Origin of the sequence: Nocardia sp. NPDC050718 (assembly GCF_040654235.1) — a bacterium.
GTDB lineage: Bacteria > Actinomycetota > Actinomycetes > Mycobacteriales > Mycobacteriaceae > Nocardia.
The window spans coordinates 1-55,489 of sequence record NZ_JBFAHQ010000011.1 but is presented as its reverse complement, the minus strand read 5'-3'; the positions used below and the strand labels follow the sequence as shown (position 1 = coordinate 55,489).

Genomic DNA, 55,489 nt, shown 5'->3' with positions numbered 1-55,489 from the left:
CGCCATCGGCACCGACCGCGTCGGCGACCCGGATCAGGGTGCCCGCGTTGCCGGGTTCGGCGATCTCGACCGGCACGGCGAGCATCCGCGGTCCGCGCTCGAGGACGTCGGTCAACGGCACATCGATCAGGTCGCACACGGCGACCAGACCCGGCGCGGTGACGGTCTCGCCGAGATGCTCGGCGGCGCGATCACTGACCAGCGTGGTGCGCACGCCGTCGGCGGCGGCACCGGCGATCAGCGCGGTCTCGCGCCCGGCGGCCGCGACCGAATAGAACAGCTCACAGACGCGGCCGGTCTCCAGCGCGGCGGTCACGGCATTGGCGCCCTCGGCCAGGAACTGGCCGGTCTTGCGGCGCTGCGCGGCGCGCTGGAGCTTGACAGCGGAAACGACCCGCGGATTGCGCTCGGAGAGCGCGTCCACGGGTCGTTCCGACAGATCGCTGTGTGTCGTCAAGCTCAGGCAGCGGTGGCCGGGGCGTTGACGTCGGCGGGCAGCGCGGCCTTGGCGACAGCGACGAGGCCGGCGAAGGCCTCGGCGTCGGAGACGGCGAGCTCGGCCAGGATCTTGCGGTCCACCTCGACACCAGCGGCCTTGAGGCCCTGGATGAAGCGGTTGTAGGTGATGTCGTTCAGACGCGCGGCGGCGTTGATACGAGCGATCCACAGCTTGCGGAAGTCACCCTTGCGCGCCTTGCGGTCGCGGTAGGCGTAGGTCAGCGAGTGGAGCTGCTGTTCCTTGGCCTTGCGGTACAGGCGCGAGCGCTGGCCCCGGTAGCCCTTGGAGGCCTCGAGGATGGAACGGCGCTTCTTCTGAGCGTTGACGGCCCTTTTGACGCGTGCCACTTTTCAGTCCTTGATCATCTGGGGGCGCGACGGCGCCCGAGTTCGGTAGTTGTCGGCGTCCGGTTGTCCCGGCCGCGGAATCGTCAGGTTGCGACGGTCTCAGGCGAGACCGAGCAGCCGCTTCACGCGGGGGGCGTCGACGGCAGCGACGGACTCCGTGCCTTCCAGACGACGAGTCCGGCGGGTGGCCTTGTGCTCCAGGAGGTGGCGACGGTTCGCCTGCTCGCGAAGCAGCTTGCCACTGCCGGTCACCTTGAATCGCTTCTTGGCGCCGCTGTGGGTCTTGTTCTTCGGCATGGATTCCTCTATCTAGTCGTTGAAATCGGTGTTACTGCGGGTCGGCCGGCGCGGCCTGCTCGGCGGGCGCCGGGGTCTCGACCAGCGCAGCCGGCTCGGCACTGGCGGGACCGGTCGGCAACGGACGCGCCGGGGCCGATTCCTGCTGTGCCTTCACCCGCGTCTTCGCGCCCTTGTGGGGAGCGAGGACCATGGTCATGTTGCGGCCGTCCTGCTTGGCCGAGGTCTCGACGAAACCGAGTTCGGCGACGTCGGAGGCCAGACGCTGAAGCAACCGGAAACCGAGCTCGGGTCGCGACTGCTCACGACCACGGAACATGATCGTGACCTTGACCTTGGACCCGGCCTCGAGGAAGCGAACGACGTTGCGCTTCTTGGTCTCGTAGTCGTGGTCGTCGATCTTCGGGCGGAGCTTCTGCTCCTTGATCACGGTCTGGACCTGGTTCTTCCGGGACTCGCGCGCCTTCTGCGCCGTCTCGTACTTGAACTTGCCGTAGTCCATGATCTTGCAGACCGGCGGACGGGCATCGGGTGCCACCTCGACCAGGTCGAGATCGGCTTCGAGCGCGACGCGTAGTGCATCTTCAACACGCACGATCCCAACCTGTTCGCCGCCGGGTCCGATCAGACGAACCTCGGGAACACGGATGCGATCGTTGATGCGGGTCTCAGTGCTGATGGGGCCTCCTAGGTCAAGCGGTGTCGTCATAACGACCGCATGCAATAACTGCAACCCCTGTTTCAACACGAAAGCCCCGCTGCGGTATTTCTCCGCGACGGGGCCCGATGTCGACCGATCGCCCACAGCCGATGCCCTCACGAGCTCGCTGTCGACCCCTGCGTGGCAAGCACACAGGAAACCCGCCACATCGGGCGGGTGACCGGGACCGATTGCCGGAGTACGATTGCTCGTCGGCAACGGTGGGAGTCGGGCTCCACTTATCTGCCCCAGAGCTGCATGACACAACCAGGGGCGGTCGTCAGCGGAAAGTCTAGCATCGCATTCGGCTATCGCCGAATCGGCCTGGCACCGACAGCCCCCATCGGGGCCGCTATAGCCTTGTCGGCATGACTGACGAGCTCGATCCCCCCGTGCGCGACCTGGCCGACATCCCCGCCGTCGAAGTTATCAGCCGCGCCGCCGTGATGCTGATGAGTTCGGCCGCGGAGAAGCTGGGGCTGGCCGCCGACGACCCGCACTCCGGGGAGCACGTCGACCTCGACGAGGCCCGCCGGGTGATCACCGCGCTGGCCGGGCTGGTCACCGCGTCGGTGGAGTACCTCGGACCGCACGCGGGCCCGATCCGCGACGGCCTGCAGGCGCTGCAGCGCGCGTTCCGCGAGGCCTCCTCGGTGCCGGACGCCCCGGGTGCAGGGCCGGGCGAGAAGTACACCGGGCCGGTGTACTGAGCCGGTCTCACACAGACGAAAAGATCCGCCGGCGCAGCAGCGCCGGCGGATCTTTTTCTACAGAGGCTTACGGGGCCGCTCTCAGACCGTGGGGGTCGTGGTGGGCGGCGTGCCCGGGGTCACGGCGATGGCCGAACCCGAGGCGATCGCGTTGGCGAGAGCGGTGAAGATGCTGGCGAGGCCGGCGCTTCCGGTTTCCATGCTCAGTGGTTCCTTTCGATTCCGCCCGACTCAGGCAGTCGGCTTGGTGGGCGTGTAGGCCAGCGAGGACCCGCCACTGAGGAAAGACAGAATCTGGCCGATGAGCGCCGTGGTGGCTTCATCCATGGGGACGTTCCTTTCGTACTGCACGACACCCGCGATCGCGCCGCCCACGGGCACGAGACACCACTGGATGCCGGTTCGACTGACCGTTACTGTCCGGTATTCCGGCAACGGTGAGGCGAATGCTACCCACAGGTGTTTCACTTTGTCGCGTTTTCGGAAAGTCCCCGCGCGCGAGGTTATCCGGACTCAGCGCAGCGCGGCCGCCTTTCGCGCCAGCCGCTTGGCCGCAGCCGTCTCAGCAGGCGCTTTCTTCGCGGCGGGAGCCGCCTTCGCGGCCGTCTTCTTCGCTGTCTTCTTCGCCGGTGCCGGTGCCGCCAGCACCTCCTTGAGGAACTGTCCGGTGTAGCTGCCCGACACCTGGGCCACGTCCTCCGGCGTGCCCGTCGCGACCACGGTGCCGCCACCGGACCCGCCCTCTGGCCCCATGTCGACGACCCAGTCCGAGGTCTTGATGACATCGAGGTTGTGCTCGATGACGATCACCGTGTTGCCCTTGTCGACCAGCCCGTTGATCACCTTGAGCAGCTTGCGGATGTCCTCGAAGTGCAGGCCGGTGGTCGGCTCGTCGAGGATGTAGACGGTGCGCCCCGTCGAGCGCTTCTGCAGCTCGGCGGCCAGCTTCACGCGCTGGGCCTCGCCGCCGGACAGGGTCGGCGCGCTCTGGCCGAGCCGCACGTACCCGAGCCCGACCTCGACCAGCGTCTTGAGATACCGGTGGATCGAGGTGACCGGCTCGAAGAACACCGCGGCCTCGTCGATCGGCATGTCCAGGACCTCGGCGATGGTCTTGCCCTTGTAGTGCACCTCGAGCGTCTCGCGGTTGTAGCGGGCGCCATGGCACACCTCGCACGGGACGTAGACGTCCGGCAGGAAGTTCATCTCGATCTTGAGCGTGCCGTCACCCGAGCACGCCTCGCAGCGGCCGCCCTTGACGTTGAAGGAGAACCGGCCCGGCTGGTACCCGCGGACCTTGGCCTCGGTGGTCGAGGCGAACAGGGTGCGGATCTTGTCGAAGACGCCGGTGTAGGTGGCCGGGTTCGAGCGCGGCGTACGCCCGATCGGCGACTGGTTGACCTGCACCAGCTTGTCCAGGTGGTCCAGGCCGTTGATCCTGGTGTGCCTGCCTGGCACCTGGCGCGCGCCGTTGAGCTTGTTCGCCAGCACCGTCGCCAGGATGTCGTTGACCAGGGTCGACTTGCCCGAACCGGAGACGCCGGTGACCGAGGTGAGCACGCCGAGCGGGAACGCGACGTCGATGCCGGTCAGATTGTGTTCGGTGGCGCCGACGACGGTCAGCCTGCGCTTCTTGTCGATCGGACGGCGCACCATCGGCACCTCGATCTGCTCCCGGCCGGAAAGGTAAGCGCCGGTGAGTGATTCGGGTTCGGCGAGCAGTTCGGTGTAGGGGCCGCTGTGCACCACCCGGCCACCGTGCTCGCCGGCCAGCGGGCCGATGTCGACGACCCAGTCCGAGGCGCGGATGGTGTCCTCGTCGTGCTCGACCACGATCAGGGTGTTGCCCAGGTTCTTCAGGCGCAGCAGTGTCTCGATGAGCCTGCGGTTGTCGCGCTGGTGCAGGCCGATCGACGGCTCGTCGAGCACGTAGAGCACGCCGACCAGGCCGGACCCGATCTGGGTGGCCAGCCGGATACGCTGCGCCTCACCGCCGGACAGGGTCGCGGCCGCGCGCGAGAGCGTGAGGTACTCCAGGCCGACGTCGAGCAGGAAGCCGAGGCGCGCCTGGATCTCCTTGAGCACCTGACCGGCGATCGCGGCCTCGCGCTCCCCCAGCGTCAGCGAGTTGAGGAAGTGCGCGCACTCGCCGATCGACAGGTCGCTGACGTCGGCGATCGACTTGTCGGCGCCGTCGGCGGCCAGCGTGACGGCCAGGATCTCCGGGCGCAGGCGGGCGCCGTGGCACACCGGGCACGGCACGTCGCGCATGTAGCCGTCGTAGTGCTCTTTCATCTGCTCGGACTCGGTGTTGTCCATGCGCCGGTGCAGGAACGGCATCACGCCTTCGAAATCGGCGTAGTAGGAGCGCTTGCGGCCGTACCGGTTGACGTAGGAGACGTGCACCTGGTCGGAACTGCCCTCGAGCACCGCCTTGCGGGCCTTGGCGGGCAGGTTCTGCCACGGGGTGTCCATCGAGAAGCCGATCGACTCGGCCAGGCCCGACAGCAGCCGGTTGAAGTACTCGGCGGTCTGCCCGCGCGACCACGGCGCGATGGCGCCCTCGGCCAGGCTCAGCTCCGGATCGGGGACCACCAGTTCCGGGTCGACCTCCTTGCGGATGCCGAGACCGGTGCAGTCGGGGCAGGCGCCGTAGGGCGAGTTGAACGAGAACGAGCGCGGCTCGAGATCCTCGATGTCGAGCGCGTGGCCGTTCGGGCAGGCCAGGCGCTCGGAGAAGCGGCGTTCCCGGTCGTGGGCGTGTTCGTCGCGGTCGACGAAGTCGAGCACCACGATGCCGTCGGCCAGCCGCAGCGCCGTTTCGATCGAGTCGGTGAGCCGCTGCTTGGACGCGGACTTCACCGCGAGCCGGTCGATGACGACCTCGACGTCGTGCTTCTCCTGCTTCTTCAGCTTCGGCGGATCGGTGAGCGGATACACCACGCCGTCGACCCGCACGCGCGAGTAGCCCTGGGTCTTGAGCTGGTCGAACAGGTCGACGAACTCGCCCTTGCGGGTCCGCACCACCGGCGCGAGGACCTGGAACTTGAGCCCCTCCTCCATCGCCAGCACCTGGTCGACGATCTGCTGCGGCGTCTGCTTGGCGATCAGCTCACCACACACCGGGCAGTGCGGCGTGCCCGCGCGCGCGTAGAGCAGGCGCAGGTAGTCGTAGACCTCGGTGATGGTGCCGACCGTGGACCGCGGGTTGCGGTTGGTCGACTTCTGGTCGATCGACACCGCGGGCGAGAGGCCCTCGATGAAGTCGACATCGGGCTTGTCCATCTGCCCGAGGAACTGGCGCGCGTAGGCCGACAGCGACTCGACGTAGCGGCGCTGCCCCTCGGCGAAGATCGTGTCGAACGCCAGGCTCGACTTCCCGGAACCGGACAGACCGGTGAACACGATCAGGCTGTCACGAGGCAGATCGAGGTCGACACCTTTCAGGTTGTGTTCCCGAGCTCCGCGCACAGTGAGGCGTTCCGCCACCTGGTGAATCCCTTCTCCATCGTCATCCGCCGACCGGACATGAACCCCCGCTCGCCATGCTAGGCCGACCCACCGACAGAAATGTTCGAGCGCTGACCCGCTCGCGGTCGCGACCCCTCCTGTTCCGCTGGTCGGGCGCCGTGGCCTGCGCCGTCGTCGCCTGCGCGACGGCGCCTGGCCGACGGGTGGCCTGCCCCGCCTCGGGGTCGGGGCGGGGTGGCCGAGTTCCCGGTCTGCGCCCACGATTTCAGCCCACGGATTATGTTTGACGGCAGGGGTGGGGCGATCGACATGATGAAGGAGCCGGCGTGCTCGAGGTGTTCCTGGTCGACGACCACGAGATCGTGCGGCGCGGCCTGATCGATCTGCTCGAAGGTGATCCAGAACTCAGGGTGATCGGCCAGGCCGGTGGCGTGGCCGAGGCGATGGTGCGTATCCGCGAGGCCAGACCCGATGTGGCGGTCCTCGATGTCCGGCTGCCCGACGGCAACGGCATCGAGCTGTGCCGCAACCTGCTCGCCGAGTTCGAGGACCTGCGCTGCCTGATCCTCACCTCGTTCTCCGACGAGCACGCCATGCTCGACGCGATCCTGGCCGGTGCCAGCGGCTATGTGGTGAAGAACATCGACGGGATGAAGCTGGCCGACGCGATCAAGCAGGTCGGCGCCGGCCACTCGCTGCTCGACACCCGCGCGGCCGACGCCCTGCGCGCCCGGCTGCGCCGCAGCACCGAGCCCTCCGGCGCGCTCGCCGGGCTCACCGAGCAGGAGCGCCGATTACTCGAGCTGCTCGGCGAGGGACTCACCAACCGGCAGATCGCCGCGCGGATGTTCCTGGCCGAGAAGACGGTGAAGAACTACGTCTCGCGCCTGCTGGCCAAGCTCGGCGTCGAACGCCGCACCCAGGCCGCCGTGCTGGCGACCAAGCTGCGCGAGCCGTAGCGATCAGGCGCGAGCCGTGCGCGTCAAGAAGGGACGACGATCGTCAGGTCGCCGTCGTAGCGGCGGTAGAGCAGGTTGCCGCGGCCGGTGTGGCTGTCGGTGAAGAACAGGTACGGCAGGCCCGCGGTGCAGAGCACGTCGGAGGCCTCGTCCTCGGCGTAGACCGGCGCGGCGTCCTGGACGACGCGGACCGGCATGGCGCTGGCGGTCAGCGGCAGCTCGGCCGACTCCCCCGCCGCGGCCGTGTGCCGCTGCCTGGCCAGGCTGACACCGTGCGGATCGGCCCAGGTGACGATCGCGTCCTCACCCGTCTGGGCATCGGTGAACAGGTAGGCGTCGTAGTCCATCGCGTCCAGCACGGTGCTGGCTTCCAGCGGCGTGCCGGTCATCAGCGCGCAGTCCTTGCGCCGGATGATCGGGCGGGTCTCGGTGATCTGGGCCAGCGGGCGCCGCGCCGGATCCGGCCACGCGCCACGCGCTTCCTTGCCCGCGCGCCGGGCCAGCTGACGATCGAGCCGCTCGGCGGCGAAGGTGACGGCGAAGCCGCCGGGACCGGTGACCTGCACGCGGGTGAGCGTGTCGTTGGTCCGGATGTTGGCCTGCACCAGGGTCGGCTCGTCGGAGCCCTGCGGCGCGGTGACGCGCACGCGGGCCGGACTGTCGAGGTGATGCCTGCGCATGACGCGGGTGATGGCGCGGACCGCGCGGGTGACGTCCTGGGGTGGTACCTCGCCGCAGGTGGTCACCGCGAGCTCCGGGTCCGCGGCGGTCGTCCAGTGCTGGGTAGTCGACAACGAATTCATCTCTTGCCCCACTTCTCGATCCCTATTCCCGGTGCCCTATGCCACCATGGGGGCCCTTGTCGGTGAAGGGCCGAAAGTCCCCACCTTGCGGACTAGACTTTGCGTTCGACGGTTGGGGTGGCGCGGCGAACGGATACGGCGATGACGAATGACGGTCGGGGTGGCCGCTATTCGGTGGGCCGGACGGTCTCCCAGCAGCGACTGCGCGCGCTGCTCGGCGAGGTGGCCGATCGCGTCGAAGTGATGATCGGTTCGCGCGACCGGATGGACGGCCTGGTCGAGGCCATGCTGACCGTCACCGCGGGCCTGGATCTCGACGAGACCCTGCGCACCATCGTGCGCACCGCGATGAACCTGGTCGACGCCCGCTACGGCGCGCTCGCGGTCCGCGGCCACGATCAGCAGGTCTCGCAGTTCATCGACGAGGGCATGCCGGACCAGATCCGCAACCGGATCGGGCGGTTGCCCGCGGGCCACGGCGTGCTCGGCGCGGTGTTCGCGCAGAAGGCGCCGCTGCGCCTGGACGATCTCACCGAGCATTCCTCCTCGATCGGCTTTCCGGCGGGACACCCGCCGATGCACACGTTTCTCGGTGTGCCGGTGCGCATTCGGGACGAGGTCTTCGGCAGTCTCTATCTGACCGAGAAGTCCGACGGCCAGCCGTTCACCGAGGAGGACGAGGTCCTGGTGCTGGCGCTGGCGGCCGCGGCGGGGATCGCGGTCGACAACGCGCGCCTCTACGAACAGGCGCGGACCCGCCAGGCCTGGATCGAGGCGACCCGCGACATCGCCACCGAGTTCCTCGCGGGCACGGAATCGGACCGGGTGCTCGCCCATGTCGTCGACCACGCCCGCGGGCTCACCGGATCGCATCAGGCGTTCCTGGCCTCGGTGCCGGTGCCGGACGAATTGCCGGGCGAGATCTCGGAACTGGTGATCACCCAGTGGACCGGTCCCGACGCGGGCCAGGACTGGCAGACCGTCCCGATCGCCGGCACCGCCCTGGGAGACGCGTTCAGCAGACGCACCCCGCTGCGCTTCGACGACGTCTCGACGGTGCCGCTCGGCGTCGAGTTCCCCGGTGCCGAATTGCCCGGCGCCGGACCGGCGCTCGTCCTACCGCTGTGCACGCCCGACGCCACCCTCGGCGTACTGGTGACGATCCGGCCGCCCGGTTTCGCCCCGTATTCGGACGAGATGCTGGAACTGACGGCGGCCTTCTGCGATCAGGCCGCGCTGGCGGTCCGGCTGGCCGACGCGCAACGGCGGATGCGCGAACTCGACATCGTCGCCGACCGCGACCGCATCGCCCGCGACCTGCACGACCACGTGATCCAGCGGCTGTTCGCCATCGGCCTCACCGTGCAGGCCACCCTGCCCAAAGCCGTGGTTCCCGAAGTGCGGCAACGACTCTCGACGGTGATCATGGACCTGCAGGAGGTCGTGCAGGAGATCAGGACCTCCATCTTCGACCTGCACGCCAGCGGCCCCGACCACAGCGCCGGACTCCAGCAGCGGCTCGAGGTGGCGATCCGGCGCCAGACCGCCGACATCGCGTTGCGGGCCACCATCCAGGTGTCGGGTCCGCTGTCGGTGCTGGACCCGCAGCTGGCCGATCACGCCGAGGCGGTGGTGCGCGAGGCGGTGAGCAACGCGGTGCGCCACTCCGGCGCCGATACCGTCGCGATCGTCATCGATGTGGCCGACGACCTGACGATCACCGTCACCGACAACGGCTGGGGCATCCCCAACCATGTCATCCGCAGCGGGCTGCGCAATCTGGAACAGCGCGCGCAGGAGGCGAGCGGGCACTTCGACATCGGGCCTGCGCAGCGCCCCGACGACGACGGCAACCACCCCGAGATGCCGGGCACCCAGCTGCGCTGGGCGGTCCCACTGCCGCAGGATTCGCCGACCACCGGCGGCTACGCGCTGGCCGGCGGCCCGGACGCGGGCGAGGGCGACTGACCGCTCAGGCGGGCCCGAGGACGACGGCGGCGTTGTTGCCACCCATTCCCATCGACAGTTTCACCGTCGGACCGCCGGTCATCGGAGCCGGGCCGTCCAGCAGCCGCGGGTGCGCGGGCGCCACGATCGGTGCCGAGGCGGCGATGCCGCGGTCGTAGGACAGGGCGATGGTGGCGACCTCGACGGCCGCGGCCGCGCCCTGGCAGTGCCCGGTGAGCGGCTTGAGCGCGGTGATCGCGGGGCGGTCGGCGAACACGGTGGTCAGCACGTCGCGTTCGGCGGCGTCGCACTGGCCGGTGCCGGTGCCGTGGACGTTGACGTAGTCCACGTCGGCCGCCGCGATCCCGGACACGGCCAGCGCGCGCTCGGTGCAGCCGACCAGCTGCGTGTGGTCGGGGTCGACGGAGACGACATGGAACGCGTCGTTGGTCATCGCGCCGCCGAGGACCCGGGCATAGGGGGTGTCGACGGCGTCGGTGAGCAGCATCGCCACCGAGGCCTCGGCCATCGTGAAACCGAGCGAGCCCTCCTGCAACGGCCTGCACGCCGTGAACGGGTCGGCGGCACCGACCGCGGCGCCGAGCCGGACGAAGTGTTCGAGCATCTCCGGCGTCGCGGAGACGTCGGTGGCGACGCACAGCACGTCGTCGACCAGGCCGGCCTCGCGCCACATCTTCGCGGTGAGCAGGGCGGCGGACCCGGTGCTGCAGGCCGCCGAGACATTCATCGCGGGCCCGTGGAAGCCGAATTCCTGCATGATCACCGAGATGGGGGTCGACGGCAGCATCCGCAGATAGTCGCGGGATCGCCGGTGCCCGTGGTCGGTCAGGTAGAACTCACGCCAGTCGGCGACGTCACCCAGGGTGAACCCGTGCACGAGACCGACGGTGCGCCCCGCCGCGCGCCAGCCGCGCGCCCGCGCGTCGGCGACGGCTTCGGCGGCCGCGGCGTGCACGGCGCGCCCGAACAGGCCCGCACCGTGGGCGAGATCACCGCCGTCGGGGATCCGGCCGACCCAGGCGTGCTGGTCCCGTTCGGGGCCGTACCCGGGGTAGAGCCGGGCCGACGGCTTGCCGCCCAGGACCCCCTGCCACAGCGCTTCACGGCCCCAGCCGAAGGCGGAGACAACACCGATCCCCGCGATCGACATAGAATCGGGACGGTGGACCATGCCGCCAGGACGCATGTCCGGTTTCACATCGCTCCTCGCGGATCTGATCGAGGGTCACCACAATAGTCCTGTTCGCCGTCGCCAGACCAGGTCGAGATCGGGGGTATCGCAGTGGGAGAAACCAATACGGACTCGGCGAGCGCCGAACAGCTCGCCCAGCGGTACCGCTCGCTCGTCGAACACACGCCCGACGCGATCTGCGTGCACGAGGCGGGCACCGTGGTGTTCGCCAACCCCGCGATGGTCCGGCTGCTCGGCGCGGAAACCCCCGATGACCTGCTCGGACAGCCCATCACCCGGTTCGTCCATCCCGAGTCGATTCCCGCCATGCTGGACCGGATCGCCCAGCTGACCGCCGAGGGTGCCGCCTCCCCGCCGACCGAGATGGATCTGGTGCGCTTCGACGGCCGCACGGTGCCGGTGCAGACCGTGTCGGTTCTCACAGCGTGGCAAGACGCACTCGCCTACCAGGTGGTCGTGCACGACCTGACCGCCCAGCGGGCCGCGGAGGCCTCGGCGCGCCGGGCGGAGGCGCATTTCACCACGGTGGTCTCGCAGCTGGAGGAGGGCGTGCTCGTCGTCGATCCGCGCGGCCGCGTCGAGTCGATCAATCCGGCGGGCAGGCGGATCCTCGGCATCGACGACGCCACGCCGGTGATCGGGCACGTCATCGACGAACTGCCGCTCGCCCTGATCGACCGCAACGGGCAGCCGATGTCCACGGCCCGGCATCCGATGGCGCACACCCTGGCGACCGGCGAGGCCGTCACCCAGTTCATCTTCGGCGTGGAGCGCACCGACGGGCAGCAGGTGTGGCTGTCGTGCAACTGCCGGCTGCTCAACCCCGACACCCCGCACTCCTCCGGCGTGTCCTCCTTCGCCGACATCACCGAGTTCCGGGCCAGCAGGCGCCAGCTCGAGTACCAGGCCACCCACGACGCGCTGACCGGGCTGGCCAACCGCTCGCTGATCCTGTCCCAGCTCGCGGCCGCGCTGGCCGACGAGGACGGCAGCCTGGTCACCACCGTGCTGTTCATCGACCTCGACGGCTTCAAGGCGATCAACGACACCCTCGGCCACGCGATCGGCGACACGGTGCTGCAGATCGTCGCCCAGCGCCTGCAGCGCGCGCTGCGCGCCGAGGACCTGGTCGGCAGGCTCGGCGGCGACGAGTTCCTGGTCCTGCTGTCCGGGCATCCCGACCGCGCCGATCTGCCCGGTCTGATCGAGCGGCTGCGGACCACGATGGCCGAGCCGATCATCGCCCGCGGGCACCGGCTGGAGGTGAGCGCCTCGATCGGCATCACCGAGCTCGGGCCGCACGAACACCGCACCCCCGAGGCGGTCCTGCACGACGCCGACCTGGCGATGTACCGCGACAAGCCGTCGGGTCATCGTGAGCTCGGTCTCGGTCAGAATCGTCGATCGAACAACACCCACGCGTCCTGACAGACTGGTCGGCGTGATCATCGAACAAGCGGTGCTGCCCGTTCGCCCCGGTCTCGCCGCGGAGTTCGAGGCGGCGTTCACCGAGGCCGCGCCGATCATCGAGTCGATGCCCGGTTTCGGCGGGCTGTCGCTGTCGCGGTGCGTCGAACGGCCCGACAGCTACCTGCTACTGGTGCGCTGGGAGCGGCTGACCGACCACACCGAGGGTTTCCGTGGATCGCCGGAATACCAGCGCTGGCGGGCACTGTTGCACCACTTCTACGACCCGTTTCCCGTGGTCGAGCACTTCACGCCGATCGTCGGTGACGATCTGTTCGCCGAGTAGACTCGACAACTCTGTTCTCGCCGGTGACAAAGGAGTCCTGTTTTGCCCGACCGCCTCGCCGATGATCGCGCCGCGGAACAGCAGTACCTCTCGGTGCTCTACGACCGGCTCGACGGCATGCGCGACTACGCGCAGAACCGGCTGAAGACCGTGCTGCTGGAGACCGGCGGCACCCCCCAGGCGCGCAGTGAGCGCGAGTCGTTCACCCAGCTCTACAGCGAGGACCTGGCCAAATACGACGCCGCCGAGCACGGTCTGTGCTTCGGCCGGATCGATCTGGACGGCGACGAGCCCGAAGCCCGCTACATCGGCAGGCTCGGCATCCTCGACGAGGACAACGACTACGAGCCGCTGCTGCTGGACTGGCGCGCGCCGCTGGCCCGCCCGTTCTACCTGGCGACCACCGCCAACCCCGAGGACGTGGTCCGGCGCAGGCACATCCGCTCGCGCAACCGCGCGGTCACCGCCATCACCGACGAGTACCTGGACCTGCGCGCCGCCGAGCGCGACGGCGCGGTCGGCACCGACGACGGCGTCGGCGGCGAGAGCGCGCTGCTGTCGGCGCTCAACGCCGCGCGCACCGGGCACATGAACGACATCGTCGAGACCATCCAGAGCGAGCAGGACGCGATCATCCGCTCCGAGCACAAGAGCGTGCTGGTGGTCCAGGGCGGACCGGGCACCGGCAAGACCGCGGTCGCGCTGCACCGCGCCGCCTACCTGCTCTACACCTACCGCCAGCAGCTGGCCAAGAGCGGCGTGCTGATCATCGGGCCGAACGCCACCTTCCTCGACTACATCGGGCAGGTGCTGCCCTCGCTCGGTGAGACCGGCGTGCTGCTGTCCACCATCGGCGATCTGTATCCGGGGGTGAAGGCCGTGCGCGAGGACACGCTGCGCGCCGGCGAGATCAAGGGCTCCCTCGACATGCTCGAGGTGCTCAAGCAGGCGGTCCGCGACCGCCAGGAGGTGCCCGGCGAGCCGGTGCGGCTCACCTTCGACGGCTACCCGGTGACGCTGGATCGCAAGATCGCGACCAAGGCCCGCGGCCGGGCCAGGTCCTCGCGCCGCCCGCACAACCTGGCCAGGCCGATCTTCGCGTCCTCGGTGATCGACGCGCTCACCGACCAGCTGGCCGCGACCATGGGCGCCGACCTGTCCGGCGGGACCAGCCTGCTCAGCTCGGCCGACCTCACCGAGATCGGCGACGAGATGCGGTCCGACCCGCAGGTCCAGGCCGCGATCAGCGCGCTGTGGCCGATCCTGTCCCCGCAGGAGGTGCTGGCCGACCTGCTGGCCGACCCGGCCCGGCTCGATCGCGCCGCCAAGACCCTCAGCGCCGAGGACCGGGCCGAGCTGGTCCGCACCGACGACGGCATGTTCGGCGCCGCCGACGCGCCGCTGCTCGACGAGCTGGCCGAACTGCTCGGCGTGGACGACACCGAGGAGCGCGAACGCGCCCGTCGCCGCTGGCGCGCCCAGCTGGCCGAGGCGCAGGACGCCCTCGACATCCTCACCGGCTCCGCGCCCCAGGACATCGAGGACGAACTCGATCCCGAGATCCTGATGGCCTACGACCTCATCGACGCCTCCCAGCTGGCCCAGCGCCAGGAATTCGGCAACCGGCAGACCACCGCCGAACGCGCCGCGGGCGACCGCACCTGGACCTACGGGCACGTGATCGTCGACGAGGCGCAGGAGCTGTCACAGATGGCCTGGCGCATGGTGATGCGGCGCATCCCGAACCGGTGGATCACGGTGGTCGGCGATGTCGCCCAGACCGGCGACCCGGCGGGCGCGTCGTCCTGGCAGCGGGTGCTGGAACCCTATGTAGCACAACGCTGGAAGCTCACCGAGCTGACCGTCAACTACCGCACCCCCGCCGAGATCATGGCCGTCGCCGCCGACGTGCTGGCCGCCATCGACCCCGGGGTCCAGGTGCCGCGTTCGGTCCGCGAGACCGGCAATCCGCCCCGCGCGCACCGGGTTCGGCCCGCCGAGGTGTCCGGCGAACTGGCGCGTCTGCTCGAGGCCGAGCACGGTCCGGGCACCAGCGCGATCCTCGCGCCCGCCGCGCTCGTCCCCGAACTGTCCCCGCTGGCCGGGGAATCGGTGCAGGTCCTGACCGTGCACGACGCCAAGGGCCTCGAGTTCGACCGCGTGTACCTGGTGGAGCCCCAGGCGATCCTGGACGAATCACCGCGCGGCCTCAACGACCTCTACGTCGCCCTGACCCGTGCGACCCAGCGCCTGGCCGTCGTGCACACCGAGGACCTGCCCGAGGTGCTGTCCGCGCTCGGCTAGGCGGATCGCCCTTCGGCCTGCCGGGCGTCATCGGCGCCAGACCGCCCCGGCGCGTCTTCAGGCCCGGCCCGGGTCGGCCAGCAAGCCGGTGACCAGCGCGTCCAGGCCGGTCGCGTACGTGCTCACGGCGTCGAATTCGATCCAGCGGGAACCGACTTCGGCCAGCCGCGGCATCGCGTCGGGGTCCAGGTTCGCGAAGACCTCGGCGCGATAGGTGGGGCCCTGCGCGGCACGGCGGGCCGAGCGGCCGGTGACGATCAGATCGCCCGCGGTGTAGTGCCAGATGGCTCGGTACGCGGCCACCGCGCGCTCGATGCCCAGTCCCGCGGCGACGGCGGCGTCGATGATGGTCTCGGGCACCCACAGCGCCGAACGGCCGAACAGATCGCCGTTCACCAGCACCTCCACGATCCACGCGTGCGCCGCGAGCGCGTCGTGCATCGCGGTGGCGGCGACCAGGATTCGCTGCCGGGGATCGTCGGGCAGCGCGGGCCAGACGATGCCGTCGGCGTAGTCGTCGAGGAGCAGCCGCAGCAGGTCGTCCTTGTCTCGGACGTGGTGGTACAGGGCCATCGGGGTGCACTCCAGCGCACCGGCGAGCCTGCGCATGGTCAGTTTCTCGACGCCCTCGGCCTCGATCACCGCGTGCGCGGCGGCGACGATGTCGGCGCGGGACAGGCGCGCGGGCCTGCCGGTGCGCGCTGGCTGCGAGGACGGAGTCGGCATGGGTCCATCTTGACCCATCCGGCGGCGTGGGTATGGACACGGGGCCGCGGCTGCGGTTAGTTTTTATACATGTATAAAAACTCGTCGCCGCCACATCCCCCCGCCGTACTCACCGCCGTGGGTGTCGCGCAGTTCATGGTCGCCCTCGATATGGCCGTGGTGAACGTCGCGCTGCCCGCCATCGGGGACACGCTCGGCTTCGCGCCGCTGGATCTGGCCTGGGTGGTGCACATGTACGCGCTGACCTTCGGCGGGTTCCTCCTGCTCGGCGGCACCGCGTGCGACCGGTACGGACGGCGCAGGCTGTTCACCGTCGGGCTGATCGCCTTCGGGATCGCGTCACTGGCGGGCGGACTCGCGCAGGCGCCCTGGCAGCTGGTGGCCGCGCGCGCCGCGCAGGGCATCGCCGCGGCGGCGGTGGCCCCCGCGGCCCTGGCGACCCTCACCACCGCGTTTCCCGACGGACCAGCGCGGATCCGGGCACTCGGCGTGTGGGGCGGGGTCAACGCGGCGGGCGGGGCACTGGGCGTGCTCGTCGGCGGCCTGCTCACCGAGTACGCCGACTGGCGCTGGGTGATGCTGATCAACCTGCCGATCGTCGCGATCGCGCTGCTGGCCACGGCCGCCGGCGTACCCGCCGACCGGCCGTCGAGCGGGGCAGGCCGGCTCGACCTCGCCGGCGCGGTGCTGGCGACCGGCGGCGTCGGCTTGCTGATCACCGGGATCGTCCGCACCGATCGGCACGGATGGATCTCCGCCGAGACCGGCGCGACGCTGGCGGTGGCCGCGACCCTGCTGCTCGGGTTCGCGATCGTGGAACGCCGAGCTCACCACCCGCTGCTGCGGCTCGGGCTGCTGCGCAACCGCTGGGTGCTCGGCGGCAACCTGTTCGTCCTGTGCGCCGCCGCGGGCCAGTTCTCGGCGTTCTACCTCGTGTCGCTGTATATGCAGCGCGTCCTGGGCATGAGCGCGGGCGCCACCGGCGCGGCCTTCGTCCCGTTCTCGCTGTGCGTCATCGCCGGCACGGTGGTCGCGACCCGGATCGGGACCCATCGATCCCCGCGCCCGCTCCTGATCGGCGGCGCGCTGCTGACCGCGACGGGGATCGGCTGGTTCGCGTCGATCAGTCCCGACGGCGGTTTCCTCGCCGATGTCCTCGGCCCCTCGATCATCGGCGGATTCGGGCTCGGCCTGTGCCTGGCGCCGGTCGCCGCGGCCGCCGTCACCGCCGTCGCGCCGGGCGAGGCCGGGATGGCCTCCGGCGTGTTCAACAGCGCCCGCCAGCTCGGCGGCAGCGTCGGCGTCGCGGCGCTGGCGACCTTCGCCGCCGCCCGGTCCGGTGCGGGCACCGAACCGGCGGCGCTCACCAGCGGCTACGCCTTCGCGCTCGGGATCGGCGCCCTGCTGTTCGTCGCGGCGGCCGCGATCGCCGCCCTCGTTCTCCCCGGCTCCGACGGCACGAAAACCTCTGTCCGCGAGGACCTTCCCGCGGCAGCACAGTGAAAGGAACACCGATGTCCCCCATCGATCTGTTCGACCGCGCCCTGCGCTTCCGGCCCGAAGGCACCGTCGAATCGGGCGAGCGCCGGATGGCCGCCGACGACGGCGGCTGGCAGTTGGCCGCCTTCCACGTCGAGTCCGACACCGACGTCCACGCCGACCACTGGGAGATGCATCCCGCCGGTGACGAGGCGGTGTGCTGTCTGCGCGGCGCGCTGCGCCTGTATCTGCGCCCCGCGGAACCGGGCGCACCGGAGACCTTTGTACGGCTGACGGCGGGCACCGCGTTCCTGGTGGCGCGGCACCATTGGCATCGCATCGAACTCGATGAGCCGTCCGACATCATGTCGATCGGATTGCGCGGCGGCACAAGGCAGGAGCCGGTCCAGCGCTGACGCCGGAAACAACCCGGGGGCGCTGCCGAAGCAGCGCCCCCGAGTGTGGGATCGAACAGGACTAGCGAACGGTGTGCACGATCAGCACGTCCGAGCGCGACTTGCGCGCCACGTCCGAGGGCACCGAGCCGAGCAGGCGGCCGGCCAGGGTGTTCAGGCCCCGGTTACCGACGACCAGCAGATCGGCCTTGGTCTCGTTGACCAGGTCGAGCAGCGAATCGACCGGCTCGCCGACGATGGCGCGCTCGACGATGTTCTTCGCGCCGGCGGCCACCGCCTTCTCCCGGGCTACGTGCAGGATCTCGTTGGTCGGCGCCGAGCCACGCACCTGGTAGGCCTCGTCCTTGAGCACGTCGGCCGCGGCGGCGACATCGCGATCGTCGGTCGGGAAGTAGGCACAGGCCAGCACGAGAGTCGCGTCCGCGTCGCCGGCGAGCGCTGCGGCCTTCTCCACGGCGACGTACGACGAATCCGAGCCATCAGTACCGACGACAATGGTCCGGTAGGCGGTCATCTCTCCTCCAACTTGGTCGGTGCCGAGCACCGATCAACCCGGGAATCGAGCGTCAGCGCGGCAATTGGGTCGACCCTAACGCCAAAACAGGCCGATTTATCGACAAATCGCAACAGATCACATCGGGAGTGTTGGCGCCGGTGGGCGCCGTGCCGGTGGCCTTCGCGACAGTGGCGAAGAGTCACCTGCGGCGATCAGACCGCGACTCGGGAAAACTGTGGCCTATCACAACACAATCAACGCGCCTGCGCGGCTGGGACTTTGCTCACATCAGCCGGAAAAGCTGGGCAGCCCGCAGGCGGCGCTTCCGGTACCGGTGGACGGCGCGACCGTCACCGTGACGGGGACGATCCACCGGGTGCTGATCCCGGCGACTTTCGCCGTCACTTCGTGCGTGCCGGCGGCGGCGGGTCGCCAGGTCGTGGTGGTGGCGCCGATGGCGGGCACCGCGACGGTGCCGATCACCGCGCCGTTGTCGTAGAAGGTCACGTCGGCGCCGGAGTCACTGCTGCTGTACCCGACGACACCGACCGCGGTGACCGTGTACGAGCAGCCGGCTGTGTGATCGGAGCCCTCGACCGCGACGTGCTGGGTCGAGTCGGCGTGCGCGAACGGCGCGATCAGCGCGGCCGTGGCCAGGGCCATGGCGATGCCGGAGCCGGCCAGACCGAGCCGGGTGGTCCGGCGGAAAGTTGTTGTCACCGTTGATGTCCTCACTCTCCCGCGGCAGCGATCGCCGCGAATGCGGTGAGACTATCGACGGACAGCACCGTTCCCAGTCGAAACAACGATATTTCACATACCCGAATTCTGGGGTCTCGACACCCTGTCAGCGCGGTGCGCTCGCCGCGCTCGCCTGCGCTTTACGCGCGTATTCCCACGGCGACATCCCGATCTCGGCGGTGAATTCCCTACTGAAATGTGCCTGATCGAAATAGCCGAGGTCGGCGGCCAGCGTCGCCAGATCCGGCTTGTCGCCGCGCGCCAGCAGATCGGCGGCATCCTGCAACCGGAATCGGCACAGCACCCATTTCGGCCCGGCCCCGACATAGCGGCGGAACAACCGCTGCAACGTCCGGATCGGCACCGCGAAGCGTTCGGTCACCTGGTCGACCCGGGTGAGCGCGGGATCGGCCGCCATCGCGGTGACGATGCGCGACACCAGCGCGTAGTGCGGATCGTCCGCGCGACCCCGCCCGGCGAAGAAATCCTCGACGATCGACACCCGCGCCGCGTCGGACGGCTCTGCCAGCACCCGGTCGGCCAGGCCCGCGGCGGCGGGCAGCACCTCGGCCAGCGGAGCCGAATCATCGCGCAGCGCACCGACATCCCCGCCGGTGAAGGCGCCGAACCCACCGGGCCGGAACCGGAGACCGAACGTCTCGCCCTCGCCGTCGAGCTCACGCACGTACTTCGTGGTACTCACCCCGTTGACGAATCCGCCGGTGCGCAGGCTGCTGCGCTCGAAGGTGACATTCACACACGGGAACGACAGCACCTCGGCGCGATAGGCCGGTTTTCCCCGCAGATCCCAGCGCACGACCCAGTACCGATCGGCGAACTCGGCCAGCGCGGGACCGACCGCCAGCCGGTCCAGCGAGCGATGCCGGGCCTGCTCCCCCGGATGCAGAATGCCCTTCGTCTCGGCCGGATCGGGTGCCGTCATCGGATCTGTCGCTTTCTTACAAGATCGGCCGACGCCGCTCGACCAGGATCGAGGACATGACCAATCCCGTTGCGCCCATTCCGGAGGGCTACCACTCCATCACCTGTTTCCTGGCCGTGCCGGACGCCAACGCGGCCATCGACTTCTACACCGAGGTGTTCGGCGCGAAGCTGCTCAGCCGGGCCGATCTGCCCGACGGGCAGGCCGCCCACGCCGAGCTGCTGATCGGCGATTCGACCCTGCAGCTCGGCATGCCCATCCCCGACAACAACGTGCGCGCACCGCTGGACTGGGTACACACCTCGATCGTGCACTACTGCCCCGACGTCGACGCCGTGGTCGCCCGCGCGGTCGCCCACGGTGCCCGCACCGCCGAGGAGCCGCAAACCTTCGTCAACGGCGAGCGCTTCGGTGTGGTCATCGACCCGTTCGGCCACCGCTGGGCGGTGCTCACCCGGGTCGAGGAGATGTCGCGTGAGGAAGCCGACCGCCGGATCGCCGCCTGGATGGCGGAATCCGCGTAGCGGCCCGCGCCGCGGGACCTGGCCGGGCGGCATGCTCAGCTCAGGCCCGCGGCGTCCATGCCGCGGAGTTCCTTCTTCAGATCGGCGATCTCGTCGCGCAGCCGCCCCGCCAGCTCGAACTGGAGCTCGCGGGCGGCGTTCATCATCTGGTCGGTGAGGGAGGCGACCAGATCCGCCAGCTCCGCGCGCGGCATGGACTTCACATCGCGTTCGGCGTAGATGCCCGCGCTCACCGCGCGGCCCGGCTCGCCCTGGGCGCGCCTGCCGCGGCTGACATTGCGGCCCGAACCGCCGACGGCGACCTCGTCGTCGGCCTCCAGGTACACCTGATCCAGGATGTCGGCGATCTTCTTGCGCAGCGGCTGCGGATCGATGCCGTTGGCCGCGTTGTAGGCGACCTGCTTGGCGCGGCGGCGATCGGTCTCGTCGATCGCGTGCCGCATCGAATCGGTGATCTTGTCCGCGTACATGTGCACTTCGCCGGACACGTTGCGCGCCGCGCGGCCGATGGTCTGGATGAGGCTGGTGCTCGACCGCAGGAAGCCCTCCTTGTCGGCGTCGAGAATCGCCACCAGCGACACCTCGGGCAGGTCGAGACCCTCGCGCAGCAGGTTGATGCCGACCAGCACGTCGTACTCGCCCAGGCGCAGCTGCCGCAGCAGCTCCACCCGGCGCAGGGTGTCGATCTCGGAATGCAGGTAGCGCACCCGCACGCCGAGGCCGAGCAGGTAGTCGGTGAGATCCTCGGCCATCTTCTTGGTGAGGGTGGTGACCAGCACGCGTTCGTCGCGCTCGGTGCGCTGACGGATCTCGTGCACCAGATCGTCGATCTGGCCCTTGGTCGGCTTCACCACCACCTGCGGGTCGACCAGGCCGGTCGGGCGGATGACCTGCTCGACGACCTCGCCACCCACCTGCCCCAGCTCGTACGGACCGGGCGTCGCCGACAGATACACCGCCTGACCGATCCGGTCGGCGAACTCCTCCCAGGTCAGCGGGCGGTTGTCGACCGCGGACGGCAGCCGGAAACCGAACTCGACCAGGTTGCGCTTGCGCGACATGTCGCCTTCGAACATGCCGCCGATCTGCGGCACCGTGACATGCGACTCGTCGATGACGAGCAGGAAGTCGTCGGGGAAGTAGTCCAGCAGGGTGGCGGGCGCCGACCCGGCCGGGCGGCCGTCGATGTGACGCGAGTAGTTCTCGATGCCCGAGCAGAACCCGACCTGGCGGATCATCTCGAGGTCGTACTCGGTGCGCATGCGCAACCGCTGCGCCTCGAGCAACTTGCCCTGCTTCTCCAATTCGGCCAGCCGCTCGGCCAATTCGGCCTCGATGTCGGCGACCGCGCGCTCCATCCGCTCCGGCCCGGCGACGTAGTGGGTGGCGGGGAAGATGCGCAGCGAGTCGACCTGGCGCACCACGTCACCGGTGAGCGGGTGCAGGTAGTACAGCGCCTCGATCTCGTCACCGAAGAACTCGATGCGGACCGCCAGCTCCTCGTAGGACGGGATGATCTCGACGGTGTCGCCGCGCACCCGGAACGAGCCGCGGGTGAACGCCATGTCGTTGCGGGTGTACTGCACGTCGACGAGCAGGCGCAGCAGCGCGTCGCGGTCGATCTCGGTGCCGACCTCGAGCTGCACCGAGCGGTCCAGGTAGGACTGCGGGGTACCGAGGCCGTAGATGCACGACACCGAGGCGACCACGACCACGTCGCGCCGCGAGAGCAGGCTCGAGGTCGCCGAGTGCCGCAGGCGCTCGACGTCGTCGTTGATCGAGCTGTCCTTCTCGATGTAGGTGTCGGTCTGGGCGATGTACGCCTCGGGCTGGTAGTAGTCGTAGTAGGAGACGAAGTACTCGACCGCGTTGTGCGGCAACATCTCCCGCAGCTCGTTGGCCAGCTGCGCGGCGAGGGTCTTGTTGGGCGCCATCACCAGCGTGGGCCGCTGCAGCTTCTCGATCAGCCACGCGGTGGTCGCCGATTTACCGGTGCCGGTGGCACCGAGCAGGACGACGTCCTTCTCCCCCGCGGTGATCCGCCGCTCCAGCTCGGCGATGGCGGCGGGCTGGTCGCCGGCGGGCCGGTGCTCGCTGACCACCTCGAACTGCCCGCCCGCACGCTCGATGGTGCCGACGGGGCGGTGCTCGGAATGAGCCAGCGGGTGCCCCCGCTCCTCGTACCCTTCCGTCGGGATCTCGGTTGCGAATGCCATGTCCACCAGGTTAGGCCCGACCACCGACAAGTCGCGCGGACAGCCCGCTCACCGGCGCCGATCCGGCGACACACCCGCGCCACGCCGAGCCGCCGCCCGCCGCCCCGGTGTCGTTCGGATGAACTTCTGCTCATCGAGAAATCCGCTCACCTGCGCGAACGCCGCGCCACTCGGCGCACCGCAGCATCGTGGCGACCACGCGCCCGCGACCACATCGCCTGGTCGGGCCCGTGCCCGCGATCGACCGGCGGCGGCCCGGCTACTTCGGAGCATACCGGCGGGATGTCCGAAAAGTCCCATGTCCCAAGGGTATTCACAGCGCTGTGGTCCAGCAGACACGGTGCGCGAGGCGCATCCGGGCGTACCCTGAGCTGATCATCGGCACGTGGTGAAGGACAAGGCCATGAGCGCACTGCTTCCTCTGCTCGTCGCGGCTCCGGCGGTCACCGGATTCGCGGGATACTTCGCACGGGAGATCCGCGGCCCGCAGCCGCCCCCGGTACCGACTCCCACCACGCCACCGCCGGGTCGCCCCCGGATCGAGTTCTTCGACGTGGCCGAACTCACCAGCACCGATGCCAAGGGCTACATCCGGCCCGTCGACCGGTACGAGGTGCAGCCGTGGGGCATGTACCTCGCCCGTACCGTCGACCGGCCGCGCGGCCGCTACGAGGAGTCCTGGCTGCTGCCGGGACCCGCCGTGCGCGCCACCATCGAGCACGACCGCCCCGGCCACCACCGCAGCCACGACTACGTCCTCGACATCGTCGAATTCGTCCAGGTCGGCCCCAAGCGCTGGAAGGCCACCGACTACTTCCTCGACGTCGCCGTGCGCCGCGGCCGGTCGGCGACCCTGCGCGGCGCGAGCGAGCTGCTGGCCGCGCACGCCGCGGGCCACGTCGACACCGCGCAGGCCGATCGCGCCTTCGAACGGGCCGCGGCCGTCCTCGACGGCCTCGCCGCCAACGACCACGACGTCGAGCAGTGGCTGCGCTCGCGGGAGATCACCCTGACCTGGATGTGAGCGCGGCGGGCCGGTCACCGGTAGATTTTCCGGTCATGACGCAGGCATCCACCGTGCACGTGCACCCGCCCAAGATCGAATACTTCGATGTCGCGGCGCGGACGAACACCGATCCGAAGGGATTCGTCCGGCCGGTGGAGGTCTACCGGGAGGAACCGTGGGGCCTCTACATGGGCAGGCACTCCGACCATCCGAACTTCCACTACCTGGAGTCGTGGGTACTGCCCGAGCTGTCGCTGCGGGCGACGAAGTTCCACCACAACCCGGGCGTGGAACGCTGGCAGGACATCTACGTCGACGTCGGGTCGTTCACCAGGGAGTCGGCCACGCTGTGGAAGTCGGTCGACCACTACCTGGATCTACTGGTGCGCACCGGCCGGGAGGTCGAACTGGTCGACATCGACGAACTGCTGGCCGCGCACGCCGATGGCCTGCTCGGCGCGGCGGACTGCCAGGCCGCGATCGAGCACGCGACCGCGGCGATCGACGGGATGGCCGCGCACGGGCACTCGCTCGAGGCCTGGCTGGCCACCCGGGGTATGACGCTGACCTGGCGCTGAAATAACGACACCGCCGGCGACCCTCGGTAGCGAGGTCGCCGGCGGTGTCGTCGTTCGGAGCGGGATCAGCCGGCCGACAGGCTCGGGAACAGATCCGCCAGACCGCCGCCGCAACCCGCGCTGCCGGTCGCGGGCGCCTGGGCCACGGTGACGGTGATCGAGTCGCTGATCAGCAGCTGGCGCGCCTCGAGCTTGTGCTGACCCGCCGTGGTGGGCTTCCAGGTGGTGCTCACCGTGCCCGAGAGCAGCGACGGCGACACCGTGGCGATGTCGACACCGTTGTCGGTGAACTTCACCGAGGTCAGCCGGTCGACCTCGACGCTGGCGGTCAGCTTGTAGCTGCAGCCGACCTTGTGGTCGCTGCCCGCCACCGTGACGTTGCCGACCCAGGCGGAGGCCTGCGGGGCGGCCAGCACGATACTGGCGGCGACGGCGCCGAATGCGGTGACGCCGAAGCCCGCACGGCCGAACTGACGGTGATGTGTTGTCATACGCGCTACAACTTCCCTGTGAACCGAGTCACCGGCTGGTGACTCGGCACAATGTACCCAGCGTGCGACACCCCTCGGCCGCTTTTTGAAACATTGATGTTTAACAGATTGGTCTCGGGTCAGACGCGCGCGCGAGCCCAGTCGGTGACCACCGGATACACCGCGTCGAACCACGGTTCCCGCACCGCGTAGTACGCCTGGGCCGCCGCCTCCCCGGCCTTGCCCGCCGCCGCCTGCTCGGCCTCGCGCTTGATCACCAGGTACGCCGCGCGCGCGTCCTCCTCGGCGCGCAGCCAGTCCCGCAGCTCGAGGGCGAACCGCTGGCCGGGCGAATCCTGCACGCGCAGATGGATGTTCGCGGGGCGGGCGGGATCGGCGTTGCCGTGCAGGCGCTTGCCCCAGCGGGCCAGGTCGGTGCCGTCGGGATCACCGGGGGTCGGCTTCGGGTTGTCGTGGGTGACTCCGGGCGCGGGCGGGAACCCGGCCCCGGCGAGCGCGTCGGCCAGCGACTCGGCGGTGGCCAGGTCGGCCACCGTCACCTGGATGTCGATGACGTCCTTCGCGGGCAGGCCGTGCACCGCGGTGGACCCGATGTGGTCGATCCGCACCGCCGACGCGCCACACGCCAGGTGCAGCCGCGCGATGATCCGGCGGGCCTGCGCGGCCCAGTCCGGATCGGCGGGCACCAGCCGATACGCGGCCTCGGCGCGGATGCCCTCGCGCTGATTGCGCTCGAACGGCACCAGCCGCTCGGCCCACAGCGCGCGCACCCGGTCCTCGACGATCTCCGGGGCGCCGTTGTTGTCGAGCCACACGTCGGCGACCGCGTGCCGCTGCTCGTCGGTGGCCTGGGCGGCGATCCTGGTGCGCGCGTCGGCCTCGGCCACGCCACGCTGCTCGACCAGCCTGCGCAGCCGGGTCTCGACCTCGGCGCCGACCACCAGGACCAGCTGCATGAGCGGGGCCAGCCCGTTCTCGACGAGCAGCGGAATGTCCTGCACGACGATCGCCTGCGCGGGCGCCGCACCGATCAGCTCCGCGGTCCGCGCGCCGACCAGCGGATGGGTGATCGCGTTGAGCTTGCCCCTGGACTCGTCGTCGGCGAAGGCGACCGCGGCCAGCGCGGGCCGGTCGAGACTGCCGTCGGCGGCGAGGATATCCGGCCCGAACGCCTCGACCAGCGCGGCCAGTCCCGGCGTGCCGGGGGCGACGACCTCGCGGGCGATCGCGTCGGAGTCGATCAGCACCGCCCCGCATTCGACCAGGGTCCGCGCCACTGTGGATTTACCCGCTCCCATGCCTCCGGTGAGGCCGATCCGCAACATGGGGCCCAGTCTCGCAGACGCCGCGCCGCCCGGTCCGCGCCATCGGATTCTTTCCGACACGCCCATGCGCCGACCGGCGCAAATCCGGGGTCGGGCGAGTCGCGTGGATTAATGTTCGCGCTGGCGAGAATGCCGACAGCAGCTACCGAAGGATGAGCATGGGCACCACAGACCACCGGACGGCTCGCCACCGCCTGGGAATGCCCGGCGGTGTGCATTGCATCGAACACCCCGCTGTCGCGGCGACTCTCGCCGAATACCGCCGATCGTGGTTCACCGCCCTGATCTCCCCCGCCCGGCACAGCTTCGCCGCGATGCGCAAACGTCCCAGCATGGCCGCCGCCGCGGGCTACTGGGTCCCCGCCGCCGCGAGCTGACTCCCCGCGACAGCGCGCAACGGGCCCGGCGACGAATCGCCGGGCCCGCGCCGTGTCACACCCCGACCGGACCGCTCGGCGCGCGTCTGCCGCCCGGCTGCTGCGTCGGCATCGCGTTCGGCGGCACCGGGTAGGGCGCGCCCTGACCGAGGGTGCCCGCCGCGATGTTCGGCCCGCACTGCGCGACCGCCGCGTCCGCCTTGGGTCTCGGGTCGGGCAGCACCGGCCTGGCGGCGTTCGGCGCGGCCGCGAAATCGAAGGTCGAGGTCATGTCCCCGGTGACGCCGCGCCGCCACGCGGTCAGGTTCGGCACGTCGACCCCGAACCGGGTTTCCAGCAGCCGCAACTGCGAGGTGTGGTCGAAGGTCTGCGAGGCGACCAGCCCGCCGCGGCTGTAGGGCGAGACGACCAGACAGGGCACCCGGTAGCCGAGACCGATCGGCCCGGCGATCCCACCCGCGGCGGGCACCCGGTCCAGCGGCACGGTCAGGAACTCCCCCGCCGTGCCCGGCGGCGGGGTCGGCGGGACGACGTGGTCGAAGAAGCCGCCGTTCTCGTCGTAGCTGATGATCAGCGCGGTCTTCTCCCACACCGCCGGGTTCGAGGTGAGGATGTCGAGCAGCTGCACGATCCCGACCGCGCCGAAGGCGGCGGGCAGGGCCGGATGCTCGCAGTGCAGCACCGACGGCACCACCCAGGACACCGCGGGCAGGGTGTTGTTCGCGACGTCGGCCTGGAAGTCGTTGGGGTACACCGGCGCGATGCCCCGCCGGGCCAGCTCGGAGTTCGGGTCGGCGGCCTGGGTGAAGCAGCCCATCATGCCGTCGAGGATCATCGAGGACGCCGGACCGACATCGCGGTTGCTGTAGATCTTCCAGCTCACGCCCGCCTCGGACAGGTTCTCCGGGTAGGTGCGCCAGCTGTAGACGTTCTTCGGGATCAGCAACGGCGTCTCCACCAGCGGACCACCGGCCAGACCATCGGGATCGATGGTGGCGCTGACCCAGTACAGCCGGTTGGGATCGGTCGGGCCGAGCACCGAGCAGTGGTAGTTGTCGCAGAGCGTGAACGCCTGCGCGAGCTCGGTGTGGATCGGAATGTCTTCCGGCAGGTAGTAACCCATCGCCGCGGGCGCGTTGGCGGGCCCGACCGAGGCCACCGACATCGGCATCCAGCCGTCGTTGCGCCCGTCGTTGAACGCCTTGTGCATGCCCGGCCAGGTGTGGTCTGGGTCGTTGATGCACTCACCGTCCAGGGTGGCGCCGCGGGTGGTGTCGAGCCGGAAGGGCTCGACGAAACCGTCTGCGGTGGGCCCGATTCCGGGCGACCAGCCGTACTGACGCCACGCCGCCGACTCCTCGCCGAAGCCGCGCACCCCCGACAGCGTGCCGAAATAGTGGTCGAAGGACCGGTTCTCCTGCATGAGCAGGACGAAATGCTCGATGTCGCCGAGCCCGCCCATTCCGGCCGGATCGGCGGCGAAGGCGCGGTCGATGATCGGATTCGCCCAGGTGGCAAGCGTTCCCACGGCGCCGGCGGCCATCGCCTTGGCCAGGAACTTACGCCGGTTGAGACCGGCGAACGGACCAGAACTCATGTCGATGGAGCACCTTTCCCGAGGGGGATGGAGCGATCGGCGCCGACACTACTCCACCCGACCTGGGAAAAGGCCGAAGGCCCCGGTCCGTGTGGACCAGGGCCTTCGGTACTGCTCTACCCGAATCAGGCGTTGCCGGAGAGCTTCTCCCGCAGAGCCGCGAGCTGGGCGTCGCTGGCGAGCGAACCACCGGCGGACTCGGCCGGGCCGGAGGTGGCCTGCGAGCCGCTCTCGGAGGAGTAGTTGCCCGAGGTGGCACCGCCGTTGGCGGCCTCGGCGGCAGCGTCGGCTGCCATCTTCTCCATCTGAGCGGTGTGCATCTTGTGGCGACGCTCGGCCTCGGCGTAGCGGCCTTCCCACTCTTCACGCTGCTTGTCGAAGCCCTCGAGCCATTCGTTGGTCTCGGGATCGAAGCCCTCGGGGAAGATGTAGTTGCCCGCGTCGTCGTAGCTGTCGGCCATGCCGTACTTCGACGGGTCGAACTCGGCGTGGTAGTCCTCGTTCGCCTGCTTCAGCGACAGCGAGATCCGGCGACGCTCCAGGTCGATGTCGATGACCTTGACCATCGCGTCGTCGCCGACGGCGACAACCTGGTCCGGGACCTCGACGTGGCGCTCGGCCAGCTCGGAGATGTGCACCAGGCCCTCGATGCCCTCTTCGACGCGCACGAACGCACCGAACGGAACCAGCTTGGTGACCTTGCCCGGCACGATCTGACCGATCGCGTGGGTGCGGGCGAACTGACGCCACGGGTCTTCCTGGGTGGCCTTGAGCGACAGGGAGACGCGCTCGCGGTCCAGGTCGACGTCGAGAACCTCGACGGTGACCTCGTTGCCGACCTCGACGACCTCGGACGGGTGGTCGATGTGCTTCCAGGACAGCTCGGAGACGTGCACCAGGCCGTCGACGCCACCCAGGTCCACGAAGGCACCGAAGTTGACGATCGAGGAGACCACACCCTTGCGGACCTGGCCCTTCTGCAGCTGGTGCAGGAACTCGCTGCGGACCTCGGACTGGGTCTGCTCGAGCCAGGCGCGACGCGACAGGACCACGTTGTTGCGGTTCTTGTCGAGCTCGATGATCTTGGCCTCGATCTCCTTGCCGACGTACGGCTGGAGGTCGCGGACACGACGCATCTCGACGAGCGAGGCGGGCAGGAAGCCACGGAGGCCGATGTCGAGGATCAGGCCGCCCTTGACGACCTCGATGACGGTGCCCTTGACGGCCTCGTCCTTCTCCTTGAGCTCCTCGATCGTGCCCCACGCGCGCTCGTACTGCGCCCGCTTCTTCGACAGGATCAGGCGGCCTTCCTTGTCCTCCTTGGTGAGAACCAGGGCCTCGACCTCATCGCCCACGGAAACGACCTCATTGGGGTCGACATCGTGCTTGATGGAGAGTTCGCGGGAGGGGATGACGCCTTCGGTCTTGTAACCGATGTCGAGCAGGACCTCGTCACGATCGACCTTGACGATGGTTCCCTCGACGATGTCGCCATCGTTGAAGTACTTGATCGTGGCGTCGATGGCGGCGAGGAAATCCTCGGCGGAGCCGATGTCGTTGACGGCTACCTGCGGCGAGGTGACGGTGGTGGGCATATGTGGATTTGCTCCGGACGGATTGTGGTCGGTTGCGGACATTGGAACTTTCGGTACGCTGCGAGATCACCGCGACGAGGCGACGAAGGATACCGGGTAAGTATCGCACGGACCGCCACACTTGCTGGTGATCGAACTCAGCACGGGCGACTCCGTCATCGGATACCGTACGCATTCAACCCCGGCGCACAGCGCTCCTCGAAAGACACTCGCGTGCCTCAGCGTACGCGACCCCTGTCCAGCCGGGCAAACCACCCCCTCCACCCCGCGGATACCCTGATCGCCGTGTCGGACGACGAACGCCATGCGCAGGCCAACGCGCTGCTGGGAACCACCGCGACCACCCGGACCAAGATCGGTTCGGCGGACAGCGAACGCGCGAGCAGGCGCTGGTGGGACGCCGACGCCGACCAGTATCACCAGACCCACGCCGACTTCCTCGGCGTCGATTCCCCCGAGGGCGAGTTCGTCTGGTGCCCGGAGGGCCTGCACGAGGGCGATATGGGCTTCCTCGGCGAGCTGAGCGGCAAGACCGTGCTGGAGATCGGCTGTGGTTCCGCGCCGTGTTCGCGCTGGCTGGCGGGCCAGGGCGCCTATCCGGTCGGCCTCGATCTGTCGATGGGCATGCTCGAGCGGGGCGTGGCGGCGATGGCGCGGGGTGGGCCGCGGGTGCCGCTGGTCCAGGCGGGCGCCGAGGCGCTGCCGTTCGCCGACGCCTCCTTCGACCTGGCCTGTTCGGCCTTCGGCGGAGTCCCGTTCGTCGCCGATTCCGCGCTGGTGATGCGGGAGGTCGCCCGGGTGCTGCGGCCGGGCGGGCGCTGGGTGTTCTCGGTGAACCACCCGATGCGCTGGATCTTCCCCGACGATCCCGGCGCGGACGGCCTGGTCGCGCGCATCCCCTATTTCGACCGGACGCCGTATGTCGAGGTCGACGGCGACGGGGTGCCGACCTATGTCGAGCACCATCGCACCATCGGTGATCGGGTCAGGGAGATCGTCGGCGCCGGCCTGACCCTGCTCGACATCGTCGAACCCGACTGGCCGGAGTGGCTGGACCGGGAGTGGGGTCAGTGGTCGCCGCTGCGCGGGGAGATCTTCCCCGGCACCGCCATCTTCGTCACCGAGAAGCCGGGCGCCTAGAACTCGGGCAGCGCCGCGAAGCCGGGGTCGACCCGCACGTTGGGCACGGTCTCGGCGATCCAGCGGCGGGCCCTGGTCAGGGCGTGCTCGGGGAACACGGCGTCGAAGCGGACGTCGTCGGACAGGAGATAGGGCAGGCGCCCGCGCAATCCCGGCGCGTACGGGTGCGGCGGGCACATCTCGGCGCGGTGGACCTGCGCGCCGATCGAGGATTCCCGCAGCCCGGGCACCCCGGTCTCCGGACAGATGATCTGGAACACCGCGGAGCACCGGTCCTTGGGCACCACGATCGACGCGGCGAAGACGAGCTCGCCGCGCGGCCCCGGCAACTGTGTCTTCTCCACCCGCAGCAGCGCGGGCAACTGGTCGACCCAGACCACGAACGCCTCGATCAGGCAGCCGGTGCGGGCGTGGTGCTCGGCCAGCCGCCTGCGCAGCCGCGGCAGATCGTGCAGCCGGGCGGGCAGGTCGGGCGCGCCGTCGACATAGGTCAACGCGACGACATCACGAGTGGCCGGATTCCCCCAGGTCGTGTTGTCCAACTGCTGCATTCCAGGAATGTCGAACGAGATGGGCACCGGGACAACTTACCGGCGCGGACGAGTTCGGTTGTCCCCGTGCGCGGTAGAACGTGCCGCTCAGGCGGAAATACGTGCTTCGACCAAGTCCACCAGCCAGGAGTGGTGACCGATCACCACCGCGCGGCTGCGCGGGGTGGCCAGCACGGGCGCCAGCGCGGTCCGGAACGCCTCGGCGGTGGCGCGGTCGTCGAAATCGAGGTCGACGAGGACGCGGGCCGGGTCGCCCTCGACGCGGCCGACGCGGTAGGTGCGCACACCGTGCTCGGCGCGGAAGCGTTCGTACTGGTCGAAGGCCGCCTTCCAGGTGTCGTAGTCACGCACGGTGTTGTCGATGTGCAGGGTGGTGGTCATGGTCGCCTCCGTTGCTCGATGGAATACATCGAGTGTCGGCCCGATCGATGCCCCGCCGACATCCCTGATGCTGGGGGTTTTCGCCGTAGACTGAGCCGGTGCCGAGCGCCTTGGCCGACCGGGTGAGCCGGCTGTGCCGTGCCGATCACTCCGCCAAACGACTGCGCGAGCTCGTGTTGGCCGAGATACGGCTGTCGATGCCGTTCACCGGCCATGTCTTCGCGCTCACCGACCCGGTCACCGCGGTCGCGACGGCCCCGCTCGCCGATGTGCCCGGCCTCGATCTGGCGCACCTGCCGGACCTGATCCGGGCCCGCTATCTCACCCCGCTCAATCGCTGGGACACCCTGCGCGGCACCGGCGCCCACTCCCTGCTCGAGGCCACGGGCGGGGAACCCGACCGCTCGCTGCTGTGGCGCACCGCCCAGCGGGCCCTCGGCGTCACCGACTCGGCGACCGTCACCTTCGCCGATCGGTACGGCTGCTGGGGATTCCTGGAGTTGCTCCGGGTCGACGAATCACCTTTCACCAGAAGCGAACTCGCCGCGCTCACGGCACTGACGCCCGCGATGTCGACCGCGCTGCGCGCCACGGTCGGCGCCGGGTTCGTCGAATCCGACGCGCAACTGCCGCCGCTTGGCCCCGCGGTCGTCCTGCTCGACGACGACCTGCGCGTGCGCTCGCAAACCGCGGCCGCCGCCGCGTCGCTGCTGCGCCTGCTCCCGCCCGACGAACCCGTCCCGCCGGTCCCCGCCTCGGTCTACAACGCCGGCGCCGCGCTGCTCGCCGCCGAGGCGGGCACCCCGATCGGCCCCGCCTCGGCCCGCATCCACCTGGGCGGCAACCGCTGGCTCACCGTGAAGGCCGACCGCCTCGGCGACCACGACATCGCCGTCGCCCTGGAACCGAGCACCGCCGCCGAACGCCTCGACCTGTTCACCCGCGCCCACGGCCTGTCCACTCGCGAATCCCAGGTCCTCGCCCTGCTGGCCACCGGCCTGGACTCCCGCGAACTGGCCGCCGAACTCGTCCTCTCCGAGCACACCGTCAACGACCACGTCAAAGCCATCCTCGCCAAGTCCGCCACCCGCACCCGCCAACGCCTGCTGACCCGCGTCCTCGGCGTCACCTGACGCGGGCGCTACTTCGAGCGGGGCTTGCGGCCCGCCTGGTCGAGGGCGAGGCGGAGGGCGTATTCGATCTGGGAGTTGACGCTGCGCAGGTCGTCGGCCGCCCACTTGGCGATGGCCTCGTGGACGGCCGGGTCGAGCCGCAGCAGGACCTTCTTGGGTTCCTTCTTCGGCACCGTCATGGCGGGTCAGGCGTAGAGGGATCCGGTGTTCACGACCGGCTGGGTGGCGCGGTCGCCGCAGAGGACGACGAGCAGGTTCGAGACCATGGCGGCCTTGCGTTCCTCGTCGAGTTCCACGGTGCCCGCCGCGGCGAGGCGGTCCAGCGCCAGGCCGACCATGCCGACCGCGCCCTCCACGATCTGGGTGCGCGCGGCGACCACCTGGGCGGCCTGCTGGCGGACCAGCATGGCCTGGGCGATCTCGGGCGCGTAGGCCAGATGGGTGATCCGGGCCTCGATGACCTCGATGCCGGCGGTGAGGGTGCGCTCGCGCAGTTCCTCGGTGAGCTCCTCGGCCACCTCGGCGCCGTCACGCAGGCTGGTCCGCGCAGCGTCGTGCGCGTCGTAGGGGTGGGTGGTGGCGAGGTGGCGCACCGCCGCCTCGGACTGGGTCTCGACGTACTCCTCGTAGTCGTCGACCGCGAACGCGGCCTTGAAGCTGTCGACCACCTTGTAGACGACGACCGCCGCGATCTCGACCGGATTGCCGTCGGCGTCGTTGACCTTCAGCTTCTGTGTCTCGAAGTTGCGCACCCGCAGCGAGATCGACTTGCGGTCGGTCAGCGGGAGCACCGAGAAGAACCCGGGGTCCGACACCGAGCCGACGTAGCGGCCGAAGAAGGTGACGACCTTCGCCTCGTTGGGGTTGACGATGATCAACCCGGTGGCGAGCACCGCCAGCACCAGCACGATGACGGCCGCGGCGACCGCGCCCGCCCAGGCCGGCGCCCCGCCGTCGTGCTGGGTGGCGGCGATGAACGCGAAAACGGCGGCGGCGCCGAACACCAGGGTGAGCACCAGCCACCCCAGCAAGACGACGAATCCGTTGACGCGGAATGCGGACCGCAGCTCCATGACATCCTCCCGATATCTGAGTGATATCACCAAGATAGTAGAGATCGGCCGGATCGACAAGCGGCGAATTCCTTACGCGGGCGCGATATTGCGGTTGAAACGGAACATGTTGCGCGGGTCGTAGGCCGCCTTGGCCGTGACCAGCCGGGCGTAGGTGTCCGGGGTGTAGCCCGCCTCGGTCTGCGCCGCGTCCGCGGCGGCACCCGCGCCGTAGAGGAAGTTCAGGCTGTGCCCGATCGTCCACGGCGCCAGCGCTTCCCGGACCGCGGCCAGGCCGGCGGGTGCGGTGTCGCCCGCCGCGCCGGTGATCACCCGGACGACGAACTCCGCGTCGCGGTGGTCCACCGACGACGCGTCGCCGTGCCGCAATGCCCCGCCCAGGTGCCGGATGTCGACGACGGCGTCGACCGGGCCGCCGGGGGCGGTCAGCGCGCGCAGTGCCGCGATGCCCTCGCCGGTCAGCTCGGACAGCAGCGCGTTGGTGGCGGCGTAGGCGTGCGGGAAGTCCGGGTCGCTGTGGATGGTGTGTGACTCGGTGTACGGCAGGACGCGCAGGTCGTCGCGCAGCCGGTCGCCGATCGCACGCAGGGGCGCAACGAGCCGTTCGCCTTCCTCGGCGGGGCCGTCGAAGGCGATCCGGATCGAGGCGACGTGCCTGCCGCGCATCGGTTCCGGCACCGGCGGGATGTCCGGGAAGGTGACCACCGCGATCGTCGAGGTGAGGGTGTCGGGCAGCGTCGCGGTCCACCGCCGCCAGGTGTCGAGCGCCGGGTCGACCAGCGGGGTGTCGAAGATCAGCTGGCCACCGAACACCTCGGTAACCGGCACCAGCCCGAGCTCCAGCGCGGTGACCACGCCGAAGTTGCCGCCGGAGCCGAGCACCGCGCCGAACAGTTCGTCGGCGGGGGTGAGCGTGCGCATCCGTCCGTCGGCGGTCACCAGGTCGATCGAGCGCACATGGTCTGCGGCATAACCGAATTCGCGGGCGAGCAAACCGAGCCCACCGCCGAGCACGTACCCGACGACACCCACCGAGGGCGAGGAACCGTTGAGCGGCGCCAGCCCGTGCGCGGCCGCCGCCTCGACCAGGACACCGGCCCGCACCCCGGCGCCGATCCGCGCGGTGCGCGTGCGCGGGTCGACGGTGATGGCGTCCATCCGGTGGGTCGTGATGAGCACGCCGTGATCGGCCGCCACCGAGAGCCCGTGCCCGGTCGCCTGCACGGCGACCGGAAGTCGGTGCCGGGCGGCGTATTCCACGGCGGCGCGGACGTCCTCGGCATGCACCGCGCCGACGACCAGGGCGGGACGGTGGGTGTAGGCGGTCTGGAACCCGGCCACCTCCTCGGCGTAGCCGGGGTCGGCCGGGGTGAACACCGGGCCGGTGAAGCGGAGGGAATCGAGGGTCTGCGCTGCGTTCTCGGTCATGTCCTCGACTGTGCCGCCGCGCCGTCGAGAAGTACAACAGATAGTCTTTCTCGACTCGATAACTATTGGTTATGGGAAACGCTAGAATCCCGGGATGGAACTGCGGCAGCTGCGGTATTTCGTCACCGTCGTCGACGAGGGCGGGTTCACGCGTGCGGCCGAGCGCCTGCACCTGACACAGCCGGGACTGAGCGCGCAGATCAGGCAGCTGGAACGCGAGCTGGGGCAGCCGCTGCTGGTCCGGGGCACCCGCTCGGTGACACCCACCGAGGTCGGGTCCGCCGTGCTCGGGCACGCGCGGGCCGCGCTGGCGGCGGCCGACCGGATCGGCGAGACCGTGCAGGAATTCACCGGGCTGCTGCGCGGGCACGTGCGGCTGGGGGTGATCTCCGGTGCGGCCACCGAGGAGTTCGATGTCGCCGGGGTGCTCGCCGACTTCCACGACGATCACCCGCGGGTGGGGATCAGCCTCACCGAGGACACCGCCGAGCGGATGCTGGGCGCCATCGAGCGCGGCGAGCTGGATCTCGCGATCGTCGGATTGACCGGCGCCGCACCGGGTCCCGGCGTCGGCCTCGAGGTGATTCTCGAGACACCGGTGGTCGCCGCCGTCGCGCTCGACGCACCGGTCGATCCCGCCGAGTCCGCCGGCACGATCACCCTGGCGGCGTTGACCGATCGACAGCTCATCTGCCTGCCCACCGGGACCGGGCTGCGCGGCGTCTTCGAACGATCCTGCGCCGCCGCCGGTTTCACGCCACAGGTCGCGTTCGAGGCCGCCGCTCCCCCGCTCCTGCTGCGCCTGGCCGCGCGGGGTCTCGGCACCGCGGTCGTGCCCGCCCTCACCCCGGCCGAGGCCGCCGCGTTCGGCGTGCGCGCCCTGGCCATCGTCGAGCCGCGCATCCACGGCCGCCTCGCGATCGCCTGGCGTACCGACCGTCCCGGCAGTCCCGCGGCCACCGTGCTGCTCGGCCAGCTGCGCATCGCGCTCGGAAGCCGTGCCCGTGGGTGATGTCGGCGTCGTCCGAGCACCCCGCGCGAACCCCACCGAGACCGGTACCTCCGTTGCCCGATGTACTCAGCGCCGGTGGGCGGTCGCCGACGCGCAGGCTTCGGCGTAGCCGCGCACCAGGGGGCGGACGTCGTCGGCACGCCAGGCCAGGGCGAGCTCGCACGGGCTGAGGCCGGTCACCGGCCTGGTCACGACGCCATCGTGGGCGACGAGCGGGGCGTTGCCGGTGGCGAGCAGCACCACGCCGTCACCGTTGACCAGGGCTTCGTAGGTCTCCTCGGTACTGGAGACCTCGGCGCCGATGATCGGGGGCCGACCGGCGCGCGCGTCGACGGCCAGCCAGTAGTCACGCAGCGCGCCCGCGGTGGCGGGCAGCGCGAGGAAGGGTTCGTCGAGGAGGTCGGCGAAGGCGATGGTGGCGCGACCGGCGAGACGATGGGTGTCCGGCAGGGCGACGAGGCGGGGCTCGGTGGCGACGACCAGCCAGCGGTAGCGCTCGCTGTCGGCCAGCGGGAGCCAGACATAGGCGACATCGGCGGACCCGTCGGCCAGACCGGCGGTCGGATCGTCCCAGCCGACCTGGCGCAGTACGGGTTTCGCGTCGGGGAAGGCGGCGGCGAACCGGGAACGAACGGCGGGCAGGATGCCCCGGCCGGGACTGGTGCTGATCCCGATCGACAGCTCCGCTTGCTGGACGGCCTTCGCCGACGCCACCGCGGCTGCGGCCGCCTCCCACGCGGCCAGCACCCGACGGGCCTGCGGCAACAGCGCCGCCCCGACCGGGGTCAGGGCGACCGAGCGCGAGTCCCGCACGAACAGCGCCGCGCCGAGCTGACTCTCCAGCTTGCGGATCTGTTTGCTCAGGGCGGGCTGGGAGACGTAGAGCCCGTCGGCGGCCGCCGTGAAGTTCAGCGATTCGGCCACCGCGACGAAATAGCGCAGCTCGCGCCCGTGCACGTCCATAACCACTGGTTATCACAGCGGGTATTGGACGGTCTCGCGCCGCGACGGAAGTATCGGCGGCACAACAGGAATCGATCGAGGAGACCCAGATGAGCAACCCCCAGATCTGGCTGGTCACCGGTGCGAGCAGCGGCTTCGGCCGGGCCATCGCGGAGGCGGCGATTGCGGCGGGCGACACCGTCGTCGCGGTGGCCCGCCGCACCGCACCCCTGGACGATCTGGTCGCCGCGCACCCCGATCAGCTCGAGGCGATCGCCCTCGACGTCACCGATACCGCGCGTATCGACGCGGTCGTGGCGGATGTGGTCGCCCGGCACGGGCGGATCGACGTACTCGTCAACAACGCGGGCCGCACCCAGGTGGGCGCGGTCGAGGAGACCACCGACGCCGAACTGCGTGACCTGTTCGACCTGCATGTCTTCGGCCCCGCCGCCCTCACCCGCGCCGTCCTCCCGCACCTGCGCGCGCAGCGCGGTGGCGCGATCGTGCAGATGAGCAGCTTCGGCGGGCAACTGTCCTTCGCGGGCTTCGCCGCCTACAGCGCGACGAAGTTCGCGCTCGAGGGCCTGTCGGAGGCGCTGGCCGACGAGGTCGCCCCGTTCGGCATCAAGGTGCTGATCGTGGAGCCCGGCGGCTTCCGCACCGGACTCATGAGCCCCGGCGCCGCGACCCTCAGCACCGAGACCGACGCCTACGCCGACACCGTCGGCCCGACCCGCCGCATGGTCGAGACCAGCGACGGACTCCAGCCCGGCGATCCGGCCAAGGCCGCCGCCGCCATCCGCGCGGCACTGGCCGCGGACAAGACGCCGCTGCGGCTGCCGCTGGGCAACGACGCGGTCGACGCCATTCTCGGGCATCTCGACTCGGTGCGCACCGAGCTGCTGGAGTGGGAAACCACCGCCCGCGGAACCGATTTCGACGACCACTGACCGCGACGGCCCGGACCGCGGTCGGTCCGGACCCGCGGGGTCACGCCGCGATCGGGTCGGCGTGCGGCACACCGTGATCGCGCGTCGATCGGCGACCGGCCACCTCGCGCAGCACGAGGTAGATCGGGAAGGCGATGGGCGACAACAGGATCGTGCCGACCAGCAGCGGACCCATCAGCAGCGGATGGATGTCGCGCGCGCGGCTGTCGAGGTAGATCCAGCGGCCGAGGAACAGGTCCCAGGCGATGATCTGCGCCCACAGGGCCGTCAGCACGGCGGGGTCGGCGACGGCGTCGGTGATCGCGGCCAGCGACGGGGAGCTCACCAGCGACCACATCGCGCCGAGGACCGGGACCGCGACGATCGCCCAGACGATCAGCGGCACCAGCGTGATCCACGGCGAGCCGATGATCGCGCGGGTCCGGCGCCAGGTGGGCGCCAGGATCATCAGCGCCCAGAACGGGACGGTGACGAAGAAGGACAGGTCGAACAGCGTGCTCATGCGGGGACTGCCTTTCGGACGCCGATCGCGCTCGCGATCGAGATCAGGGTGCCGAGAACGACGCCGGTGAGGATCACGGCGGCCACGGTCAGGGTGGTCTGGTCGGGGTGGATGAGCGGTTGGCCGCGCAGCGCCTGCCAGGTGACCAGCGCGAGCACCGCGGCGTAGCCGGCGGCCATGGTGACGACCAGGCCGAGGCGCACCCGCAGCACCCGCAGCAGCGGGATCCGGGGCGCGAGCAGCACCAGCAGCGCGGCGAACAGCGGCACCGCCTGCAGGGCGTGCATGCCGACGAAGTGCGGGATGCGCAGGTCGCCGTCGGTGGTGCTCCAGCCGGTCAGCGGCATCCCCGGGGTGCCGTCGGGCGCGCCGACGGTGTGCGCGCCCGCGATGCCGTCGACCCCGGATTCGCGACCCGGCATGAGATTGCCCAGCGCCAGGCCGACCAGGGTGATGGCCAGCCCGAGCCGGATCGACCAGGTGATCGCGGCGTCCCCGATCCGGCTCAGCGAGAGCTGCACGGCGACGACCATGGTGGCCAGGAACAGCACGATGATGGTGCTGCCCATGGTGATCCACAGCACGGCGTCGACGGTGGTCGTCATGTTGTAGTGGCTGCGGTTGCCGCGGATGACCTGCCCGAAGATGACCAGCTGCTCGATCGCCCCGGCGACCACGATCACCGTCGCCATCGCCCCGGTGAGCCGGGAAGCCTTGGGCCGCAACGAGATCAGCCAGGCCAGCGCCAGGCAGTAGAACACGAACGAGATCGCGAACTTGCCCGGCTTGAACCAGGCGGTCGACCCGGCGATCACCCGGTCGTCGACCACCATGCCGAGCACCGCGACCATGGCGAGCACGGCGTTGACGGCGGCGAAATACAGCAGTGGACGGTGCAGTGGGGCGCGGCGGCGGGGCAGCGAGTCGACGGGCTGGACGGACATGGCGCATCTCCCAGTGATAGATAGTTCTACTATCCGTTATGGATAGTTAGACTATCCGCAAGCCGGGCAGTCGGCAAGGGGGCCGAATGAAACGGAGGTAGCGGTGCGAATCTCGGAGTTGAGTGAGCGCAGCGGCATCGCGGTGGCGACGATCAAGTACTACCTGCGGGAAGGGCTGCTGCCCGCGGGCGCGCGCACCAGCCCCAACCAGGCCAGTTACGGCGAGGAACACCTGCGCAGGCTGCGGCTGGTGCGCGCGCTGATCGAGGTGGGCGGACTACCGGTGGCGACGGTGGGCGATGTGCTCGCCGCCGTCGACTCCCCCGATCTGTCGCTGTTCAGGCTGCTGGGCGTGGTCCAGGGCAGCATGTCCGCCCCCGCGCCCGCCGCACCCGAGGCCGACTGGGATCGCGCGCACGAGACCGTGCGCGCGGAGATGGACCGGCGCGGCTGGGACACGAAACCGAGCCCGGAGGCGATCGACACGCTCACCTCGGTGCTGGTGCGCCTGGCCCAGCTCGGCTACACGGACTGGGGCACCACGGCCCTGCCCACCTATTTCGACGGTGCGCGAGTGATCGCGGAGACCGATGTGGCGACGGCGTTGGCTGCCGGCGGGCGCGAGGACATCGTCGACGCCGCGGTGGTGCTGACCGTCCTCGGCGACACCGCCCTGGCCGCCATCCGCCGCATCGCCCAAGCACAGGTGTCCCTGGAACGACTGACCGTCGACGAATGAGAAACGGCCCCGCGGACAGTCCGCGGGGCCGTTCGCTCACCACCTCAGAGCAGGCGCGACAGGAATGCCTTGGTGCGCTCGTGCTGCGGGTTCGCCAGCAACTCCCGCGGCGGACCCGATTCCACGACGACGCCGCCGTCCATGAACACCAGCTCGTCGGCGACCTCGCGGGCGAAGCCCATCTCGTGGGTCACCACCAGCATGGTCATGCCCGAATCGGCGAGCTCACGCATGACGGTGAGCACCTCGCCGACCAGCTCGGGGTCCAGCGCCGAGGTGGGCTCGTCGAACAGCATCAGCTTGGGATCCATCGCCAGCGCCCGCGCGATCGCCACGCGCTGCTGCTGACCGCCGGAGAGCTGCGCCGGATAGGCGTTGCGCTTGGCGGCCAGGCCGACCCGGTCGAGCAGTTCCTCGGCCCTGGCGATCGCGTCGGCCTTGCGGATCCCGCGCACCTGGGTGGGCGCCTCGATCACGTTCTCCAGCGCGGTCCGGTGCGGGAACAGGTTGAAATGCTGGAACACCATGCCGATGTCGCGACGCTGGATCGCGGCATCGCGCGGATGCATCTCGTAGAGCTTGCCGTTCTTCTCCCGGTAGCCGACGAGCTCGCCGTCGACGTAGAGCCTGCCCGCGTTCACCTGTTCGAGGTGGTTGATGCAGCGCAGGAAGGTCGACTTGCCCGAGCCGGACGGCCCGACCAGGGTCAGCACCTTGCCGCGCTGCACCTCGAGCGAGACGCCCTTGAGCACCTTCAGCGCGCCGAAGTTCTTGCACACCCGGTCGGCGAGCACCATCGGCGGCGTCGTCACTGCTGGTTCGCTCATTTCGCCTTCACCGCCGCCTGCGCCGTGGCCAGTTCCTCGAGCTGCTTGGCCGTCAGCTGCCGGGTGGCACCGCGCGAGTAATAGCGCTCCAAGTAGTACTGCCCGACCATCAGGATGCTGGTGATCGCCAGGTACCAGGTGGCACAGACGAGCAGCAGCGGGATCGGCTGGAAGTTCACGCCGTAGATGTCACGGGCGCGACCGAACAGGTCGGTGCTGAGCGGGATGGCCGTGACCAGCGAGGTGGTCTTGAGCATGCCGATCAGCTCGTTGCCGGTGGGCGGGATGATCACCCGCATCGCCTGGGGCAGCACCGTGCGGCGCATCGTCTGCGTCCACGACATGCCCAGCGCCACCGAGGCCTCGCGCTGCCCCTCGCCGACGGAGTTGATACCCGCGCGCACGATCTCGGCCATGTAGGCGGCCTCGTTGAGGCCGAGACCGATCACCGCGAACAGGAACGCCGCCTGCAGATGCTGCACGTCCAGGTGGAAGAACTGCGGACCGAACGGCACGCCGAGGTCGATCTGCTTGTAGAGCGAGGGCACCAGGCCCCAGAACACCAACTGCACGAAGACCGGGGTGCCGCGGAAGATCCACAGGTAGACCCACGCGGTGGTGCGCAGCACCGGGTTCGGCGACAGCCGCATGACCGCCAGCACGGTGCCCAGGCCCACCGCGATCGCCATCGCGAGCACGGTGAGCTCCAGGGTCACCAGCGCGCCCGCGGTGATCCGGCTGTCGAACAGGTACTTGGCGTACGTGTCCCACCGGTAGGCGGGGTTCGTGGCCGCGCCGTAGGCGAACAATCCCACCAGGATCAGGATGATTGCCGCCGCGATCCAGCGGCCCGGCCTGCGCAGCGGGACCGCTTTGATCGGTTCGGGTTCGGTGCCCGGTCCGGGCACCTCCGCCGCGTCGTTGCGCTCGGTCACGTCAGCTCACAGCGCCGTTGATCACCGAGGTCTTGATCTGACCGTCCTGGACGCCCCAGTTGGTGGTGATCTCGCCGTACTTGCCGTTGTCGATCAGGTGCTGCAGCGCCTTCTGCAGGGACACCGCCAGCGGCGAGCCCTTCTGCACGGCCCAGCCGTAGGGCGCGGAATCGAACAGCGGGCCGGCGGCCTCGATCTTGCCGCCGCTCTGCTTGATCGCGTACGCGGTCACCGGGGAGTCGGCCGACATCGCGTCGACCTGGCCCAGCACCAGCGCGTTGGTCGCGGCGCTCTGCTCGTCGAAGGCCTTCATATCGATGGCCGGCTTGCCCTCGGCGACACACTTGGCGCTCTTGGCGGGAATCTCGTCGGTGTGCTCGACCGTAGTGGACTGTACGGCGACTTTCTTGCCGCACGCATTGTTCGGATCGATGGCTTTACCGGTTTGCTGGGCCCACTGGATGCCCGCGGAGAAATAGGTCGTGAAATCGACCTGCTGTTCGCGTTCGCGCGAATCGGTGATCGAGGACATACCCACGTCGTAGGTGCCCGCCTGAATCGCGGGAATGATCTTCTCGAACGAGGATTCGACGTAGTCGACCTTCAGTCCGAGGGTGGTCGCGACGGCGTCGAGGAGATCGACATCGAAGCCGACGATCTTGCCGCTGGCGTCCTTGTACTCGTTCGGCTGGTACGGCACGTTGACGCCGACCACCAGCTTGCCTGCCTGCTTCACCTTGTCGGGAACGGCCGCGGCGAGCGCGTCGACCTTCTCCACCGACACCTTGGTCACCTCGGCGGTCTCACCCTCGGTGTTGTTGGCACAGCCGGCCAGCACCAGAGCACCGGCGGCCGCGGTACACAACAGCCGCGCGGCGCTGCGGCCGAGAACAATACGAACAGACAAAGGAGCCTCCACATTTCACGTCGACGCCGGCCACGTGTCAGCGCCTGTTTGGCAATGTATGCGAACCGGACACAGCGTGGTGCGACAGTAACCGAAGATTAATCAGCCAATGTGAAAGGGGTCCCTTCACCTCCGGTGCACGCGCGCTCTGACCTGCTCGGTGAATTCGCTGGTGGAAGCCAGCCCACCCAGATCCGCGGTCGCGATTCCGGCCGCCAGGGTGGCCGCGACAGCCCGGTTGATCCGCTCCGCCGCGTCGTGCAGTGCGCGGTCGTCGTCGCGAACGGCCAACCACCGCAACAACATCGCCGCCGACAGTTGCAGCGCCGCCGGGTTGGCGCGATTGCGGCCCGCCAGGCCGGGCGCGGCGCCGTGCACGGCCTGGGCCATCGCCTTGGTGTCGGAGCAGTTCAGCGACGCCGCCATGCCGAGCGAACCGGCCAGCTCGCCCGCGAGGTCGGAGAGGATGTCACCGAACAGGTTCTCGGTGACGATCACGTCGTAGGTCCCCGGCGCGCGGACCAGGTGCGCGGCCATCGCGTCGACGTGCTCGTCGTCGACCCGCACGTCCGGATATCGCGCGGCCACCTCGTAGCAGACGTCGCGGAACAGCCCGGTCGTCATCGGCAGCACGTTCGCCTTGTGCACCACCGTGACCCGCTTGCGCCTGCCCTGGGCCAGCCGCAGCGCCTGGTGCGCGATCCGCTCGCACGCCTGCCGGGTGATCACCGCGACCGCCATCGCCACGTCCGGGGTCGGGCGGAACTCCCCCGATCCGGCGAACATGTTGCGATCGGCGTAGAAGCCCTCGCTGTTCTCGCGCACGATCACCAGGTCGATGTCGGGCGCGCTCGCCCGCACCCCGGCGAACGCGGCCGCGGGCCGGATGTTGGCGTAGAGCCCGAGCCGCTTGCGGATGGTGCCACCCGGCGCCACCCGCATGTCCGTGGGATAGGACGCGTTGTCGTGCGGGCCGAGGATCCACGCGTCGAGGTCTTCGAGCGCGACCAGCGTCTGCTCGGGCAGCGGGTCGGCGTAGGCGGCGATGGCGTCGTGACCCATCAGCAGCGGCACCCACTCCACCGGGCCGAGCCCGGCCGCGCCGATCGCCTCGTCGACGACCGCCCGCGTCGCGGCGACCACCTCGGGGCCGATTCCGTCTCCGTCGATCACACCGAGCCGCAGGCTCGCCTTCGCACCGTTCACCCGTCCATCCTCGCGCCTGAGGGGACCGAGTCGGCCACGGGGACACGCGGGAGCGACTACTTTCTGCAGATCATGGTGCAGTCGGTGGAGTTGCTCCTGGACGAACACGGCGAGGCCGAGGTCCGGCGACAGTGGGCGGTGCTGGCCGAGGCGGGGATCGGCAGCCCGCGGGGCGCGACCCACCGACCGCACGTCACGGTCGCCGTGGCGCGCGAGATCTGGCCCCGGATCGACCACGCGCTGGCCGGGATCGAGTTCCGGCCGCTGCCGATCCGGCTGGGCGGGCTGCTCGTCTTCGGCGCCCGCAGGCCGATCCTGGTGCGGCCCGTGGTGGTCACCGAGGAGTTGCTGGCCCTGCAACGCCGGGTCCACCACCTGGTGCGACCGTGCCCCGGCATCCCCGCGACGATGGCACCCGACGCCTGGACACCGCACGTCACACTGGCCCGGCGGGTGCCGCCGGAGCGCCTCGGCGCCGCGATCGGCGCGGTGGCCACCGACCACGACTTTTCCACCGTTGTGGTGGGCATTCGCCGCTGGGACGGGGACGCGCGGCAGGAGCACCTCGTGGTCGGTGGAAGATAGAGGGACGCCACGGCGTTACAGCCGAGGACACCGACAAGGAAGGGACGTCATGGCCACCCAGACGCTGACCCAGCAGAACTTCGACGAAGTAATCACCGGAAACGACGTGGTCCTCGTCGATTTCTGGGCTTCCTGGTGCGGACCGTGCCGCAGCTTCGCGCCGACCTACGAGGCCTCCTCCGACAAGCACACCGATGTGGTGTACGGCAAGGTCGACACCGAGGCCGAGCAGGGACTCGCGGCCGCCGCGAACATCCAGTCCATCCCGACCATCATGGCCTTCCGCGAGGGCGTGCTCGTGTTCGCCCAGCCGGGCGCGCTGCCGCCTGCCGCGCTCGAGGATCTGGTGACCCAGGTCAAGGGCCTGGACATGGACGAGGTGCGCAAGCAGATCGCCGAGCAGGCCACTCCCGCCGAATAGGCACCCGAAACGCGAAGGGTCCGTTCACCTTTGGTGAGGTGAACGGACCCTTGCGTGCTTTTCGGCTCAGCCGGCGAGCAGGTTGAGCCCCGCGATCATGGCGCGGACGCTCGACTCGGCGGCGTCGGCGCGCATGGCCGCGGCCCAGCCGCGCTTGCCGTTGAATTCGCACAGCACGAAGGTCGCGATGCCCTCGGCCGTGCGGCGCTGGTGGAACTGCAGGATCTCGAGGGGGTAGCCCTCGTCGTAGAGCGCCGAGGTCATGGCGGCGACCGGGCTACCGGCGGCGATGACGGTGCGCAGGTGGTCGGCGAATTCCAGCGTCGCGGTGAAATCCGTTCCGGAACAGGTGAATTCGCGCAGGGTGATCGGCCCCTCGATCCGGGTGTACCGGTCGAGGAACTCGGTGGGAGTCAGGTTGTCGGTCTCGGCGCGCAGCCCCTTGGGGGCGGCGTCGAACAGGGCACGGTCCAGTGTCAGCAGTGTCATTGCAGGTGAGGTCTTCCCGAAGATCGTCTTCGTTGGCAGGTGGGACCAGCAGAACAATGAAAATCAGCCCGCAGCGAGGGGGCCGGTCCGAATCAGACCCCGCTACGGCGGGTTACTACGAGAAGAATCTGCCGTGTGGCTGCCTGCGCGGTCTGCGCAGCAGCGACCGCGCGGTCGCGGTCAGCGACAAGCAGCGCGGCGAAGCGGTCGGCGGGATTCGGCACGGGATCGAGGATAGGGCGATCGTCGCGAAACCGCAACTTACTTCCGGCCCCGCCGTGTCTACTCGTGAGTACCATCACCGCAGCTCAGCGCGCACGCGCTCGGCGCCGGGTACGGTGGTCACATGGGTACGGTCTTCGCGATGACGATCCCCGGGTTGGCGATCCTGCTGATCCTGCTGGCGCTGCTCGAGGTGGTTGTCAACCGGCTCACCGGGACGCGTTTTCTCCCGTGGACGCGCAAGCGCAGCGGGCCCGCGGTGGCGGCGACCGGCTTCGAGCACCTGACCGCGATGTTCCAGGGGTCCAAGCACCACGAGTTCGAGCAGCGGCAGAGCACCCTGATGCACCGGGAGACGCCGTCCGACGGTGCGCCGCCGCGGGATCAGGTGGATCTCAACGGCGGGTCGGCCACCCTCGTCGCTCGCGGCAAGTGAGCCGTATCCGCTAGTCCCCCAGCGGTTTCCGGCCCTCGGCCAGCCGCTCGACCGCGGCGAGCGCCCGCGCGGAACCGTCCACGTCGACCTGCAGGCGCAGCCCGTCGGGGCGCCGGCTGGTGCGCAGCACCACCTTGTCGCCCGTCATCACCGGGCCGACGTGCTCGACGATCGCCCGGTACGGCAGCTCGTGACGGTCGGGATGGGCGGCGAGCGCCTCCTCCACGGCCTCCCAGTAGACGGCGTTGTTGACGTGGCCCAGCCGGTCCACATCGGTCACCCGCAGCGGGAACGGCACCGCCTCACCCTCCGGCCCGTCGAGCTCGGTGAGGGCCGCGCGCCAGCGCAGCCGGTGCTCGGTGGTGCTGGCCAGCATCGGGGCCATGAACGCGTCGCTCATCCGGGCGGGCCGCCCGGCCACCGGGTCGATGTGGATCAGAAAGGCGGCGGCCTCGATGTGCCCGCCGCGTTCGCCCCGCAGCTGAATTCGCATGTCGCACCAGCGATTCGACAGCGCGTCGGCCCACCGGCGCAGGTGCACGCGGTCGCCGAACTCGATCGGCTCGTAGACGTCGATCACGGTGCGCCGCACGATCCACGCCTGGTGGCTGTCGCCGTCCTCGACCGCGTCCAGGTGGTCGAAGCCGATGTCCTGCAGATAGCGGGCCACCGCGTCGAGCCGCAGCCGGTCCTGCCCGTCGGTATCGCCGAGGCGCACCGGCCACGAGGCCGCGAAGGCCTGCTCGAGGTCCGGGCAGGAGGGCAGGGGTGTCGCGATGACGTCGGCGGTCATACCGCCGATGCTGCCACACCCGGCGCGCGAAACGATGACGCATCTCCGGCCGGGCCGGGACTAGCCGCCCTCGGCGGCCTGCCTGATTCCGTCGACGTGGCCCGCCCACATCGCGCGGGCGTGCTCGGCCTCGGCCGGGCTCGCGTTGTTGTCCTGGCTCAGCGTCAGATGGGTGCCGGTCGCGCTGCCGGACAGCTCGTAGGTGAGCGTGTGATAGTTCTCGGGCCGGTCGGGTGCGCCGCTGAGCGGGCTGTAGTGGGTGAGTCGCAGCAGCCGGCCGGGCTCGACAGCCAGGATCTCCCCCTTGTCCTCGTAGGCGGTGCCCTCGTACTCGCCCGTCCAGGTGATCGGGCTCCCCGGCAGCCAGTCGGTCGACACCTCGGCCCCGAACATGAACCGGCGGATCTGCGCCGGATCGGTCAGCACGGCCCAGACCCGCTCCGGTGACGCGGTGATCTCGGTGTCGGCGGTGGCCACGAATCCGGTCATGACACTCAACTCCTTCGGTCGACACCCACCACGCTACGACCGCGCGGTCCCGAAGTCTTGGACGAAGGCGACACCCGCCGTCCAGGTGTACTCGTACTCCGGCACCGCGAACCCGGCGTCGAAATGCCCGATCCTGGCGTCGGTGCGGCGCCAGCCGCGATGCTCGTAGAAGGCGATGGCCGCGCTGTTCTCGCGCAGCACCTCCAGGTAGACCGGGCGATCGGGGTACGCACGCAGCGACCAGGCCAGGCCGGACTCGATCAGGCCCGTACCGATCCCCCGGCCGAGTCGTCCCGGCCGGGCGTGCAGGTTGTCCAGGAGCACCCGGCCGTCCGGCATCGGCCGCAGATAGACGAACCCCAGCAGCTCGCCGTCTTCCTCGGCGACCAGGAACCCCGGCGTCCGCGCGTCGACCAGGATCGACCGCCACCGCGCTGCCAGGTCGGCGGGCATCGGCCCCGCCAGATACGCCGCGGGCAGTATCCCGGCGTAGGCGACCCGCCAGCTGGCGGCGTGCAGTGCGGCGACGGCCGTCGCGTCGGCGACTCCCCCGGGTCGGATCAGCATCCGGCCATTGTGCCGACCGGATCGGCGGCGGCGCCACCGCAAAACTCCGCCGTGGCGCCGCGCCGGGGTGAGCGAAGTCAGTGGGCGGCCGCGTCCCAGCTCCGGCCGGTGCCGACCGACACGGTCAGCGGCACCGAGAGTTCGATGGCGGACGACATCTGTTCGCGGGCAAGGGCTTCCAGTGCCTCGCGCTCACCCTCGGCGACCTCGAAGACGAGTTCGTCGTGGATCTGCAGCAGCATCCGCGAGCGCAGGCCCGCGGCGCGGATCGCGGTCTGCACATTGATCATCGCGACCTTGATGATGTCGGCCGCGGTGCCCTGGATCGGCGCGTTGAGCGCCATCCGCTCGGCGGCCTCGCGGCGCTGGCGGTTGCTGGAATCCAGGTCGGGCAGGTAGCGGCGGCGGCCGAACAGGGTCTGGGTGTAGCCGACCTTGCGGGCCTCGTCGACGACCTCGGACAGGTAGTCGCGGATGCCGCCGAAGCGGTCGAAGTACACGTCCATCTGCTCTTTGGCCTCGGCGGTGCTGATCTTCAGCTGGGCCGAGAGGCCGTAGGAGCTCAGGCCGTAGGCCAGACCGTAGGACATCGCCTTGATCCGGCGGCGCATCTCCGGGTTGACCTCCGACAGCGGGATGTCGAAGGCCTTCGACGCCACGAAGGTGTGCAGGTCCTCGCCGGAGTTGAACGCCTCGATCAGGCCCTCGTCACCGGACAGGTGCGCCATGATCCGCATCTCGATCTGGCTGTAGTCGGCCGTCATCAGCTCGGCGTAGCCCGGACCGACGACGAAGGTGTCGCGGATCTGGCGGCCGGTGTCGGTGCGGATCGGGATGTTCTGCAGGTTCGGCTCGGTCGAGGAGAGCCGGCCGGTGGCGGCGATGGTCTGGTTGAAGGTGGTGTGCACGCGGCCGTCGTCTGCGACCGACTTGAGCAGGCCGTCGACGGTGACCTTGAGCCTGGTCGCGTCGCGATGGGCCAGCAGATGCTCCAGGAACGCGTGGCCGGTCTTCTCGAACAGCGACTCCAGCGCGTCGGCGTCGGTGGTGTAGCCGGTCTTGGTGCGCTTGGTCTTGGGCATGTCGAGCTCGTCGAACAGCACCACCTGCAGCTGCTTGGGCGAGCCGAGGTTGATCTGCTTGCCGATCACCTCGTAGGCGGAGTTGGCCGCCTCGGTGACCCGGTCGGCGAACTGGCGCTGCAGCGATTCGAGCTGGTCGACGTCGACGGCGATGCCCGCCTCCTCGAGCGTGCCGAGCACGCCGAGCAGCGGCAGTTCCATCTCCTCGAGCAGCGCGGTCGACTCGATCTGCGCCAGTTCCTGGTCGAGCGCCTCGGCGAGGTCGGCGACCGCGCGGGCGCGCAGCATCTCCTCGCGGGCGATGTCGGCGGCGACGGTGTCCTCGTCGTCGAGCAGCGAGAGCTGGCCCGAGTCGCCGGTCTCGGCGCGCAGTTCGCGCTTGAGGTAGCGCAGGGACAGATCGTCGAGGTTGAAGCTGCGCTGACCGGGGCGGACCAGGTAGGCCGCCAGGGCGGTGTCGCTGGTGAGCCCGGCCAGGGTGAGGCCGCGCCCGCGCAGCGCGTGCTCGGCGGCCTTGGCCTCGTGCAGCGCTTTGGGGACGGCCGGGTCGGCCAGCCAGGCGCCCAGCGCGGCCTCGTCCTCGGTGCTCAGCGCGGTGAGGTCGACGTAGCCGCCCTCGCCGTCGGCGGCGGCGATGGCCAGCGCGCGGGCGTCGCCGTGCACCGGGGTGCCCGTGCCGACGATCGAGAGGCCATGGCGGACACCGGCTTTCGCGTGCTCCGCCAGCCAGTCGGCGACCTCGCCCCGCTCCAGCGCGGCGCCGCTGATCTCGAAGCCCGATTCGGCCTCGGGCTCCGCGGAGCCCAGGGTCTCGAACAGCCGGTCGCGCAGCACCCGGAATTCCAGGTCGTCGAAGAGCTGGTGGATCTTCTCCCGGTCCCACGGCGCCTGCGCCAGCTGGTCGGGGGTGTAGGGCAGCGGCACCTCGCGCACCATCTCGGTGAGCTGGCGGTTGAGCACCACGCTCGACAAGTTCGCCCGCAGCGAGTCGCCGACCTTGCCCTTCACCTGGTCGACCTTGTCCACCAGGGTGGCCAGGTCGCCGTATTCGCGGATCCACTTGGCCGCGGTCTTCTCGCCGACGCCGGGGATGCCGGGCAGATTGTCGCTCGGGTCGCCGCGCAGGGCCGCGTAGTCGGGGTACTGGGCCGGGGTGAGGCCGTACTTGGCCTCCACCTCCGCCGGGGTGAAGCGGGTGAGGTCGGAGACGCCCTTGCGCGGGTACAGCACCGTGACGTCGTCGTTGACCAGCTGGATCGCGTCGCGGTCACCGGTGACGATGAAGACCCGGTAGCCCTGGGCGACGGCCTGGGTGGTGAGCGTGGCGATCACATCGTCGGCCTCGTAGCCGTCGATCGCCATCACCGGGATGCCGAGCGCGCCGAGCACGTCCTTGGTGAGCTCGACCTGACCGCGGAACTCGTCGGGCGTCGCGCTGCGGTTGGCCTTGTACTCCGGGTACGCCTCGGTGCGGAAGGTCTTGCGGGACACGTCGAATGCCGCGGCCACGTGACTGGGCTTCTCGTCGCGCAGCAGATTGATCAGCATCGAGGTGAAGCCGTACACCGCGTTGGTGGTCTGCCCGGTGACGGTCTTGAAGTTCTCCGCCGGTAGCGCGAAGAACGCGCGATAGGCCAGCGAGTGCCCGTCCAGGAGCAGCAGCGTCGGCCGCTCACCCCCGGAGGCGGTGGTCGTTGTCGATGCCTGAGCAGTCGTCGGTGAACTCACCCGGATGAGTGTAGGGACCACCACCGACACCCCCGAACCCCGCCGCGCCGGTCGGGGCCCACCGCACCGACGAAACCGGCCCCCGCCACGCTCGTGGAGCGGGACGGGGGCCGGTTTCGCGCGGTCGACAACTCAGTCGTGACCCAGGTACGCCGACATGACGGCGGGGTCGGTGAGCAGGGCCGACCCCGCACCGGTCTTGGTGACCTCGCCGGTCTCCAGGATGTAGGCACGGTCGCTGCGGGTCAGTGCCTGCTGGGCGTTCTGCTCGACGAGCAGGACCGTGGTGCCCTGGCGGTTGATCTCGCTGATGATCTTGAAGATCTGCTGGATCACCATGGGCGCCAGGCCCATCGACGGTTCGTCGAGCAGCAGCAGCTTCGGCCGGGCCATCAGGGCGCGGCCGATGGCCAGCATCTGCTGCTCACCGCCGGAGAGGGTGCCACCGACCTGCTTGCGCCGCTCGGCCAGCCGCGGGAACAGCTCGAAGATCCAGTCCAGCGTCTGCTGGTACTCGGCCTTCTGCTCGAACGGCCTGCCGTAACAGCCCATGTCGAGGTTCTCGGCCACCGTCATGCCGGGGAACACCCCGCGGCCTTCCGGCGCCTGGATCAGGCCCTGGACCACCCGGTCGTGCGCCTTCATCGTGGTGATGTCGGTGCCCTCGAACAGGATCCGGCCCGAGGTGAGCGGCAGCAGGCCCGACAGCGCGCGCATGGTGGTGGTCTTGCCTGCGCCGTTGGCACCGAGCAGCGTCACCAGCTCACCCTGCTGGACCGACAGTGAGATCCCGTGCAGCGCTTCGATTCTGCCGTAGTTCACGACCATGTCGCGCACCTCGAGCAGCGGCACCGGCTGCTCGGGGGCGACCGCGGGCTCCTCCTGCGCCGCCGCCACCACGGTGGCCGGGGCCTGGGTGGGCGCGGCTGCGGCCGCCGCGGCGGCGCCTGCCTCGTCGCGGACCTCCTCGATGGTGTCCGCGTCGGGCACACCGAGGTAGGCGGCGATGACGGCCGGGTCCTCGCGGACCTCGGCGGGCAGGCCGTCGGCGATCTTGCGGCCGAACTCGAGCACGACGATCCGGTCGGTCACGCCCATCACCAGGCGCATGTCGTGCTCGATCAACAGGACGGTGTAACCGTCGTCGCGGATCTTGCGGATCAGCTCCATCAGCGCCGACTTCTCGCTGGGGTTGAATCCGGCGGCGGGCTCGTCCAGACACAGCAGCTTGGGCTCGGTCGCCAGCGCTCGCGCGATCTCGAGTCTGCGCTGGTCACCGTAGGAGAGATTGCGTGCCTTCTCCACCGCCCGCGGCGCGATGCCGACGAATTCGAGCAGCGCCATGCCGCGTTCGATCGCGTCGCGCTCCTCCCTGCGGTGCTTCGGCGTGCGGAACACCGCGCCGGGCACCGAGGTGCCGTGCCGGGCGTCGGTGCCGACGACCACGTTCTCCAGCGCCGTCATCTCGTTGAAGAGCCGCACGTTCTGGAACGTGCGCGCGATGCCCAAGCGGGTGATCTCGTTGCGCTTGGTCTTGGCCAGCGGCCGCCCGTCGAAGTGCACGCTGCCGCCGGCCGGCTTGTAGACGCCGGTGATCGCGTTGAAACAGGTGGTCTTGCCCGCGCCGTTGGGGCCGATCAGGCCGAGGATCTCGCCGCGGCGGATCTCGAAGCTGACGCTGTCGAGCGCGGTCAGACCGCCGAACTTCACCGTCAGACCGTCGGTGCGCAGCAACGGCTCGCCCACCGCGGTCTCGATGTCGCGGTGCGGGGCGACCACATCGGCCACGGTCTCCGCGTCGCCGAGGGCGGGCAGCACCGCGGTGACGTCGACCTCGCCCACCGGTTCGATCTCCGGCGGGGGCTTGTACCCGGCCGACATGTCCTCGTTGTCGTACAGCGCGTCTCCCGCGCCCGGCCCGGTCATCGCCCTGCTCCGATCGGTTCGGCCGCCGGCTTGCGCACGACCGCCTGGTACACCTGTCTGCCGTAGGTGAGCAGTTTCTGCCGCACCGGGAACAGACCCTGTGGCCGCAGAATCATCATCACCACCAGCGCGATGCCGAAGTAGAGGTACTTCAGGTCACCGAGATTCTGCGCGCCGCCCTTGCGGTAGAGCAGCACGCTGCCCAGCAGCAGCAGCCCGAAGATCACCGCGAGGATCGTCACGGTGATCACCCCGCGCCGGACCCAGACGCCCAGCGCGTCACGGCGCCACCGCCACAGCAGCCACAGCCCGACCAGCAGCGCGACGTCGAGGCCGAGCAGCAGATAGCCGGTCGACTCGCTCGACACCAGTTGCACCGACTGCAGGCGCATCGGCAGGTACGCGATCAGGAACGCGCCGACGATCACGCCGAGCTTGTTGCCCGAACCACCGAGCACCACCGCACACAGGAACAGCATCGACAGGATGATGTCGAACTGCTTGGGATTCACGTAGGTGACCTGACCGGCGTACATCGCGCCGGACAGACCGCCGACGGAGGCGCCGATCACGAACGCCCACAGCTTGAACTTGAAGGTCGGCACGCCCATGATCTCGGCGGCGTCCTCGTCCTCGCGGATCGCGACCCAGGAGCGGCCCACCCGGCTGCGCTCGAGGTTGCCGATGACCAGCAGGACCACGACGACCAGCGCCATGCCGAGCCAGAACCACCAGGTGCCGTTGTTGGCGCGCTCGAGCGGATTCGAGCTGTCGGGGTCGCCGAGGTTGCCCGGGGAGAAGTAGCCACCGGGGTGCGCCTCGGATTCGCCGACCTGCGGGTAGGCGATCTTGGACAGGCCGAGGCTGCCGTTGGTCAGTTCCTCGAGGTTGTCGGCCATCAGGCGGACGATCTCACCGAAGCCCAGGGTCACGATCGCCAGGTAGTCACCGCGCAGGCGCAGCGTCGGCGCGCCGAGCACGAGACCGGCGAACGCGGTCAGCGCGACCGCGATCGGCAGACAGGCCAGCCAGGCCCAGCTGGGATTGAGCCAGCCGCCGTCGGTCTGGTTCCACGGACTGTTCGGGCTGGTCAGCAGGCCGACCGTGTAGGCGCCGACGGCGTAGAAGCCGACATAGCCGAGGTCGAGCAGACCGGCCTGGCCGACGACCACGTTCAGGCCGATGGCGATCAGCGCGTACATGGCGAACTGCGCCATCACACCGCCGAAACTCACACCGGGGGTGTCGATCAGCGGGGGCGGGTACAGCGGCAGGATCGCCAGCGCGGCGATGACCGGCACGCCGACGGCCCATTGGCCGGGCCGGGACAGCCCGTCCCACCAGTCGCGGATCGAGTCGCCGAGGCCGCGCCGATCCTGGGTCTCCACCGGGGTTTTCGTCAGGTCGGTCATGCGCGCGCCCTCCCCAGGCTCTCGCCGAGGATGCCGGTCGGCCGGAACATCAGCACCGTCACCAGCAGGACGAAGGCGACCACGTCACGCCATTCGTTGCCGAACAGGATCTGGCCGTACTGCTCGGCGACGCCGAGGATCATGCCGCCGAGCAGCGCGCCGCGCAGGTTGCCGATACCACCGAGCACCGCGGCGCTGAACGCCTTGATACCGAGGATGAAGCCGCCGGAGAAGATGATGCCGGTCGGGATGTAGAGGGTGTACAGCATCGCGGCCGCGCCGGCCAGCAGGCCACCGATGAGGAACGTGAGCACGATGACCCGTTCCCGCGAGACGCCCATCAGGGTCGCGGTGTCGGGGTCCTGGGCGACCGCGCGGATGGCGCGGCCGAACTTGGTGCGGTTGATGACGATCTCGGTGGTGATCGCGAGCACGATGGCCGCGGCGATGATCACCAGCGCCACATTGGTGACCTGCGCGCCGAGGAAGGTGAACTGCACCTTCGGCTCCACCAGCCGGATGCCGGTCTGGGCGTTGGAGCCGCCGAGGCCGGGCCTGAGCTTGGGCAGGATGTAGTGGACGAACTCCTGGATCACGAACGACATGCCGATCGCGGTGATCAGGAAGGCCAGTGGTTTGGCTCCGCGCTTGCGCAGCGGCCGGTAGGCGACTCGTTCCAGACCGACCGCGGCGATTCCCGAGACCAGCATGCCGAACAGCATCGCCAGGCCGAGATAGACCACTGTGAGCAGGACGCCCTGGGAGTACGCGTTGCCGCTGGGGGCGAAGCCGAGCAGCTCCAGTCCCACATAGGTGCCGAACATGCCGAGCATGAAGATCTCGGAATGGGCGAAGTTGATCAGTCTCAGCACGCCGTAGACCAGCGTGTAGCCGACCGCGACCAACGCGTAGATCGACCCGTAGGTGAGACCGTCCACGGTCAATCGCCAGAACTGGTCGATCACCCCGGAGACGTTGAAATCGATGGACCCCTCGGCCAACAGGGTCACACCGAGCGAAGCCGCTGATGTCATGATTTCTCTCGCGTCAGGCGAGCGGTGGGGGGGGGGGGGGGGGCGGCCGCCCCGCCGGCACAGGGAGGGGGGGCAGATAGATGGTCGTCGACAAGCTGGTGGTGGTTTGGGAGCGGCGC

Annotated in this window: 56 protein-coding genes and 1 pseudogene (1 of these 57 cut by a window edge); 20 read left to right on the top strand and 37 right to left on the bottom strand. The window is 69.8% G+C overall.

The genetic code is table 11. The features are described 5' to 3' along the window. The 4 genes from AB0H54_RS31600 to infC form a co-directional block, all read right to left on the bottom strand. A protein-coding gene (locus AB0H54_RS31600) for an RNA methyltransferase (protein WP_357350420.1) crosses the window boundary here: on the bottom strand, positions 1-424 show its 5' portion. Its footprint begins 374 nt before the window's first position; only the first 424 of its 798 coding nucleotides appear in the window; the start codon lies at positions 422-424; the stop codon falls past the left edge of the window. Positions 425-459: 35 nt separating this feature from the next. Next, on the bottom strand, positions 460-846 hold the full coding sequence (gene rplT, locus AB0H54_RS31595) for a 50S ribosomal protein L20 (RefSeq protein WP_019046423.1): 387 nt from the start codon (positions 844-846) through the stop codon (positions 460-462). 99 nt (positions 847-945) lie between these two features. Next, positions 946-1,143 carry a 50S ribosomal protein L35 gene (gene rpmI / locus AB0H54_RS31590; protein ID WP_218716546.1) on the bottom strand — a complete coding sequence of 66 codons (198 nt, stop codon included), beginning with the start codon at positions 1,141-1,143 and terminating at the stop codon, positions 946-948. A 31-nt stretch (positions 1,144-1,174) separates the two neighbouring features. Continuing rightward, positions 1,175-1,852, bottom strand: coding sequence for a translation initiation factor IF-3 (gene infC / locus AB0H54_RS31585; RefSeq protein ID WP_355281839.1), 678 nt, complete (start codon positions 1,850-1,852; stop codon positions 1,175-1,177). A 359-nt stretch (positions 1,853-2,211) separates the two neighbouring features. Here infC and AB0H54_RS31580 point away from each other — a divergent pair, with 359 nt between their 5' ends. After that, the gene (locus tag AB0H54_RS31580) at positions 2,212-2,553 is read left to right on the top strand and encodes a DUF1844 domain-containing protein (protein WP_355281600.1); all 342 of its coding nucleotides are present in this window, start codon (positions 2,212-2,214) and stop codon (positions 2,551-2,553) included. Between the two features lie 513 nt (positions 2,554-3,066). Here the strand turns inward: AB0H54_RS31580 and uvrA are convergent. After that, positions 3,067-6,042: an excinuclease ABC subunit UvrA gene (gene uvrA, locus AB0H54_RS31575; protein ID WP_357350417.1), complete on the bottom strand. Its 2,976-nt coding sequence runs from the start codon at positions 6,040-6,042 to the stop codon at positions 3,067-3,069. A 308-nt stretch (positions 6,043-6,350) separates the two neighbouring features. Here uvrA and AB0H54_RS31570 point away from each other — a divergent pair, with 308 nt between their 5' ends. Continuing rightward, positions 6,351-6,983: a response regulator transcription factor gene (locus AB0H54_RS31570; RefSeq protein WP_110040453.1), complete on the top strand. Its 633-nt coding sequence runs from the start codon at positions 6,351-6,353 to the stop codon at positions 6,981-6,983. Between the two features lie 23 nt (positions 6,984-7,006). Here AB0H54_RS31570 and AB0H54_RS31565 read toward each other — a convergent pair whose 3' ends face one another. Beyond that, positions 7,007-7,786 carry a hypothetical protein gene (locus AB0H54_RS31565; RefSeq protein ID WP_357350415.1) on the bottom strand — a complete coding sequence of 260 codons (780 nt, stop codon included), beginning with the start codon at positions 7,784-7,786 and terminating at the stop codon, positions 7,007-7,009. Between the two features lie 141 nt (positions 7,787-7,927). On the opposite strand from AB0H54_RS31565, the gene AB0H54_RS31560 reads away from it, so the two are divergent. After that, positions 7,928-9,754, top strand: a complete 1,827-nt coding sequence (locus AB0H54_RS31560) for a GAF domain-containing protein (RefSeq protein WP_355281590.1) — start codon at positions 7,928-7,930, stop codon at positions 9,752-9,754. A 4-nt stretch (positions 9,755-9,758) separates the two neighbouring features. On the opposite strand, the gene AB0H54_RS31555 is transcribed toward AB0H54_RS31560, so the two are convergent. After that, positions 9,759-10,904 carry a beta-ketoacyl synthase N-terminal-like domain-containing protein gene (locus AB0H54_RS31555; RefSeq protein ID WP_357350412.1) on the bottom strand — a complete coding sequence of 382 codons (1,146 nt, stop codon included), beginning with the start codon at positions 10,902-10,904 and terminating at the stop codon, positions 9,759-9,761. A 132-nt stretch (positions 10,905-11,036) separates the two neighbouring features. Between AB0H54_RS31555 and AB0H54_RS31550 the strand changes: the two genes are divergently transcribed. From AB0H54_RS31550 to AB0H54_RS31540, 3 genes are read left to right on the top strand one after another with little or no spacing between them, the layout of a single operon-like run. Then, entirely contained in the window at positions 11,037-12,374 is a 1,338-nt protein-coding gene (locus AB0H54_RS31550; protein WP_357350410.1) for a diguanylate cyclase, read from the top strand. A gap of 13 nt (positions 12,375-12,387) precedes the next feature. Then, on the top strand, positions 12,388-12,699 hold the full coding sequence (locus tag AB0H54_RS31545; RefSeq protein WP_355281581.1) for an antibiotic biosynthesis monooxygenase: 312 nt from the start codon (positions 12,388-12,390) through the stop codon (positions 12,697-12,699). Between the two features lie 42 nt (positions 12,700-12,741). Next, on the top strand, positions 12,742-15,003 hold the full coding sequence (locus AB0H54_RS31540; RefSeq protein ID WP_357350408.1) for a 3'-5' exonuclease: 2,262 nt from the start codon (positions 12,742-12,744) through the stop codon (positions 15,001-15,003). Positions 15,004-15,060: 57 nt separating this feature from the next. On the opposite strand, the gene AB0H54_RS31535 is transcribed toward AB0H54_RS31540, so the two are convergent. Further along, complete coding sequence (locus tag AB0H54_RS31535; protein ID WP_357350405.1) at positions 15,061-15,729, bottom strand: TetR/AcrR family transcriptional regulator C-terminal domain-containing protein; 669 nt, start codon at positions 15,727-15,729, stop codon at positions 15,061-15,063. A 69-nt stretch (positions 15,730-15,798) separates the two neighbouring features. Here AB0H54_RS31535 and AB0H54_RS31530 point away from each other — a divergent pair, with 69 nt between their 5' ends. Both AB0H54_RS31530 and AB0H54_RS31525 read left to right on the top strand, forming a co-directional pair. After that, on the top strand, positions 15,799-17,232 hold the full coding sequence (locus AB0H54_RS31530; RefSeq protein WP_357350402.1) for an MFS transporter: 1,434 nt from the start codon (positions 15,799-15,801) through the stop codon (positions 17,230-17,232). A gap of 11 nt (positions 17,233-17,243) precedes the next feature. Next, positions 17,244-17,624 (top strand): cupin, encoded by a 381-nt coding sequence (locus AB0H54_RS31525; RefSeq protein ID WP_357350400.1) that lies wholly within the window; start codon positions 17,244-17,246, stop codon positions 17,622-17,624. A gap of 61 nt (positions 17,625-17,685) precedes the next feature. Here AB0H54_RS31525 and AB0H54_RS31520 read toward each other — a convergent pair whose 3' ends face one another. The 3 genes from AB0H54_RS31520 to AB0H54_RS31510 form a co-directional block, all read right to left on the bottom strand. Next, positions 17,686-18,138 (bottom strand): universal stress protein, encoded by a 453-nt coding sequence (locus tag AB0H54_RS31520; protein WP_355281567.1) that lies wholly within the window; start codon positions 18,136-18,138, stop codon positions 17,686-17,688. Positions 18,139-18,408: 270 nt separating this feature from the next. Beyond that, entirely contained in the window at positions 18,409-18,840 is a 432-nt protein-coding gene (locus AB0H54_RS31515; RefSeq protein WP_357350398.1) for a hypothetical protein, read from the bottom strand. Positions 18,841-18,967: 127 nt separating this feature from the next. Beyond that, the gene (locus AB0H54_RS31510) at positions 18,968-19,804 is read right to left on the bottom strand and encodes a helix-turn-helix domain-containing protein (protein ID WP_357350396.1); all 837 of its coding nucleotides are present in this window, start codon (positions 19,802-19,804) and stop codon (positions 18,968-18,970) included. Between the two features lie 56 nt (positions 19,805-19,860). On the opposite strand from AB0H54_RS31510, the gene AB0H54_RS31505 reads away from it, so the two are divergent. Further along, complete coding sequence (locus tag AB0H54_RS31505) at positions 19,861-20,328, top strand: VOC family protein (protein ID WP_355281559.1); 468 nt, start codon at positions 19,861-19,863, stop codon at positions 20,326-20,328. 35 nt (positions 20,329-20,363) lie between these two features. Here the strand turns inward: AB0H54_RS31505 and uvrB are convergent, their stop codons facing one another. Further along, on the bottom strand, positions 20,364-22,544 hold the full coding sequence (gene uvrB / locus AB0H54_RS31500) for an excinuclease ABC subunit UvrB (protein WP_355281557.1): 2,181 nt from the start codon (positions 22,542-22,544) through the stop codon (positions 20,364-20,366). Positions 22,545-22,947: 403 nt separating this feature from the next. On the opposite strand from uvrB, the gene AB0H54_RS31495 reads away from it, so the two are divergent. Together AB0H54_RS31495 and AB0H54_RS31490 are read left to right on the top strand one after the other, a co-directional pair. Continuing rightward, a complete protein-coding gene (locus AB0H54_RS31495) occupies positions 22,948-23,568 on the top strand; it encodes a hypothetical protein (RefSeq protein WP_357350394.1) in 621 nt (206 codons plus the stop codon). A 35-nt stretch (positions 23,569-23,603) separates the two neighbouring features. Next, positions 23,604-24,128 (top strand): DUF402 domain-containing protein, encoded by a 525-nt coding sequence (locus AB0H54_RS31490; protein ID WP_357350392.1) that lies wholly within the window; start codon positions 23,604-23,606, stop codon positions 24,126-24,128. A gap of 65 nt (positions 24,129-24,193) precedes the next feature. Here the strand turns inward: AB0H54_RS31490 and AB0H54_RS31485 are convergent, their stop codons facing one another. Both AB0H54_RS31485 and coaE read right to left on the bottom strand, forming a co-directional pair. Then, positions 24,194-24,619 (bottom strand): hypothetical protein, encoded by a 426-nt coding sequence (locus tag AB0H54_RS31485; protein ID WP_357350390.1) that lies wholly within the window; start codon positions 24,617-24,619, stop codon positions 24,194-24,196. Positions 24,620-24,738: 119 nt separating this feature from the next. Further along, positions 24,739-25,944 (bottom strand): dephospho-CoA kinase, encoded by a 1,206-nt coding sequence (gene coaE / locus AB0H54_RS31480; RefSeq protein ID WP_357350388.1) that lies wholly within the window; start codon positions 25,942-25,944, stop codon positions 24,739-24,741. 158 nt (positions 25,945-26,102) lie between these two features. On the opposite strand from coaE, the gene AB0H54_RS31475 reads away from it, so the two are divergent. Continuing rightward, positions 26,103-26,321 (top strand): hypothetical protein, encoded by a 219-nt coding sequence (locus AB0H54_RS31475; protein ID WP_218716679.1) that lies wholly within the window; start codon positions 26,103-26,105, stop codon positions 26,319-26,321. 55 nt (positions 26,322-26,376) lie between these two features. Here the strand turns inward: AB0H54_RS31475 and AB0H54_RS31470 are convergent, their stop codons facing one another. Next, positions 26,377-27,918, bottom strand: coding sequence for an alkaline phosphatase family protein (locus AB0H54_RS31470; RefSeq protein WP_357350386.1), 1,542 nt, complete (start codon positions 27,916-27,918; stop codon positions 26,377-26,379). A 125-nt stretch (positions 27,919-28,043) separates the two neighbouring features. After that, positions 28,044-29,513, bottom strand: a complete 1,470-nt coding sequence (rpsA, locus tag AB0H54_RS31465) for a 30S ribosomal protein S1 (RefSeq protein WP_355284686.1) — start codon at positions 29,511-29,513, stop codon at positions 28,044-28,046. A gap of 285 nt (positions 29,514-29,798) precedes the next feature. On the opposite strand from rpsA, the gene AB0H54_RS31460 reads away from it, so the two are divergent. Continuing rightward, complete coding sequence (locus tag AB0H54_RS31460) at positions 29,799-30,653, top strand: class I SAM-dependent methyltransferase (RefSeq protein ID WP_355284688.1); 855 nt, start codon at positions 29,799-29,801, stop codon at positions 30,651-30,653. Here the strand turns inward: AB0H54_RS31460 and AB0H54_RS31455 are convergent. After that, positions 30,650-31,204, bottom strand: a complete 555-nt coding sequence (locus AB0H54_RS31455) for a hypothetical protein (RefSeq protein WP_357350383.1) — start codon at positions 31,202-31,204, stop codon at positions 30,650-30,652. The genes AB0H54_RS31460 and AB0H54_RS31455 overlap by 4 nt on opposite strands. An 87-nt stretch (positions 31,205-31,291) precedes the next feature. Further along, positions 31,292-31,585, bottom strand: a complete 294-nt coding sequence (locus AB0H54_RS31450) for a hypothetical protein (protein ID WP_357350381.1) — start codon at positions 31,583-31,585, stop codon at positions 31,292-31,294. A gap of 98 nt (positions 31,586-31,683) precedes the next feature. Between AB0H54_RS31450 and AB0H54_RS31445 the strand changes: the two genes are divergently transcribed. Beyond that, entirely contained in the window at positions 31,684-32,718 is a 1,035-nt protein-coding gene (locus AB0H54_RS31445) for a helix-turn-helix transcriptional regulator (protein WP_357350379.1), read from the top strand. A gap of 8 nt (positions 32,719-32,726) precedes the next feature. Here AB0H54_RS31445 and AB0H54_RS31440 read toward each other — a convergent pair whose 3' ends face one another. The 3 genes from AB0H54_RS31440 to AB0H54_RS31430 all read right to left on the bottom strand — a co-directional run bounded on the left by AB0H54_RS31440 (position 32,727) and on the right by AB0H54_RS31430 (position 35,219). Beyond that, positions 32,727-32,897, bottom strand: coding sequence for a hypothetical protein (locus AB0H54_RS31440; RefSeq protein ID WP_355284699.1), 171 nt, complete (start codon positions 32,895-32,897; stop codon positions 32,727-32,729). A gap of 6 nt (positions 32,898-32,903) precedes the next feature. Beyond that, complete coding sequence (locus AB0H54_RS31435) at positions 32,904-33,791, bottom strand: SPFH domain-containing protein (RefSeq protein WP_357350377.1); 888 nt, start codon at positions 33,789-33,791, stop codon at positions 32,904-32,906. 72 nt (positions 33,792-33,863) lie between these two features. After that, a complete protein-coding gene (locus AB0H54_RS31430; protein ID WP_357350375.1) occupies positions 33,864-35,219 on the bottom strand; it encodes an FAD-binding oxidoreductase in 1,356 nt (451 codons plus the stop codon). A gap of 94 nt (positions 35,220-35,313) precedes the next feature. Here AB0H54_RS31430 and AB0H54_RS31425 point away from each other — a divergent pair, with 94 nt between their 5' ends. Next, positions 35,314-36,231 carry a LysR family transcriptional regulator gene (locus tag AB0H54_RS31425; RefSeq protein ID WP_357350373.1) on the top strand — a complete coding sequence of 306 codons (918 nt, stop codon included), beginning with the start codon at positions 35,314-35,316 and terminating at the stop codon, positions 36,229-36,231. Positions 36,232-36,297: 66 nt separating this feature from the next. On the opposite strand, the gene AB0H54_RS31420 is transcribed toward AB0H54_RS31425, so the two are convergent. Next, a complete protein-coding gene (locus AB0H54_RS31420) occupies positions 36,298-37,194 on the bottom strand; it encodes a LysR substrate-binding domain-containing protein (RefSeq protein WP_357350371.1) in 897 nt (298 codons plus the stop codon). Positions 37,195-37,283: 89 nt separating this feature from the next. On the opposite strand from AB0H54_RS31420, the gene AB0H54_RS31415 reads away from it, so the two are divergent. Further along, entirely contained in the window at positions 37,284-38,126 is an 843-nt protein-coding gene (locus AB0H54_RS31415; protein WP_357350369.1) for an oxidoreductase, read from the top strand. Between the two features lie 40 nt (positions 38,127-38,166). On the opposite strand, the gene AB0H54_RS31410 is transcribed toward AB0H54_RS31415, so the two are convergent. Then, the gene (locus tag AB0H54_RS31410) at positions 38,167-38,628 is read right to left on the bottom strand and encodes an ABA4-like family protein (RefSeq protein WP_357350367.1); all 462 of its coding nucleotides are present in this window, start codon (positions 38,626-38,628) and stop codon (positions 38,167-38,169) included. Further along, positions 38,625-39,572, bottom strand: a complete 948-nt coding sequence (locus AB0H54_RS31405) for a hypothetical protein (protein WP_357350365.1) — start codon at positions 39,570-39,572, stop codon at positions 38,625-38,627. Before AB0H54_RS31405 ends, AB0H54_RS31410 begins: the two co-directional genes overlap by 4 nt. A gap of 103 nt (positions 39,573-39,675) precedes the next feature. Between AB0H54_RS31405 and AB0H54_RS31400 the strand changes: the two genes are divergently transcribed. After that, the gene (locus AB0H54_RS31400; RefSeq protein ID WP_357350363.1) at positions 39,676-40,311 is read left to right on the top strand and encodes a MerR family transcriptional regulator; all 636 of its coding nucleotides are present in this window, start codon (positions 39,676-39,678) and stop codon (positions 40,309-40,311) included. A 44-nt stretch (positions 40,312-40,355) separates the two neighbouring features. Here the strand turns inward: AB0H54_RS31400 and AB0H54_RS31395 are convergent, their stop codons facing one another. The 4 genes from AB0H54_RS31395 to AB0H54_RS31380 all read right to left on the bottom strand — a co-directional run bounded on the left by AB0H54_RS31395 (position 40,356) and on the right by AB0H54_RS31380 (position 44,186). After that, positions 40,356-41,108 (bottom strand): amino acid ABC transporter ATP-binding protein, encoded by a 753-nt coding sequence (locus AB0H54_RS31395; protein ID WP_355284750.1) that lies wholly within the window; start codon positions 41,106-41,108, stop codon positions 40,356-40,358. Positions 41,109-41,134: 26 nt separating this feature from the next. Beyond that, entirely contained in the window at positions 41,135-42,073 is a 939-nt protein-coding gene (locus AB0H54_RS31390; protein WP_357350361.1) for an amino acid ABC transporter permease, read from the bottom strand. Between the two features lies 1 nt (position 42,074). Next, positions 42,075-42,980: an ABC transporter substrate-binding protein gene (locus AB0H54_RS31385; protein ID WP_357350360.1), complete on the bottom strand. Its 906-nt coding sequence runs from the start codon at positions 42,978-42,980 to the stop codon at positions 42,075-42,077. A gap of 126 nt (positions 42,981-43,106) precedes the next feature. Continuing rightward, positions 43,107-44,186 (bottom strand): isocitrate/isopropylmalate family dehydrogenase, encoded by a 1,080-nt coding sequence (locus AB0H54_RS31380; protein WP_357350359.1) that lies wholly within the window; start codon positions 44,184-44,186, stop codon positions 43,107-43,109. Between the two features lie 84 nt (positions 44,187-44,270). Between AB0H54_RS31380 and AB0H54_RS31375 the strand changes: the two genes are divergently transcribed. Both AB0H54_RS31375 and trxA read left to right on the top strand, forming a co-directional pair. Further along, positions 44,271-44,771, top strand: a complete 501-nt coding sequence (locus AB0H54_RS31375) for a 2'-5' RNA ligase family protein (RefSeq protein WP_355284726.1) — start codon at positions 44,271-44,273, stop codon at positions 44,769-44,771. A 49-nt stretch (positions 44,772-44,820) separates the two neighbouring features. Further along, positions 44,821-45,192, top strand: a complete 372-nt coding sequence (trxA, locus tag AB0H54_RS31370; RefSeq protein ID WP_355284728.1) for a thioredoxin — start codon at positions 44,821-44,823, stop codon at positions 45,190-45,192. A gap of 66 nt (positions 45,193-45,258) precedes the next feature. Here trxA and AB0H54_RS31365 read toward each other — a convergent pair whose 3' ends face one another. Next, positions 45,259-45,681 carry a 2-keto-3-deoxygluconate kinase gene (locus AB0H54_RS31365; RefSeq protein ID WP_355284731.1) on the bottom strand — a complete coding sequence of 141 codons (423 nt, stop codon included), beginning with the start codon at positions 45,679-45,681 and terminating at the stop codon, positions 45,259-45,261. A gap of 346 nt (positions 45,682-46,027) precedes the next feature. On the opposite strand from AB0H54_RS31365, the gene AB0H54_RS31360 reads away from it, so the two are divergent. After that, the gene (locus tag AB0H54_RS31360; RefSeq protein WP_355284734.1) at positions 46,028-46,339 is read left to right on the top strand and encodes a DUF6191 domain-containing protein; all 312 of its coding nucleotides are present in this window, start codon (positions 46,028-46,030) and stop codon (positions 46,337-46,339) included. A gap of 10 nt (positions 46,340-46,349) precedes the next feature. On the opposite strand, the gene AB0H54_RS31355 is transcribed toward AB0H54_RS31360, so the two are convergent. The 8 genes and pseudogenes from AB0H54_RS31355 to AB0H54_RS31320 form a co-directional block, all read right to left on the bottom strand. Continuing rightward, positions 46,350-47,132, bottom strand: a complete 783-nt coding sequence (locus AB0H54_RS31355; RefSeq protein WP_357350356.1) for an acyl-ACP thioesterase domain-containing protein — start codon at positions 47,130-47,132, stop codon at positions 46,350-46,352. Positions 47,133-47,192: 60 nt separating this feature from the next. After that, a complete protein-coding gene (locus tag AB0H54_RS31350; protein WP_357350354.1) occupies positions 47,193-47,621 on the bottom strand; it encodes an SRPBCC domain-containing protein in 429 nt (142 codons plus the stop codon). A gap of 33 nt (positions 47,622-47,654) precedes the next feature. Next, the gene (locus AB0H54_RS31345; protein WP_357350352.1) at positions 47,655-48,188 is read right to left on the bottom strand and encodes a GNAT family N-acetyltransferase; all 534 of its coding nucleotides are present in this window, start codon (positions 48,186-48,188) and stop codon (positions 47,655-47,657) included. A gap of 77 nt (positions 48,189-48,265) precedes the next feature. Further along, entirely contained in the window at positions 48,266-50,998 is a 2,733-nt protein-coding gene (gene polA / locus AB0H54_RS31340) for a DNA polymerase I (protein WP_355284744.1), read from the bottom strand. A 132-nt stretch (positions 50,999-51,130) separates the two neighbouring features. Then, entirely contained in the window at positions 51,131-51,826 is a 696-nt protein-coding gene (locus AB0H54_RS31335; RefSeq protein ID WP_357350566.1) for an ABC transporter ATP-binding protein, read from the bottom strand. Positions 51,827-51,979: 153 nt separating this feature from the next. Next, positions 51,980-52,924: pseudogene (locus AB0H54_RS31330) on the bottom strand (ABC transporter ATP-binding protein); the annotation flags it as partial. After that, positions 52,921-54,336, bottom strand: a complete 1,416-nt coding sequence (locus AB0H54_RS31325) for a branched-chain amino acid ABC transporter permease (protein ID WP_357350350.1) — start codon at positions 54,334-54,336, stop codon at positions 52,921-52,923. The pseudogene AB0H54_RS31330 and the gene AB0H54_RS31325, both read right to left, overlap by 4 nt. Continuing rightward, positions 54,333-55,370: a branched-chain amino acid ABC transporter permease gene (locus tag AB0H54_RS31320; protein ID WP_357350348.1), complete on the bottom strand. Its 1,038-nt coding sequence runs from the start codon at positions 55,368-55,370 to the stop codon at positions 54,333-54,335. Before AB0H54_RS31320 ends, AB0H54_RS31325 begins: the two co-directional genes overlap by 4 nt. Positions 55,371-55,489 lie beyond the last annotated feature (119 nt).

What these genes read in the sequence shown, in the direction of transcription:
- AB0H54_RS31485 (WP_357350390.1), bottom strand. Translation starts at nt 24,619, where the DNA reads ATGACAACACATCACCGTCAGTTCGGCCGTGCGGGCTTCGGCGTCACC.
- AB0H54_RS31345 (WP_357350352.1), bottom strand. Translation starts at nt 48,188, where the DNA reads ATGCTGATCCGACCCGGGGGAGTCGCCGACGCGACGGCCGTCGCCGCA.
- infC (WP_355281839.1), bottom strand. Translation starts at nt 1,852, where the DNA reads ATGACGACACCGCTTGACCTAGGAGGCCCCATCAGCACTGAGACCCGC.
- AB0H54_RS31565 (WP_357350415.1), bottom strand. Translation starts at nt 7,786, where the DNA reads ATGAATTCGTTGTCGACTACCCAGCACTGGACGACCGCCGCGGACCCG.
- AB0H54_RS31520 (WP_355281567.1), bottom strand. Translation starts at nt 18,138, where the DNA reads ATGACCGCCTACCGGACCATTGTCGTCGGTACTGATGGCTCGGATTCG.
- AB0H54_RS31335 (WP_357350566.1), bottom strand. Translation starts at nt 51,826, where the DNA reads ATGGTCGTGAACTACGGCAGAATCGAAGCGCTGCACGGGATCTCACTG.
- AB0H54_RS31470 (WP_357350386.1), bottom strand. Translation starts at nt 27,918, where the DNA reads ATGAGTTCTGGTCCGTTCGCCGGTCTCAACCGGCGTAAGTTCCTGGCC.
- AB0H54_RS31425 (WP_357350373.1), top strand. Translation starts at nt 35,314, where the DNA reads ATGGAACTGCGGCAGCTGCGGTATTTCGTCACCGTCGTCGACGAGGGC.
- AB0H54_RS31525 (WP_357350400.1), top strand. Translation starts at nt 17,244, where the DNA reads ATGTCCCCCATCGATCTGTTCGACCGCGCCCTGCGCTTCCGGCCCGAA.
- AB0H54_RS31395 (WP_355284750.1), bottom strand. Translation starts at nt 41,108, where the DNA reads ATGGTGCTCGCCGACCGGGTGTGCAAGAACTTCGGCGCGCTGAAGGTG.
- trxA (WP_355284728.1), top strand. Translation starts at nt 44,821, where the DNA reads ATGGCCACCCAGACGCTGACCCAGCAGAACTTCGACGAAGTAATCACC.
- uvrB (WP_355281557.1), bottom strand. Translation starts at nt 22,544, where the DNA reads ATGGCATTCGCAACCGAGATCCCGACGGAAGGGTACGAGGAGCGGGGG.
- coaE (WP_357350388.1), bottom strand. Translation starts at nt 25,944, where the DNA reads ATGTTGCGGATCGGCCTCACCGGAGGCATGGGAGCGGGTAAATCCACA.
- AB0H54_RS31455 (WP_357350383.1), bottom strand. Translation starts at nt 31,204, where the DNA reads ATGCAGCAGTTGGACAACACGACCTGGGGGAATCCGGCCACTCGTGAT.
- AB0H54_RS31535 (WP_357350405.1), bottom strand. Translation starts at nt 15,729, where the DNA reads ATGCCGACTCCGTCCTCGCAGCCAGCGCGCACCGGCAGGCCCGCGCGC.
- AB0H54_RS31415 (WP_357350369.1), top strand. Translation starts at nt 37,284, where the DNA reads ATGAGCAACCCCCAGATCTGGCTGGTCACCGGTGCGAGCAGCGGCTTC.
- AB0H54_RS31405 (WP_357350365.1), bottom strand. Translation starts at nt 39,572, where the DNA reads ATGTCCGTCCAGCCCGTCGACTCGCTGCCCCGCCGCCGCGCCCCACTG.
- AB0H54_RS31435 (WP_357350377.1), bottom strand. Translation starts at nt 33,791, where the DNA reads ATGGAGCTGCGGTCCGCATTCCGCGTCAACGGATTCGTCGTCTTGCTG.
- AB0H54_RS31420 (WP_357350371.1), bottom strand. Translation starts at nt 37,194, where the DNA reads ATGGACGTGCACGGGCGCGAGCTGCGCTATTTCGTCGCGGTGGCCGAA.
- AB0H54_RS31320 (WP_357350348.1), bottom strand. Translation starts at nt 55,370, where the DNA reads ATGACATCAGCGGCTTCGCTCGGTGTGACCCTGTTGGCCGAGGGGTCC.
- AB0H54_RS31410 (WP_357350367.1), bottom strand. Translation starts at nt 38,628, where the DNA reads ATGAGCACGCTGTTCGACCTGTCCTTCTTCGTCACCGTCCCGTTCTGG.
- AB0H54_RS31350 (WP_357350354.1), bottom strand. Translation starts at nt 47,621, where the DNA reads ATGACCGGATTCGTGGCCACCGCCGACACCGAGATCACCGCGTCACCG.
- AB0H54_RS31440 (WP_355284699.1), bottom strand. Translation starts at nt 32,897, where the DNA reads ATGACGGTGCCGAAGAAGGAACCCAAGAAGGTCCTGCTGCGGCTCGAC.
- AB0H54_RS31505 (WP_355281559.1), top strand. Translation starts at nt 19,861, where the DNA reads ATGACCAATCCCGTTGCGCCCATTCCGGAGGGCTACCACTCCATCACC.
- AB0H54_RS31365 (WP_355284731.1), bottom strand. Translation starts at nt 45,681, where the DNA reads ATGACACTGCTGACACTGGACCGTGCCCTGTTCGACGCCGCCCCCAAG.
- rpmI (WP_218716546.1), bottom strand. Translation starts at nt 1,143, where the DNA reads ATGCCGAAGAACAAGACCCACAGCGGCGCCAAGAAGCGATTCAAGGTG.
- AB0H54_RS31530 (WP_357350402.1), top strand. Translation starts at nt 15,799, where the DNA reads ATGTATAAAAACTCGTCGCCGCCACATCCCCCCGCCGTACTCACCGCC.
- AB0H54_RS31490 (WP_357350392.1), top strand. Translation starts at nt 23,604, where the DNA reads ATGACGCAGGCATCCACCGTGCACGTGCACCCGCCCAAGATCGAATAC.
- AB0H54_RS31430 (WP_357350375.1), bottom strand. Translation starts at nt 35,219, where the DNA reads ATGACCGAGAACGCAGCGCAGACCCTCGATTCCCTCCGCTTCACCGGC.
- AB0H54_RS31355 (WP_357350356.1), bottom strand. Translation starts at nt 47,132, where the DNA reads ATGACCGCCGACGTCATCGCGACACCCCTGCCCTCCTGCCCGGACCTC.
- AB0H54_RS31495 (WP_357350394.1), top strand. Translation starts at nt 22,948, where the DNA reads ATGAGCGCACTGCTTCCTCTGCTCGTCGCGGCTCCGGCGGTCACCGGA.
- AB0H54_RS31450 (WP_357350381.1), bottom strand. Translation starts at nt 31,585, where the DNA reads ATGACCACCACCCTGCACATCGACAACACCGTGCGTGACTACGACACC.
- AB0H54_RS31560 (WP_355281590.1), top strand. Translation starts at nt 7,928, where the DNA reads ATGACGAATGACGGTCGGGGTGGCCGCTATTCGGTGGGCCGGACGGTC.
- AB0H54_RS31510 (WP_357350396.1), bottom strand. Translation starts at nt 19,804, where the DNA reads ATGACGGCACCCGATCCGGCCGAGACGAAGGGCATTCTGCATCCGGGG.
- AB0H54_RS31325 (WP_357350350.1), bottom strand. Translation starts at nt 54,336, where the DNA reads ATGACCGACCTGACGAAAACCCCGGTGGAGACCCAGGATCGGCGCGGC.
- rpsA (WP_355284686.1), bottom strand. Translation starts at nt 29,513, where the DNA reads ATGCCCACCACCGTCACCTCGCCGCAGGTAGCCGTCAACGACATCGGC.
- AB0H54_RS31555 (WP_357350412.1), bottom strand. Translation starts at nt 10,904, where the DNA reads ATGTCGATCGCGGGGATCGGTGTTGTCTCCGCCTTCGGCTGGGGCCGT.
- AB0H54_RS31580 (WP_355281600.1), top strand. Translation starts at nt 2,212, where the DNA reads ATGACTGACGAGCTCGATCCCCCCGTGCGCGACCTGGCCGACATCCCC.
- AB0H54_RS31360 (WP_355284734.1), top strand. Translation starts at nt 46,028, where the DNA reads ATGGGTACGGTCTTCGCGATGACGATCCCCGGGTTGGCGATCCTGCTG.
- AB0H54_RS31475 (WP_218716679.1), top strand. Translation starts at nt 26,103, where the DNA reads ATGGGCACCACAGACCACCGGACGGCTCGCCACCGCCTGGGAATGCCC.